Source organism: Brevundimonas vesicularis NBRC 12165, assembly GCF_001592205.1.
Classification (GTDB): Bacteria; Pseudomonadota; Alphaproteobacteria; order Caulobacterales; family Caulobacteraceae; genus Brevundimonas; species Brevundimonas vesicularis.
On sequence record NZ_BCWM01000005.1, the window covers coordinates 1 to 55,068 of the forward strand.

Annotated in this window: 56 protein-coding genes and 1 tRNA gene (1 of these 57 only partly in view); 29 read left to right on the plus strand and 28 right to left on the minus strand. The window is 67.1% G+C overall.

The window, feature by feature from the left end:
* Window positions 1-86: 86 nt before the first annotated feature.
* The 3 genes from BVE01S_RS05005 to BVE01S_RS05015 form a co-directional block, all read right to left on the minus strand.
* Window positions 87-163 (minus strand) — tRNA-Arg (locus tag BVE01S_RS05005).
* Window positions 164-335: 172 nt separating this feature from the next.
* Complete coding sequence (locus BVE01S_RS05010; RefSeq protein ID WP_066625052.1) at window positions 336-1,133, minus strand: SDR family oxidoreductase; 798 nt, start codon at window positions 1,131-1,133, stop codon at window positions 336-338.
* Complete coding sequence (locus BVE01S_RS05015; RefSeq protein WP_084375302.1) at window positions 1,130-1,435, minus strand: 4a-hydroxytetrahydrobiopterin dehydratase; 306 nt, start codon at window positions 1,433-1,435, stop codon at window positions 1,130-1,132. Before BVE01S_RS05015 ends, BVE01S_RS05010 begins: the two co-directional genes overlap by 4 nt.
* 155 nt (window positions 1,436-1,590) lie before the next feature.
* Between BVE01S_RS05015 and BVE01S_RS05020 the strand changes: the two genes are divergently transcribed.
* The 4 genes from BVE01S_RS05020 to BVE01S_RS05035 are packed head-to-tail and all read left to right on the plus strand — an operon-like array spanning window position 1,591 to window position 5,200.
* Window positions 1,591-2,292 (plus strand): Crp/Fnr family transcriptional regulator, encoded by a 702-nt coding sequence (locus tag BVE01S_RS05020; protein WP_055754686.1) that lies wholly within the window; start codon window positions 1,591-1,593, stop codon window positions 2,290-2,292.
* Between the two features lie 51 nt (window positions 2,293-2,343).
* A complete protein-coding gene (locus tag BVE01S_RS05025; RefSeq protein WP_055754685.1) occupies window positions 2,344-3,132 on the plus strand; it encodes a class I SAM-dependent methyltransferase in 789 nt (262 codons plus the stop codon).
* On the plus strand, window positions 3,120-4,700 hold the full coding sequence (gene ubiB, locus BVE01S_RS05030; protein ID WP_055754684.1) for a 2-polyprenylphenol 6-hydroxylase: 1,581 nt from the start codon (window positions 3,120-3,122) through the stop codon (window positions 4,698-4,700). Before BVE01S_RS05025 ends, ubiB begins: the two co-directional genes overlap by 13 nt.
* A 29-nt stretch (window positions 4,701-4,729) precedes the next feature.
* Entirely contained in the window at window positions 4,730-5,200 is a 471-nt protein-coding gene (locus BVE01S_RS05035) for a hypothetical protein (protein ID WP_244878355.1), read from the plus strand.
* A gap of 3 nt (window positions 5,201-5,203) precedes the next feature.
* Here the strand turns inward: BVE01S_RS05035 and arfB are convergent, their stop codons facing one another.
* The 4 genes from arfB to BVE01S_RS05055 form a co-directional block, all read right to left on the minus strand.
* Window positions 5,204-5,608 (minus strand): alternative ribosome rescue aminoacyl-tRNA hydrolase ArfB, encoded by a 405-nt coding sequence (gene arfB, locus BVE01S_RS05040; protein ID WP_017505001.1) that lies wholly within the window; start codon window positions 5,606-5,608, stop codon window positions 5,204-5,206.
* Window positions 5,605-6,063 (minus strand): YaiI/YqxD family protein, encoded by a 459-nt coding sequence (locus tag BVE01S_RS05045; RefSeq protein ID WP_055809473.1) that lies wholly within the window; start codon window positions 6,061-6,063, stop codon window positions 5,605-5,607. The genes arfB and BVE01S_RS05045 overlap by 4 nt, the downstream gene beginning before the upstream one ends.
* Window positions 6,064-6,146: 83 nt before the next feature.
* A complete protein-coding gene (locus tag BVE01S_RS05050; RefSeq protein ID WP_066625057.1) occupies window positions 6,147-7,487 on the minus strand; it encodes an amidohydrolase family protein in 1,341 nt (446 codons plus the stop codon).
* Entirely contained in the window at window positions 7,487-8,965 is a 1,479-nt protein-coding gene (locus tag BVE01S_RS05055; RefSeq protein WP_066625060.1) for an amidohydrolase, read from the minus strand. Before BVE01S_RS05055 ends, BVE01S_RS05050 begins: the two co-directional genes overlap by 1 nt.
* A 135-nt stretch (window positions 8,966-9,100) precedes the next feature.
* On the opposite strand from BVE01S_RS05055, the gene trmB reads away from it, so the two are divergent.
* The 12 genes from trmB (at window position 9,101) to BVE01S_RS05115 (ending at window position 21,987) form a co-directional block, all read left to right on the plus strand.
* Window positions 9,101-9,817, plus strand: coding sequence for a tRNA (guanosine(46)-N7)-methyltransferase TrmB (gene trmB, locus BVE01S_RS05060; RefSeq protein WP_066625065.1), 717 nt, complete (start codon window positions 9,101-9,103; stop codon window positions 9,815-9,817).
* A gap of 35 nt (window positions 9,818-9,852) precedes the next feature.
* Window positions 9,853-10,347, plus strand: a complete 495-nt coding sequence (locus tag BVE01S_RS05065) for a DUF1993 domain-containing protein (RefSeq protein WP_066625068.1) — start codon at window positions 9,853-9,855, stop codon at window positions 10,345-10,347.
* A 139-nt stretch (window positions 10,348-10,486) separates the two neighbouring features.
* Window positions 10,487-11,086 carry a ribosome maturation factor RimP gene (gene rimP, locus BVE01S_RS05070; RefSeq protein WP_066555243.1) on the plus strand — a complete coding sequence of 200 codons (600 nt, stop codon included), beginning with the start codon at window positions 10,487-10,489 and terminating at the stop codon, window positions 11,084-11,086.
* A complete protein-coding gene (gene nusA, locus BVE01S_RS05075; RefSeq protein ID WP_066625070.1) occupies window positions 11,086-12,819 on the plus strand; it encodes a transcription termination factor NusA in 1,734 nt (577 codons plus the stop codon). Before rimP ends, nusA begins: the two co-directional genes overlap by 1 nt.
* Window positions 12,820-12,837: 18 nt before the next feature.
* Window positions 12,838-13,497: an RNA-binding protein gene (locus tag BVE01S_RS05080; RefSeq protein ID WP_066625073.1), complete on the plus strand. Its 660-nt coding sequence runs from the start codon at window positions 12,838-12,840 to the stop codon at window positions 13,495-13,497.
* 108 nt (window positions 13,498-13,605) lie between these two features.
* Complete coding sequence (infB, locus tag BVE01S_RS05085; RefSeq protein WP_066625076.1) at window positions 13,606-16,638, plus strand: translation initiation factor IF-2; 3,033 nt, start codon at window positions 13,606-13,608, stop codon at window positions 16,636-16,638.
* A 242-nt stretch (window positions 16,639-16,880) separates the two neighbouring features.
* Entirely contained in the window at window positions 16,881-17,306 is a 426-nt protein-coding gene (locus BVE01S_RS05090; RefSeq protein ID WP_066625079.1) for a DUF2141 domain-containing protein, read from the plus strand.
* Window positions 17,307-17,329: 23 nt separating this feature from the next.
* Complete coding sequence (locus BVE01S_RS05095) at window positions 17,330-18,808, plus strand: carotenoid oxygenase family protein (RefSeq protein ID WP_066625082.1); 1,479 nt, start codon at window positions 17,330-17,332, stop codon at window positions 18,806-18,808.
* 65 nt (window positions 18,809-18,873) lie between these two features.
* Complete coding sequence (locus BVE01S_RS05100; protein WP_066625084.1) at window positions 18,874-20,028, plus strand: acyltransferase family protein; 1,155 nt, start codon at window positions 18,874-18,876, stop codon at window positions 20,026-20,028.
* 35 nt (window positions 20,029-20,063) lie between these two features.
* Window positions 20,064-20,594 (plus strand): CHAP domain-containing protein, encoded by a 531-nt coding sequence (locus BVE01S_RS05105; protein ID WP_055754667.1) that lies wholly within the window; start codon window positions 20,064-20,066, stop codon window positions 20,592-20,594.
* 36 nt (window positions 20,595-20,630) lie between these two features.
* On the plus strand, window positions 20,631-21,428 hold the full coding sequence (locus tag BVE01S_RS05110) for a tryptophan 2,3-dioxygenase (protein ID WP_066625086.1): 798 nt from the start codon (window positions 20,631-20,633) through the stop codon (window positions 21,426-21,428).
* Between the two features lie 73 nt (window positions 21,429-21,501).
* On the plus strand, window positions 21,502-21,987 hold the full coding sequence (locus BVE01S_RS05115; protein ID WP_066625405.1) for a PA2169 family four-helix-bundle protein: 486 nt from the start codon (window positions 21,502-21,504) through the stop codon (window positions 21,985-21,987).
* 114 nt (window positions 21,988-22,101) lie between these two features.
* Here the strand turns inward: BVE01S_RS05115 and rplS are convergent, their stop codons facing one another.
* The 3 genes from rplS to BVE01S_RS05130 form a co-directional block, all read right to left on the minus strand.
* Window positions 22,102-22,524: a 50S ribosomal protein L19 gene (gene rplS, locus BVE01S_RS05120; protein ID WP_017505017.1), complete on the minus strand. Its 423-nt coding sequence runs from the start codon at window positions 22,522-22,524 to the stop codon at window positions 22,102-22,104.
* A 1-nt stretch (window position 22,525) separates the two neighbouring features.
* Window positions 22,526-23,251 (minus strand): tRNA (guanosine(37)-N1)-methyltransferase TrmD, encoded by a 726-nt coding sequence (trmD, locus tag BVE01S_RS05125; RefSeq protein WP_017505018.1) that lies wholly within the window; start codon window positions 23,249-23,251, stop codon window positions 22,526-22,528.
* Between the two features lie 218 nt (window positions 23,252-23,469).
* The gene (locus BVE01S_RS05130; RefSeq protein WP_066625094.1) at window positions 23,470-25,305 is read right to left on the minus strand and encodes a DUF885 domain-containing protein; all 1,836 of its coding nucleotides are present in this window, start codon (window positions 25,303-25,305) and stop codon (window positions 23,470-23,472) included.
* A 190-nt stretch (window positions 25,306-25,495) separates the two neighbouring features.
* Between BVE01S_RS05130 and BVE01S_RS05135 the strand changes: the two genes are divergently transcribed.
* Together BVE01S_RS05135 and BVE01S_RS05140 are read left to right on the plus strand one after the other, a co-directional pair.
* The gene (locus BVE01S_RS05135; RefSeq protein ID WP_039247129.1) at window positions 25,496-25,633 is read left to right on the plus strand and encodes an entericidin A/B family lipoprotein; all 138 of its coding nucleotides are present in this window, start codon (window positions 25,496-25,498) and stop codon (window positions 25,631-25,633) included.
* Window positions 25,634-25,738: 105 nt separating this feature from the next.
* Entirely contained in the window at window positions 25,739-26,131 is a 393-nt protein-coding gene (locus BVE01S_RS05140) for a YidB family protein (RefSeq protein ID WP_066625102.1), read from the plus strand.
* Between the two features lie 4 nt (window positions 26,132-26,135).
* On the opposite strand, the gene BVE01S_RS05145 is transcribed toward BVE01S_RS05140, so the two are convergent.
* From BVE01S_RS05145 to trxA, 7 genes are all read right to left on the minus strand, one after another.
* Window positions 26,136-27,902 carry an AmpG family muropeptide MFS transporter gene (locus BVE01S_RS05145; protein WP_066625105.1) on the minus strand — a complete coding sequence of 589 codons (1,767 nt, stop codon included), beginning with the start codon at window positions 27,900-27,902 and terminating at the stop codon, window positions 26,136-26,138.
* A 43-nt stretch (window positions 27,903-27,945) separates the two neighbouring features.
* Window positions 27,946-29,484 (minus strand): response regulator, encoded by a 1,539-nt coding sequence (locus tag BVE01S_RS05150; RefSeq protein WP_066625108.1) that lies wholly within the window; start codon window positions 29,482-29,484, stop codon window positions 27,946-27,948.
* 73 nt (window positions 29,485-29,557) lie between these two features.
* Complete coding sequence (locus BVE01S_RS05155; RefSeq protein WP_066625111.1) at window positions 29,558-31,174, minus strand: YifB family Mg chelatase-like AAA ATPase; 1,617 nt, start codon at window positions 31,172-31,174, stop codon at window positions 29,558-29,560.
* Window positions 31,175-31,234: 60 nt separating this feature from the next.
* A complete protein-coding gene (gene gshB / locus BVE01S_RS05160; RefSeq protein WP_066625114.1) occupies window positions 31,235-32,191 on the minus strand; it encodes a glutathione synthase in 957 nt (318 codons plus the stop codon).
* Between the two features lie 90 nt (window positions 32,192-32,281).
* Window positions 32,282-32,476: a Trm112 family protein gene (locus BVE01S_RS05165; protein WP_055754657.1), complete on the minus strand. Its 195-nt coding sequence runs from the start codon at window positions 32,474-32,476 to the stop codon at window positions 32,282-32,284.
* A gap of 75 nt (window positions 32,477-32,551) precedes the next feature.
* Window positions 32,552-33,208, minus strand: coding sequence for an LON peptidase substrate-binding domain-containing protein (locus tag BVE01S_RS05170; protein ID WP_026108391.1), 657 nt, complete (start codon window positions 33,206-33,208; stop codon window positions 32,552-32,554).
* Between the two features lie 55 nt (window positions 33,209-33,263).
* Window positions 33,264-34,181 (minus strand): thioredoxin, encoded by a 918-nt coding sequence (gene trxA, locus BVE01S_RS05175; protein WP_066625116.1) that lies wholly within the window; start codon window positions 34,179-34,181, stop codon window positions 33,264-33,266.
* Between the two features lie 351 nt (window positions 34,182-34,532).
* Between trxA and BVE01S_RS05180 the strand changes: the two genes are divergently transcribed.
* Complete coding sequence (locus tag BVE01S_RS05180; protein WP_066625118.1) at window positions 34,533-35,030, plus strand: hypothetical protein; 498 nt, start codon at window positions 34,533-34,535, stop codon at window positions 35,028-35,030.
* Between the two features lie 15 nt (window positions 35,031-35,045).
* Here the strand turns inward: BVE01S_RS05180 and BVE01S_RS05185 are convergent, their stop codons facing one another.
* Entirely contained in the window at window positions 35,046-35,561 is a 516-nt protein-coding gene (locus BVE01S_RS05185; RefSeq protein WP_066625120.1) for a prolyl-tRNA synthetase associated domain-containing protein, read from the minus strand.
* A 37-nt stretch (window positions 35,562-35,598) separates the two neighbouring features.
* Between BVE01S_RS05185 and BVE01S_RS05190 the strand changes: the two genes are divergently transcribed.
* Window positions 35,599-36,366 carry a DUF6065 family protein gene (locus tag BVE01S_RS05190; RefSeq protein ID WP_240612040.1) on the plus strand — a complete coding sequence of 256 codons (768 nt, stop codon included), beginning with the start codon at window positions 35,599-35,601 and terminating at the stop codon, window positions 36,364-36,366.
* Window positions 36,367-36,409: 43 nt separating this feature from the next.
* Here BVE01S_RS05190 and BVE01S_RS05195 read toward each other — a convergent pair whose 3' ends face one another.
* The 6 genes from BVE01S_RS05195 to BVE01S_RS05220 form a co-directional block, all read right to left on the minus strand.
* Complete coding sequence (locus BVE01S_RS05195) at window positions 36,410-36,982, minus strand: CC0125/CC1285 family lipoprotein (protein WP_026108394.1); 573 nt, start codon at window positions 36,980-36,982, stop codon at window positions 36,410-36,412.
* Window positions 36,983-37,081: 99 nt separating this feature from the next.
* On the minus strand, window positions 37,082-37,714 hold the full coding sequence (locus tag BVE01S_RS05200; RefSeq protein ID WP_045810913.1) for a LysE family translocator: 633 nt from the start codon (window positions 37,712-37,714) through the stop codon (window positions 37,082-37,084).
* A gap of 196 nt (window positions 37,715-37,910) precedes the next feature.
* Window positions 37,911-38,543, minus strand: coding sequence for a hypothetical protein (locus BVE01S_RS05205; protein WP_066625122.1), 633 nt, complete (start codon window positions 38,541-38,543; stop codon window positions 37,911-37,913).
* An 80-nt stretch (window positions 38,544-38,623) separates the two neighbouring features.
* Window positions 38,624-39,079 carry a hypothetical protein gene (locus tag BVE01S_RS05210; RefSeq protein WP_066625130.1) on the minus strand — a complete coding sequence of 152 codons (456 nt, stop codon included), beginning with the start codon at window positions 39,077-39,079 and terminating at the stop codon, window positions 38,624-38,626.
* Window positions 39,080-39,158: 79 nt separating this feature from the next.
* Entirely contained in the window at window positions 39,159-39,932 is a 774-nt protein-coding gene (locus BVE01S_RS05215) for a metallophosphoesterase family protein (RefSeq protein WP_174523844.1), read from the minus strand.
* Window positions 39,933-39,945: 13 nt separating this feature from the next.
* Window positions 39,946-40,734 carry a nucleotidyltransferase family protein gene (locus BVE01S_RS05220; protein ID WP_055754649.1) on the minus strand — a complete coding sequence of 263 codons (789 nt, stop codon included), beginning with the start codon at window positions 40,732-40,734 and terminating at the stop codon, window positions 39,946-39,948.
* A 132-nt stretch (window positions 40,735-40,866) separates the two neighbouring features.
* Here BVE01S_RS05220 and BVE01S_RS05225 point away from each other — a divergent pair, with 132 nt between their 5' ends.
* From BVE01S_RS05225 to BVE01S_RS05235, 3 genes are all read left to right on the plus strand, one after another.
* Window positions 40,867-42,990, plus strand: a complete 2,124-nt coding sequence (locus tag BVE01S_RS05225) for a response regulator (RefSeq protein WP_244878356.1) — start codon at window positions 40,867-40,869, stop codon at window positions 42,988-42,990.
* Window positions 42,991-43,158: 168 nt separating this feature from the next.
* On the plus strand, window positions 43,159-44,208 hold the full coding sequence (locus BVE01S_RS05230) for a ribonucleotide-diphosphate reductase subunit beta (protein ID WP_066625135.1): 1,050 nt from the start codon (window positions 43,159-43,161) through the stop codon (window positions 44,206-44,208).
* Between the two features lie 48 nt (window positions 44,209-44,256).
* Window positions 44,257-44,892 carry a glutathione S-transferase family protein gene (locus tag BVE01S_RS05235; protein WP_066625138.1) on the plus strand — a complete coding sequence of 212 codons (636 nt, stop codon included), beginning with the start codon at window positions 44,257-44,259 and terminating at the stop codon, window positions 44,890-44,892.
* 6 nt (window positions 44,893-44,898) lie between these two features.
* Here the strand turns inward: BVE01S_RS05235 and BVE01S_RS05240 are convergent, their stop codons facing one another.
* Window positions 44,899-45,399, minus strand: a complete 501-nt coding sequence (locus BVE01S_RS05240) for a hypothetical protein (protein ID WP_066625139.1) — start codon at window positions 45,397-45,399, stop codon at window positions 44,899-44,901.
* A gap of 146 nt (window positions 45,400-45,545) precedes the next feature.
* Here BVE01S_RS05240 and BVE01S_RS05245 point away from each other — a divergent pair, with 146 nt between their 5' ends.
* Together BVE01S_RS05245 and BVE01S_RS05250 are read left to right on the plus strand one after the other, a co-directional pair.
* On the plus strand, window positions 45,546-45,809 hold the full coding sequence (locus BVE01S_RS05245; RefSeq protein WP_066625141.1) for a hypothetical protein: 264 nt from the start codon (window positions 45,546-45,548) through the stop codon (window positions 45,807-45,809).
* A gap of 66 nt (window positions 45,810-45,875) precedes the next feature.
* Window positions 45,876-46,967 (plus strand): NAD(P)-dependent alcohol dehydrogenase, encoded by a 1,092-nt coding sequence (locus BVE01S_RS05250; protein WP_066625144.1) that lies wholly within the window; start codon window positions 45,876-45,878, stop codon window positions 46,965-46,967.
* 4 nt (window positions 46,968-46,971) lie between these two features.
* Here BVE01S_RS05250 and BVE01S_RS05255 read toward each other — a convergent pair whose 3' ends face one another.
* The gene (locus tag BVE01S_RS05255; protein ID WP_066625151.1) at window positions 46,972-48,444 is read right to left on the minus strand and encodes a sensor histidine kinase; all 1,473 of its coding nucleotides are present in this window, start codon (window positions 48,442-48,444) and stop codon (window positions 46,972-46,974) included.
* Complete coding sequence (locus tag BVE01S_RS05260) at window positions 48,441-49,190, minus strand: TVP38/TMEM64 family protein (RefSeq protein WP_066625152.1); 750 nt, start codon at window positions 49,188-49,190, stop codon at window positions 48,441-48,443. The genes BVE01S_RS05255 and BVE01S_RS05260 overlap by 4 nt, the downstream gene beginning before the upstream one ends.
* Before the next feature lie 126 nt (window positions 49,191-49,316).
* Here BVE01S_RS05260 and rpmH point away from each other — a divergent pair, with 126 nt between their 5' ends.
* The 4 genes from rpmH to yihA are packed head-to-tail and all read left to right on the plus strand — an operon-like array spanning window position 49,317 to window position 52,341.
* On the plus strand, window positions 49,317-49,451 hold the full coding sequence (rpmH, locus tag BVE01S_RS05265; RefSeq protein ID WP_003164000.1) for a 50S ribosomal protein L34: 135 nt from the start codon (window positions 49,317-49,319) through the stop codon (window positions 49,449-49,451).
* Between the two features lie 30 nt (window positions 49,452-49,481).
* Window positions 49,482-49,898 carry a ribonuclease P protein component gene (rnpA, locus tag BVE01S_RS05270; RefSeq protein ID WP_066625155.1) on the plus strand — a complete coding sequence of 139 codons (417 nt, stop codon included), beginning with the start codon at window positions 49,482-49,484 and terminating at the stop codon, window positions 49,896-49,898.
* On the plus strand, window positions 49,895-51,691 hold the full coding sequence (gene yidC / locus BVE01S_RS05275) for a membrane protein insertase YidC (RefSeq protein ID WP_055754639.1): 1,797 nt from the start codon (window positions 49,895-49,897) through the stop codon (window positions 51,689-51,691). Before rnpA ends, yidC begins: the two co-directional genes overlap by 4 nt.
* A complete protein-coding gene (gene yihA, locus BVE01S_RS05280; RefSeq protein ID WP_055754638.1) occupies window positions 51,688-52,341 on the plus strand; it encodes a ribosome biogenesis GTP-binding protein YihA/YsxC in 654 nt (217 codons plus the stop codon). The genes yidC and yihA overlap by 4 nt, the downstream gene beginning before the upstream one ends.
* Before the next feature lie 95 nt (window positions 52,342-52,436).
* On the opposite strand, the gene BVE01S_RS05285 is transcribed toward yihA, so the two are convergent.
* Window positions 52,437-55,068: the 3' portion of a M16 family metallopeptidase gene (locus BVE01S_RS05285; protein ID WP_066625157.1), read on the minus strand. The gene runs 233 nt beyond the window's last position; only the last 2,632 of its 2,865 coding nucleotides appear in the window; its start codon lies off the right edge, out of view; the stop codon is at window positions 52,437-52,439.

Here is a 55,068-nt window from a genome sequence, read left to right on the forward strand (position 1 = left end):
ATTGTGTAGACAGGTTGTGTAGACATCGCCGCAAAACGGTCCCGCAGACGGTAAACCTGTAGCGTTTTCAATAGGTTTTGAGGAAGTGGCGCACCCGACAGGATTCGAACCTGTGACCTCTGCCTTCGGAGGGCAGCACTCTATCCAGCTGAGCTACGGGTGCGTCGGCCGGCGCGACGCCGGAACAGGCCGCTTACAGCATGGCGCAAGCGGCCTCAATCCCGAATGCGCGGATGACGACCGGATGGCCGCCATCAATCACCGACAAGGAAGGCCAACGGCCTCAAGCAGCGCGAAGCGCGATAGGCCCAAAAAGAAAGCAGTAGGGCGTCGCCCTACTGCGCCGTCATGCCGCCGTCGATCTTGAACTCGGACCCCGTGACGAACTTGGATTCGTCTGACGCCAGATAGAGGACGCAGTAGGCGACGTCGTCGGGTTCGCCGATCCGCTTCAAAGGAATGCCACGCGCGAGGCGCTCGTGCGCCTTGTCCTCGTCCCCGCCGGCCATGGCGATGAAGGGATCCAGGATCGGCGTCTTGATAAAGACGGGGTGGACCGAGTTGCAGCGCACGTTCCAGTCGGCCTTCGCGGCCTCAAGCGCCAGGGTCTTGGTGTACATCCAGACCGCCGCCTTGGTGGCGTTGTAGGCGCCCATGCCGGGGGCGGCCGCGAGCCCTGCGATCGAGGAGATGTTGATGATCGAGGCCGGAGCCGAGGCGCGCAGATGCGGCATGGCGTGTTTGGCGCCCAGCATGATGGAGCGCAGATTGATCTCGTACTGACGCTGCCAGTTCTCGATCGTGTCCTGCTCGACGAAGGCCAGGGGGCCGCCAACGCCGGCGTTGTTAACCAGCACCGACAGGCCGCCGAGATCGGCGACGGCGGCGGCGATCACACCTTCCCATTCGGCCTCGCTGGCCACGTCGTGGGCATAGGCGAAGGCGGCGTCCGGAATTTCCGCATTGATCCGGCTCGCCAAGGCCTGAGCGCGTGCGGCGTCGATGTCGGTGACGGCGACGCGGGCGCCCTCGCGGGCCAGCATGAAGGCCATGGCTTCACCCAGGCCGCCGGCCGCGCCGGTGATCAGGGCCGTCTTGCCGGCGACGCGGCCGGGACGCGCGGAGCCGCTCACGACTTCACCCCCATGCCGGCGGCGGCGCCGTCAATGAAGCGGGCCAAAGTCACGTCCTTGTCCGTCACGCCATCGGCGTCGTGGGTAGTGAGCAGGATTTCGACGCGGTCATAGACATTCGACCATTCGGGATGGTGGTCCATCTTGTCGGCCATCAGGGCGACGCGGGTCATGAAGCCGAAGGCCGCGTTGAAATCCGCGAACTTCAGCGTCCGTGTGATGGCCGGGCGATCGCCGTCATGCGCGCGCCAGGCGGGCAAATCCTTCAGCGTTTTCGCTACGTCAAGCCGTGTGTCGGTCATCGCGTTTCCTCTTTTTCTTTGGCGTAGGGCGCCTGATGGATGGCGGCAAGCGGCGAAGCCGCGCGGATCCGTCCAGGGAACCCATGGTCAAGCTTGTGCATTGATCGAGCAGCGATCGTCGCTCTTTCGCGTCATCGGTCGCCAGCGGGGTTAGGATGGAAAATCTCTGGATCGCCGCTCTCGATGCGGCCGACCGCAAGCGGATCGAACCGCATTTGAAAGAGCGCGAGATCACGCGCGGCCAAATGCTCTATGACGCCGGCGAGGCGGTCGATCAGGTGTGGTTTCCGATCAAGGGCGTGGTGTCGCTGATGACCATCCTGCCGGATGACAAGATGGTGGAGACGGCCGCCATAGGGCGCGAAGGCCTGATCGGCGTCACCTGCGGGCCGTTCAACGCCCGCGCCGCCAGTCGGGCCATTTCTCAACGCGACGGGATCGCGGCCCATTGCTCGGCCGAGGTGTTCGGCGAGGCGCTGGAAGACAGCGAGACGCTGCGCTCAGCCCTGTCGCGCTTCACCGAAGGCTTGATGGCGCAAGTGCAGCAGGCGGCCGCCTGCAACGCCCAGCATCGGCTGGACGAACGGTTGGCCCGCTGGCTGCTGATGCTCCACGACCGGGCCGAGGACGACCGGATCGATCTGACCCAGGCCGATATCGCCGGCATGCTGGGCGTGCGTCGCGCCACGGTGTCGGAGGTCGGCACGGTGCTGGAGCGCAAGTCGCTGATCCAACGGGGACGCGGCTGGGTCAGGGTCCTGGATCGCGACGGCCTGGAGGCGGCGTCGTGCGGCTGTTACGGCCTGATGCGCGACGTGATGAAGGATTTGAAACTGCCGCAGCCCGAAGCGGCCTGATCGGGTGTCTCATCGGATGACGGGGGCGCTGCGACGCGCTAGACGACGACTATGACCGACGCCTCCTCCCACGGCCCGCATTCGTCGGGTGATCGTTCCTCCTTCGGCTTTCGCGACGTGGATGCGCGCGAGAAGGTGAAGATGGTGCGCGGGGTCTTCGATTCCGTCGCCTCCAACTACGATGTGATGAACGACCTGATGAGCGTGGGCGTCCACCGCATCTGGAAGGATATCGCCGCCGCCAAGCTGAACCCGCGTCCGGGCGAAACCATTCTGGACGTTGCGGGCGGCACCGGCGACATGGCGCGTCGCTATTCCAAGATGGCGCGCGCAGCCCAGGAGCGGCGCGGCGGCGAGGACGCTAATGTCATCGTGCTGGACTACAACGCCGAGATGATCCTGGCCGGCGTCCACAAGGGCGGCGAACCGGAGATGCAGTGGAGCGTCGGCGACGCCATGAACCTGCCGCTGCCGGACGCCTCGGTCGACGCCTATTCGATCAGTTTCGGCATCCGCAACGTGGCTCATATCGACAAGGCCCTGGCCGAGGCGCGCCGGGTGCTGAAGCCGGGCGGCCGGTTCCTGTGCCTTGAGTTCTCGCGTCCCACGACCAGCCCGATCCGCAAGGTCTATGACGCCTGGTCCTTCCACGCCATTCCGCGCATCGGCGGCTGGGTCGCCAAGGATCGCGAAAGCTATCAGTATCTGGTCGAAAGCATCCGTCGCTTCCCCGATCAGAATACGTTCAAGGGCATGATTGAGGACGCCGGCTTCCGTCGCGTGTCCGTCACCAATCTGTCGGGCGGGATCGCCGCCATCCATCATGGGTGGGCGATCTGACCAGCCGGATCTATCGCACGGCCCCGCCGCCGCCCGCGACGGTCGCGGTCCAGAACCCGGTTGCGTCCTTCCTGCGCCTGCTGGGCTGGCTGTGGGTCTTGGCGCGTCATGACGCCCTGATCCCGCGCGAGGTGACCCATCTGCTGCCGGCCTGGACGCGGCCGTTCGCCCGGTTCGTGCAACTCTTCTCAGGTCGCGCTGGGCGTCAGGGTCGGCCGGGCCAGAGGCTGGGCAAGGCGTTCGAACATCTGGGCCCCGTGGCGATCAAACTGGGCCAGGTCCTGGCCACCCGCGCCGATATCTTCGGGCTGGAATTCGCGCGCGATCTTGGCCGGTTGAAGGACGCCTTGCCGCCCTTCTCTCTGGAAGAGGCGCGTCGCGAGATCGAGAAATCGCTGGGTCGTCCGGCCGAAAGCCTGTTCATCGACCTCAGCCCGCCGGTCGCCGCCGCCTCCCTGGCCCAGGCGCACCGCGCGACCCTGGCCGATGGGCGGGCCGTCGCGGTCAAGGTGCTGCGGCCGGGGGTCGAGCGGCGGGTCGCCAATGGCCTGGATTCGATGCGTCTGGCCGCCCGGCTGGTCTGGCGGCTCGTGCCGATGGCGCGGCGTCTGGAGCCGTCCGCCTTTGTCGAGACCATCGCCAACTCGCTGGATCTGGAGTTGGACATGCGGCTGGAGGCCGCCGCCGCCAGCGAGATGGCCGAGGTGCTGGCCAAGGACGGATATATGTCCGCGCCGGCCGTGATCTGGGACGGGGTGGGCAAGCGCGTGCTGACGCTGGAGTGGGCGCAAGGCGTGCCCATGACGGATCCGGCGCTGCTGGACCTGCCGGGATTGGACAAGGATCAGCTGGCCGACAATGTCGTGCGCGCCTTCCTGGTCCAGGCGTTGGATCACGGGGTGTTCCACGCCGACCTGCACGAGGGCAATCTGTTCGCCAGCGCGCCGGCCCATCTGACGGCGATCGATTTCGGCATCGTTGGGCGATTGGGCCCGGCCGAGCGGCGCTATCTGGCCGAGATCCTGTGGGGCTTCATCAGCCGCGACTACGACCGGATTTCGCGCGTGCATTTCGAGGCCGGCTACGTCCCGCCGCACCACTCGGTGGAGACCTTCGCCCAGGCTCTGCGCGCGGTCGGCGAGCCGGTGATCGGCCGCGCCGCCAGCCAGGTGTCGATGGGCCGGCTCTTGGGCCAGTTGTTCGAGATCACCGCCCTGTTCGAAATGCGGCTGCGGCCCGAACTGATCCTGCTGCAAAAGACCATGGTCTCGGTCGAGGGCGTGGCGCGGCGGCTGCAACCCGACCACGATCTGTGGAAGGCCGCCCAGCCGGTGGTCGAACGCTGGATCCGCCGCGAGCTGGGACCGCAGGCCCAGGCGCGTGACGCGATCAACGAAATGATCGCCGCCGCCCGCGCTATCTCGCGCCTGGTTCAGGAGCCGCCGCGCCCGGCGGCGGTGGTCATCGAAAAGTCGGGAACTCCGGCTTGGGTGACGGCTTCAGTCACGGTCGCGGTCATCGCGGCCCTGGCGGCCCTGGGCCTTTCGCTCTGGCCCTATCTGACTTGACCGGAGCTTTCGCTATGAAGCCGACCTTGATGAAGACCGCTATCGCAGCCGCCGTGCTGCTGGCGCCCATGCCCGCCTTGGCTCAGGCCGCCGCCGGCGCTGTGCCGAACGGCTTCGACCGCCCGGCTCAAGCCGCAGCGCCTCAAGCCCGCCCTGCCGCTGCGCCCGCAACGGCGTCTGCAACGGCGTCCGCCGCTCAGGCTCCCGACATCGCCCGTTCGGAGGAGGCGCTGCGCGCCGTGATCGCCAGCGCCCAGGGGACCGGCTTCGACTATTCGGATTTCACGACCGGCCTCGGAACCCAGATCCGTCAGCAGGAGGCCCAGGTGGTCCCGTTGATCAAGGGCTTCGGCGCCGTCAAGACGGTCGAATACGTCAAGCAGGAAGGCGAGGCCCAGATGTTCAAGGTCACCTTCGACAATCAGGTCACCGAATGGCTGATCGGCTTTGACGCCGAGGACAAGATTGCGGCCCTGCTGTTCCGCCCGGCCGAGCGCTGACCGTCAGTCCAGCGAAGGCTTGCCGCGGCCCGACTTGATCGAGGCGCGGGTCGTCTTGGCCTTGAGGCGGCGTTCCTTGGACGCCTTGGTCGGGCGTGTCGGCACGCGATAGACGGGGCGGATCGAGGCCTCGTCGACCATGGCCTGAAGCCGTTCGATGGCGTCGGCGCGATTGCGCTCCTGGGTGCGGTGACGCACGGCGGTGATCAGGATCACGCCTTCCAGCGTCAGCCGGCTGCCGGCCAGCTTCATCAGCCGCGCCTTGACCGGATCGGTCAGCGACGGCGAGTTCTTCACATCGAACCGCATCTGGACGGCGGTCGAGACCTTGTTGACGTTCTGCCCGCCTGGACCGCCCGCGCGGTAGAAGTGAAACTCAAGCTCGTCCTCGGGGATGACGGTGGTCATGTCGCCGCCTTGCGCGCCTTGACCACCGCCTGATCCAACGCCTGCAAGAAACGCGAACGGTCAGCGGCCGAGAACGGCGGCGGACCGGATGTGGCCACGCCCATCGACCGCAGATGCTCGCCCACCATCCGTCCGGCAAGGGCCGAGCCGATGGAGTCCGGGGTGAAGGGCTGGCCGTTCGACTTCAGCGCCTGTGCGCCCGACTTCAGACAGCGGTCCGCCAAGGGGATATCGGCGGTGATGACCACGTCGCCTACGCCCGCCCGCTCAGCGATCCAGTCGTCGGCGATGTCGGGGCCGGCGTCCACCACCACCTGTTCGATCAGCGGCTCGCGAGGAACCTGCATCCAGGTGTTGGAGACGACATAGGTCTTCAGCCCATAGCGGCGTGCGACGCGATACACCTCTTCCTTCACGGGGCAGGCGTCGGCGTCGATGTAGAGCACGGTGGGCATGGGCCTGACCTAGCGCGGACGCGGCCAATGAAAAAGGGCGGGACCGTCCGGCCCCGCCCTTTCCGTTCAGACCAAAGCGGTCCTTAGTTGCGATAGGCCGGCGGCATCGGCGTCTGCTGGCGATAGCGGTCGCGCAGCATCAGCGGGCGGCTGGTCAGGGGCTGTTCGACGCCATTGACGAACACGGCCGACGGCTGGCTAAGCGGCTCCAACGGATCGCCGGACCAGACCACGACGTCACCCGCTACGCCCGGTGCGATCTGGCCGAACTGCCCGGCCATGCCGAAGATCTTCGCCGGATTGACCGTCAGGGCGGCGATGGCGGCGCCATAGGGCAGGCCGTGCGAGACGGCGTTGCCGGCGTTGTAGCGGGCCTCGCGGGCGCGGTGGGTCGAGCCCTCGTTGCCCTTGATAGCGATCAAGACGCCCGCCGCGTCCAGAGCCGCTGCGTTTTCCGCCCGCGCCGCCCGCATCTCGAAATCGCTTGGCAGGTTGGAGATGGGGTTCAGCAGCACCGGCACGCCGGCCGAAGCGATGTCGCCGGCGACCAGCCAGCCTTCCTCGGCGCCGTCGAGGATCAGCTTGATCCCTTCCTCGCGCGCCAGACGCAGCACCTGCTGAATGTCCGAGGCGCGGTGGACGGTGACGATCAGCGGCATCGTCCCATTGGCGACGGGAATCAGAGCCTCGAGATCGGCGCGCGACAGGCTGAGGTCGCGCAGGCCCGCCCGCTCATAGGCCGACTTGTTGCGGGCATAGAGGCGGACTTCCGACAGCGTCTCCTTGAACAGGACGAACTGCGCGCCGCGCGCGCCTCCGGCGATGCCGGCTCCGGCCTCGCCGAACGGGGCGACCATGGCCACGCGCGGCTTGACCAGAATGTTCGAGCCTTGACCCAGATTGATGATCGCCGCCTGGCCCGCGAACAGGCCCGGCGTCTGATAGCCGCCGTCGCCGGCGCCGGCCGTCTCGTCCTCATGCACATGGCCGCCGGAAGAGCCGGGATGCTGGGGCACGACGATGGCGCGGGTGATGCCGCCCAGCCGCGCGACCGGCAGGGTGAAGGACCAGGGGTCAAGGCCGTACGAGATGTCAAAGGCGGCGCTGAGCGTATTGGCGCTGTTGCGCAGTTCGTTGGTGCCGCTGACCGAACTGACCTCGGTCCCGGCCAGGCCGGAATCCACGGCGACGAAACCAGGCGCGACGGTCTTGCCCGCCGCGTCGATGACGCGGGCGCCGGACGGCGCGCCGCCTGAGCCCACCGAGACGATCTTGCCGTCGCGGATCACGACCGTGCCGTTCTCAATGACGGAGTCGCCGGTCAGGATGCGTCCGCCGACGATGGCGACGGTTTCCTGCGCAAGAGCAGGGACGGCGAGAGACAGGGCCGCGACGGCGCCCGCGAGGATGTGAGACAGGCGCATCAGCGGGCTCCTTCCGTGACGTTGGCGGCGGTCAGGCCGTAGCCCGGCTGACCCAGTTCGAAGTCGCTGGTCGGCTGATAGGCGGGGTTGCTGCGATCAAAGGTCAGGGCGCCGTCGATGAAGACCTGATCGGCGCGGGCGTAGATCGAGAAGGGATCGGCGCTCCAGATCACCACGTCTGCGCGCTTGCCGGGCTCCAGCGACCCGGTCTGGTCGGCGATGCCGATGGCCTTGGCGGCGTTGGAGGTGATCCAACCGATGGCGTGTTCTTCGGAAATGTTCAGCCCGGCGCGGCGACCGGCCGACAGGGCGGCCGCGGCTTCCTGGTTGAGCCGTTGGGTCAGTTCGGCGTCGTCGGAGTGGATGACGGCGCACGATCCCTGCTGGGCGTCGACCAGGGCGGCGTTCTCCTCGATGGCGTCAAGGGCCTCCATCTTGAAGCCCCACCAGCCGGTCCACATGGCCGCACAAATGCCGTTGGCGGCCAGTTGCGGCGCCAGCTTGTAGGCCTCGGTCGCGTGGTGGAAGGTGGTGATGCGGTAGCCGAACTCCTTGGCCATATCCATCATCAGCGCCATCTCGTCGGCGCGGTAGCAGTGGTTCTGGATCAGGATCGACCCGTCCAGAACGCCCATCAGGGTCTCGTTTTGCAGATTGCGGGTCGGGGCGGCGCCTTCGCCGTCCTCGCGCCACTTGTCCCATTTGGCCTTGTAGTCGCGCGCGGCGATGAAGGCGGCGCGATAGCCGGCCATATTGCCCATGCCCGTCGCCGGGCTCTGGTTGCGCCCGCCATAGACGCGCGACGGGTTCTCGCCACAGGCCATCTTGACCGTATAGGGGGCGGCCGGGAACTTCAGGCCTTGCATGGTGATCGAGGGCACGTTTCGGATGGTCACGCCCCGGCCGCCGAACAGATTGGCCGAGCCGGGCAGGATGTGAAGCGTGGTCACGCCGCCGGCGCGGGCGGTGTTGAAGCCGGGGTCCTGGGGCCACAGCGAGTGTTCGGCCCAGACCTGGGCGGTGTTCGGGCTGGTCGCCTCGTTGCCGTCGCTCATGCCGCTGACGCCGGGCGACGGATAGACGCCCAGGTGGCTGTGCACGTCGATGACGCCGGGGGTGACATAGCGGCCGCGCGCCTCGACAACGCGATAGCCGGAAGGGATGGGGGTCGAGGCGTCGCCGACGGCGGCGATCTTGCCGTCCGTGACCACGACCACGCCGTTCTCGATCTTGCGATCCGTGCCGGTCAGGACGGTTGAGCCGACCACGGCGAAGTTCTCGCGCGGCAGGGGCTGATAGGTGGAGGGATAGGGATCCAGCGTCGTCGCGGGATCCAGACCGGCGGCCAAGGTCCGCTCCTTCGACGGTTTCGCGGCCGTATCATCAGGCGTCTCGCCGGTGGTGGCGCAGGCCGACAGGCCCAGCACGGCGCATGTAATGGCCGCGAGGCTGACGCCCCGCAGATGATGTCCGATCATCGAAATCCCTCTCCCGCAATGCGTCAGCCCCGACGCCGCTTGTGACCGGCATAGAAGGGCGTTCGGCCGCAACCGTCAAAAGGTTTCGGCGTTCGCTGGTGGACGCTTGGCCGCGCGACAGCTAACGGCAGGCGCATGAACGCCGATGACCGTCCCGAAGACGAAAACCCGCATCTCGACCGCCCGCTGCGATCGTTCGGCCGCATCAAGGCCCGCCCCATCAAGCCCCGCCAGGCGGCGCTGATGGAGACCCTGCTGCCCGAGATCGCCGTGCCTGATCCCAAGGCCGGGCCGCTGGACCCCAAGACGATGATGCCCGAGGCGACCGAGGTCTGGCTGGAGATCGGCTTCGGCGGCGGGGAGCATATGGCGGCCCAGGCGGCGACGCGGCCCGACGCCCTGGTGATCGGCTGCGAACCCTTCCTGAACGGCGTGGCCTCGGCCCTGCGCCATGTCGAGGAAGGTGATCTGAAGAATGTCCGCATCCACGCCGACGATGCGCGCGACGTGGTGGACGCCCTGCCCGACGCCTCGGTGGACCGGGTGCTGATCCTGTTCCCCGACCCCTGGCACAAGGCGCGTCACAACAAGCGCCGCCTGCTGCAGGACGAAACGGCCCAGGCCTTCGCCCGCATCCTGAAGCCCGGCGGAACCCTAAGGTTCGTCACCGATTGGCTGGACTACGCCGAATGGGCGCTCGAGCGGCTGAACCGCACGCCGGGACTGGAGCGGATCGGCTCCGCGGATCAGGACTGGTTCGTCCCGCCTGCCGATCACGTCGTGACGCGCTACGAAGAAAAGAAGCTTGGCGACACGACCCCGGTCTTCCTTGAATATCGGTGCGTCGATTAGCAGCTAAGGGGTCGTTCCAACCGGACCTGACCTCCATGGACTTTTCGATCTACGATGCCTCGGCGCCCGTCTTCGTGCGTACGCTGAACAATCTGTCGGCCTTGCTCGACAAGGCGCTTGCTCAGAAGTTCGATGAGGCGGCCCTGATGGAGGCGCGTCTCGCCCCGGACATGAACCCGTTCCCAGCCCAGGTGCGCACGGCGGCGTTTTCGGCGCGGGCCTGCGTCGCCCGGTTGGTCGGACAGGACTGGCCCAAGACGGACGATACCGAAGCGTCGTTCGCCGAGCTGAAGGCCACCATCGCCCTGTCCATCGCCTATATCGAAAGCGTGCCCCGCGATGCCTTCGAGGGCGCCGAGACGCGCGAAGTGGTGCTGAAATTCCCCGGCGGGCAGCACGAGTTCAACGGCGTCGATTATCTGACCGGGTTTGCGCTGCCGAACTTCTTTTTCCACGTCACCATGACCTACGCCCTGTTGCGCGCGGCGGGCGTCGAGATCGGCAAGCGCGACTATCTGGGGCCGCGCTGACGGCGGGTTTGATCGCGGGGGGCTGACAACCCCTTTCGGTTGGCCTATATGGCGCTCACATCGTTAGACCGGCGTCCAACGGCGTCGTTCCAAGCGGCGGCCCGGACGGACCGCCGCTTTTGTTTTGGATATTCGTCGCTTGCGCGCAAGAACCGCCCAGGATCGCCAACTGCTGGACCTGATCGACCCCATCGCGGAGTCGTTAGGCCTGGACGTCGTGCGCGTGCGCCTGATGACCGGCTCCAAACGTCAGCGCCTCCAGATCATGGCCGAGCGGCCGTCCGACCACGACATCTCGGTCGAACAATGCGCCAAGCTGAGCCGCGCGGTGTCGGAAGTGTTCGACGCCGCCGACCCCATCCCCGGCGAATATATGCTGGAGGTGTCGTCGCCCGGCATCGACCGGCCCTTGACCCGTCCCATCGACTTCGACCTGTTCGAGGGCGAAGAGGCGCGTCTGGAAACGGACCGCATGATCGAGGGCCGCAAGCGGTTCAAGGGCGTGTTGGCCGGCTATGAAGACGGCAACGTCCTGATCGACCTGGACGGCGAGGACGACACCGCCCTGATCCCCTTCGACTGGCTGAGCGACGCGAAGCTGGTCCTGACCGACGCCCTGATGAAACGGGGCGCCGCCATTCGCGCCGCACGCGGCGAACCCGAAGACGACGGCCTTCCCGAAGGGGAAGCCTCCGACCTGACAACCGACACCACGACCCCTTCTGAGGACAACGCCTGATGGCCGTCACCGGTATTTCCGCCAACCGCCTCGAACTGCTGCAGATCGCCGAGGCCGTCGCCCGCGAGAAGAACATCGAGCGCGAAATCGTCATCGAGGCGATCGAAGAAGCGATCCAGAAGGGCGCCAAGTCGCGCTACGGCGCGCATCACGACATCCGCGCCAAGATCGACCACAAGACCGGCGAGCTGTCGCTGACCCGTCACGTCACCATCGTCGAGGACGACTGGATGCCGGAAGACGAGCTGGAAGAGTTCAACGACAGCGCCATGGTGCGCCTGAAGGACGCCTCCAAGCGCGATCCGGAGGCGGTGGTCGGTAAGGAATACGTCGAGAACCTGCCGCCGTTCGAGTTCGGTCGGGTGCAAACGCAGATGGCCCGCCAAGTCGTGACCGGAAAGGTCCGCGAGGCCGAGCGCGCCAACCAGTACGAAGAGTTCAAGGATCGCGTCGGCGAGATCGTCAACGGCACGGTCAAGCGCGTCGAATACGGCAACACCATCGTCGACCTGGGCCGGGGCGAAGGCGTCATGCGCCGCGACCAATCCATCCCGCGCGAAGTGTTCAACATCGGCGACCGCATCCGCACCTACATCTACGACGTCCGCCCCGAGGCCAAGGGCCCGCAGGTCATGCTGTCGCGCGCCCACCCCGGCTTCATGGCCAAGCTGTTCGCCCAGGAAGTGCCGGAAGTTTATGACGGCGTGATCGAGATCCGCGCCGCCGCCCGTGACTCGGGTTCGCGCGCCAAGATGGCCGTCCTGTCGAACGACAGCTCCATCGATCCTGTCGGCGCCTGCGTCGGCATGCGCGGCTCGCGCGTTCAGGCGGTCGTCGCCGAGCTGCAGGGCGAGAAGATCGACATCATCCAGTGGAATCCGGACGAGCCGACCTTCATCGTCAACGCCCTGGCCCCCGCCGAAGTCTCCAAGGTCGTGCTGGACGAAGAAGCCGGTCGCGTCGAAGTGGTCGTGCCGGACGAGCAGCTGTCGCTGGCCATCGGCCGTCGCGGCCAGAACGTCCGCCTGGCCTCGCAGCTGACCGGCTGGCAGATCGACATCATCACCGAGGCTCAGGACTCCGAGCGTCGTCAGCGCGAGTTCGCCGAGCGCACCGGCCTGTTCCAGGAAGCCCTGGACGTCGACGAAGTCATCGCCCAGCTGCTGGTCACCGAAGGCTTCGCCACGGTCGAAGATCTGGCCTACGTCGATCCGTACGAAGTCTCCGAGATCGAAGGCTTCGACGAAGAGACCGCTGAAGAGCTTCAGGCCCGCGCCCGCGAATATCTGGACAAGAAGGCCGCCGAGCTAGACGCCAAGCGCGTCGAACTGGGCGTCGAGGACGGCGTGCTTCAGGTGCCGGGCGTCACCCTGCCCATGGCCGTCGCCCTGGGCGAAGGCGGCGTGAAGACGGTCGAGGATCTGGCCGACCTGGCCACCGACGAAATCCGCGGCGGCTATGAAGTCAAGAACGGCGAGCGGGTGAAGGTCCCCGGCGTGCTGGAAAGCTTCAACCTGGCGCAGGAAGACGCCGAGCTGCTGATCCTGCAGGCGCGCGTGGCCGCCGGCTGGATCGACGCTTCGGAACTGCCGCAGCCCGAGCCGGAAGAGTACGAAGAAGAGGGCGACTACGCCGAGGGCGAATACGATCCGGACCAGGTGTTCGGCGACGCGCCTGCCGAAGACGACACGGCCGAGGGCGAAGAGTCCGACGCCGAACCGTCGAACGCGTGATGGGAGACCTGGCCACATATGAGCTTGCGCGACGCAACGATCGATAGGGAACGCCGGGACCTCGTCTCTCACGAGGTCATGGACGAATCTCGCCTGATCCGTTTCGTCGCCGGGCCCGATGGCCAGGTGGTCCCCGACCTGGGCAGGAAGCTGCCCGGACGCGGCCTGTGGGTCGAAGCCAGCCGCACCTCGGTCGAGGCGGCGGTCAAGAAGAACGGCTTCACCCGCGCGGCCAAGACCAAATTGACCGCCCCGGCCGACCTGGCCGATGTCATCGAACGGCTGCTGGCAAGGCGCTGTCTCGACCAGCTGGGTCTTGCCCGGCGCGAAGGCGTTCTTATATCCGGCTTCGAGAAAACCGCGGCGAGCCTGCGTGCGGGCAAGGCCGCCTGGGTGCTGGAAGCCGCCGATGGCTCGGCCGACGGGCGCGGAAAGATCCTCGCCCTGGCCCGTCATCAGACCGCCAAGATCTGCGGCGCGTTCACGGCGGACGATTTGAGTTTGGCCCTTGGGCTGGAAAATGCGATACACGCCGTCCTGCTTGCGGGCGGACGCGCCGATCGCTGGACCATCGAGGTCGAACGACTGGCTGGATTTCGGCCGCTTCGCCCCCCTCACTGGGACGTTTCCAGTGTCGAGGACGGATCGGCGGGAGCACCCCCGACAGGGGCGAGCTGAGGATTTTAGCGGCCGATGGCCTGTCTCCAAGGGCGGAGACGGGCTCACGGTCGTTCATGGGTATTAGATGAGGACGGCGGGCCTTTCCGCCCCGAGTAAAGCGACCGGATGAGCGACGAAAACGACAAGACCAACCAAGGCCAGGGCAACACGGGCGGCACGCCGTCCCAGACGGGGCCGCGCGCTCCGCTGAGCTTGAAGCCGCGCGTTGTGGGATCGGTGCCGACCGGCACCGTGAAGCAGAGCTTCAGCCATGGCCGATCCAAGACGGTGGTGGTCGAGACCAAGCGCCGCGCCGGCGCCGGCGGACCGCAACGTCCGCAGGGCTTCGATGTCGCGCGTCCTCAACAGGCCGCTCAGGCGCCGCGTCCGCAAGGTCCGCGTCCGTCGCAACCCGCCGGCGGCGCCCTGTCGGCCGAGGAGCAGGAAGCCCGCCGTCGCGCCATCGCCCTGGCCACGCAAGCGAACGCCGCCAAGGCTGACGCAGCCGCCGCCGCCAAGGCCGCCGCAGACGCCGCAGCCCGCGAACAGGCCGCCGCCACCGAACGCGCCGCCCAGGCCGCTCGCGACGAGGCCGCCGCCGCCAAGGCCGCCGCAGAAGCTGCACGCGCCGAAGCCGCCAAGCTGACGGCGGCTGCGCCTGTCGCGCCGGCCAAGCCCGCACCCAAGCCGGCCGCGCCCGTGGCCGCCGCGCCTGCGCCTGTCGCGCCGACCCCGGCGCCCGCGCCTCCGGCCCCGGCTGCGCCCGCCCGTCCGGCCGCTCCGGCCCGCCCGGTGGTCAACTTCGGCCAACGTGTGCCCAAGCCCGGCAATCCCCAACGCGCCGCACCCGAGCGTCCGGCCTTCGGCGGCCGTTCGGCCCGCGAGCAGGCGATGGGCGGCGGCGATCGCGCCTATTCGGACCGCCCCCAGAGCGATCGCCCGCAAGGCGACCGTCCGCAGGGCGCCCGTCCCGGACCTGGCGGTCAACGTCCGCAAGGCGCCAAGCCGGCCGAGCCCGTCCGCTATTCGGCCCTGAATCCGCGTCCGGCGCCGGGCGCCGCCCGTCCCGGCGGCGCGCGCACCGGCCCTGGCGGTCGTCCGACCCCGAACGCCCCGCCGGCGGAGGCCAATGTTCTGCGTCCGGCCCGTGCGCCCGGCGCCGGCTTCGGTCGTCCGGCCGGTCGTGACGACGATCGCGAGAAGCGTTTCTCCGACGCCGGCAAGGCCGTCAGCCGCACGCGTGGCGAGCCCAAGCGCCGCGAAGGCCGCATGACCATCCAGTCCGTGGTCGGCGACGGCGACGCCGCCGAGCGGATGCGCTCGCTGGCGTCCGTTCGCCGTGCTCGCGAACGTGAGAAGGAAAAGCGCAAGGGCGGCTCGACCGATGCGCCCAACCGTCCGCGTGAAGTCGTCATTCCCGACGTCATCACCGTGCAGGAGCTGTCCAACCGGATGGCCGTGCGCGGCGTCGACATCATCAAGTTCCTGATGAAGCAGGGCCTGATGATGAAGATCAACGACGTGATCGATTCCGACACCGCCGAACTGGTGGCCGAAGAGTTCGGCATGGCCGTCAAGCGCGTCTCGGAATCCGACATCGAAACCGGCTTCCTGGGCGAGGCCGACGATGCGGACGCCTCCGACACCCGCGCGCCGGTCGTGGCCATCATGGGCCACGTCGACCACGGCAAGACCTCGCTGCTTGACGCCCTGCGCACGACCGACGTCGCAGGCGGCGAAGCCGGCGGCATCACCCAGCACATCGGCGCCTATCAGGTTCGCCTGCCGGACGACCAGAAGGTCACCTTCCTGGACACCCCGGGCCACGCCGCCTTCTCGGCCATGCGGGCGCGCGGCGCCAATGTGACCGACATCGTGGTTCTGGTCGTCGCCGCCGACGACGGCGTCATGCCGCAGACCATCGAAGCTATCCAACACGCCAAGGCGGCCAACGCGCCCCTGATCGTGGCGGTCAACAAGATGGATAAGCCCGGCGCGACGTCGCAAAAGGTCGTCAACGAGCTGCTGCAGTACGAAGTCATCGCCGAAAGCCTGGGCGGCGAGACCCAGATCATCGAGGTCTCGGCCAAAGAGCGGATGAACCTCGACGGCCTGCTGGAAGCCATCCTGATCCAGGCCGAGGTCATGGACCTGCGCGCCAACGCCGATCGCTCGGCCGAGGGCGTGGTCATCGAGGCCAAGCTGGACAAGGGTCGCGGTCCGGTCGGCACCGTCCTGGTCAAGCGCGGCACGCTGAAGCGCGGCGACATCGTCGTCGCCGGCGGGTCGTGGGGCAAGGTTCGCGCCTTGCTGAACGAGCGCAACGAGCAGCTGACCGAAGCCGGTCCGTCGGTTCCGGTCGAGATTCTCGGCCTGGACGAGGCGCCCTCGCCGGGCGACGTCTTCGCCGTGGTGGAATCCGAAGCCCGCGCCCGCGAGCTGACCGAATATCGTCAGCGGGTGAAGCGCGAGAAGGCCCAGGTTTCGGGCGGCTCGGTATCGCTGGTCGACATGATGGCCAAGCTGGGCTCCAAGAAGGCCTCGGAACTGCCGGTCGTCATCAAGGCGGACGTGCAGGGTTCGGCCGAAGCCATCATGGGTTCGCTGGACAAGATGAGCACCGACGAGGTGCGCGCCCGCACGGTCTATTCTGGCGCCGGCGGCATTACCGAGAGCGACGTCAACCTGGCCAAGTCGGCCGGCGCGCCGATCCTCGGCTTCAACGTCCGGGCTTCGAAACAGGCGCGCGATCTGGCCGAGCGCGAAGGCGTCGAGATCCGCTACTATTCGATCATCTACGACCTGCTGGACGACATCAAAGGCGTGCTGTCCGGCATGCTGGCGCCGTTGCAACGCGAAACCTTCCTGGGCAACGCCGCTGTCCTTCAGGTGTTCGACATCTCCAAGATCGGCAAGATCGCCGGTTGCCGGGTGTCGGAAGGCGTGGTCCGCAAGGGCGCGCGCGTCCGCATCATCCGCGACGACGTCGTGGTGCTGGAGCTGGGCACGCTCAACACGCTCAAGCGTTTCAAGGACGAGGTCAACGAGGTCACGGCCGGCCAGGAATGCGGCATGCAGTTCCAGGGCTTCCAGGACATCAAGGAAGGCGACTATATCGAGTGCTTCACGGTCGAAGAGATCAAGCGCACGCTGGACTAGTTCCTCGTCGCGAGCACGAAGAGACCAAGGCCCGGAACTCAGGTTCCGGGCCTTTTCTTTTGAGGCACGGACAAGATGCGTTCGAAGTGTTCGTTCGCGCTTCGCCAACGCCCATGCCTGTGCATTCGCGAACGGCGGCCGTTCATCGCCGCAAGCGCGGTGGTGAAGGGCAGGGGACGACGGCACGGTCCGGTCATTGAGGGCCGGTCGTCGGTCCTCTCACCGACACAGGATACGCCGTCATGAAGACTGTCGCCGCCATCGCTCCCGTTCTCGCTCTCGCCGCCGCCCTGACAGCCGCGCCCGCCTTCGCCGCCGACCTGACCGTCGCCTTCCCGAGCGCCGCGCCCCAGGGCCAGATCATGCTCGCCGTCTTCAACAGCGAGGCCAACTATGGCGGCGAGGGCCAGCCGGTCCAGGTCGCCATGCTGGATGCAGCCGGCGGCCAGACCAGCGTGACCTTCGATGGCCTGCCCGACGGCGACTATGCGGTGCGCGCCTTCCACGACCTGAACGGCGACGGCAAGATGAACACCAATCCCTTCGGCATGCCGGTCGAGCCCTTCGCCTTCTCCAACAACGCCGTCGGCAATATGGGGCCGGCCTCGTGGGAACGCGCCAAGTTCGCCGCCGCCGGCGCCACGACCCAGTCCATCGACCTGAAGTAAGCGACGAAAGCCGGAGCTCGATCATGATCCCCTCACGCCGTTCCTTCCTGATGAGCGCCGCCGCCCTCTCGGCCGCCGTGGCCACGCCCGAGATGGTGCGCGCCGCCGCCGCCCTGGACGCCGTCGCCGCGACGAAGGCTGACTGGGCTTTGGCGACCCAGGACGTCGAAGGCGACATCGCGCGCCAAACGATGCGCCTGGTCCACGGCCGAGCGCCGGCGGGGCTGCAGGGCGCGCTGTATCGCAACGGACCGGCCAAGTTCCGGCGGCCAGGCGGGTCGGCAACCCACTGGTTTGACGGCGACGGCATGATGCGCGCCTTCCGCATCCAGGACGGCCAGGCGACGCTGGAAGCGCGGTTCGCCGACACGCCCAAGCGCCGCACGGAGACGGAGTTGGGTGCGGTGGTTACGCCGGGCTTCGGCACCAAGGGCGACGGGCGGGCTCGCATCGGCTCGAACGACGACGCCAATGCCGCCAACACCGCCGTCATGGTCGCCGGCGATCAGGTCTGGGCGCTGTGGGAGGCAGGATCGCCCCTGGCCCTGTCGGCGTCGGACCTGTCGACGCGCGACTTCGTCACCCTGCGTGACGACCTGAAAGGCATGCCGTTCCAGGCCCACCCGCGCTACGCTCCCGATGGCTCGATTTGGAACGTGGGGTCGGCGGGCGGTCAGGTCGTCATCTGGCGCCTGCGCCCGGATCGCTGCCTTAGCGACGCCCAGGTCGTGCCTCTGCCGCGCGCCAGCTATATGCACGACTTCACCGCCACTGACCGGCACGTGATCCTGGTGCTCCAGCCTTGGGTGTTCGCGACCCACGCCATGCCGGTGACCGCAGGCCTGGCCTGGCGACCCGAGATGGGGACGCAGATCCTGGTGTTGGACAAGGACGACCTGTCGAAGCGCCGCCTTTATGAGTTGCCGGGCTTCTTCCATTTCCACCTCGGCGACGCCTGGGCCGAGCGCGACGGCACGATCCGCTTCGATGTCGCGGCCAGCGGCGATCCGCGCTTCGCGGTCGATGGCGCGCGGGTTCTGGTGGACGGGCATGGGGTCGTTCCGGGCGATCCGGCGAAACTGGCGCTGATCACCCTGCGGCCAGACGGCCGGGCCGACATGACCTACAGCCATGTCGTCGGCGAATTCCCGAAAGCGGACCCGCGTCGTGCAGGACTGAAGCGCGGCCTGACCGCCCATACCTCCGGCGAGACTCACGGCCGGCCCTTACCGACGGGACTGGCGGTCCACGACTGGGACAGCGGTCGCTCGCACGCCTTCGAGTTCGGCGTGCATCAGGTGGTCGAGGAGGCGGTCTTCGTGGCCAAGCCCGGCGCGACGGCGGAACGGGACGCCTGGCTGGTTGGACCGTCGGTCAATCTGAAGGACGGGCGGACGGAACTGCACGTCTTCGACGTGGCGCGGATCGAGGACGGCCCGGTCGCGACCTGGCAGGCGGACGTGGCCCTGCCGGCCGGCTTCCACGGCGTGTGGGCAGGATAGGCCGCCCGGGCACAACCTTTGCGGGCCTTCACGGTTCGAAAAGGCTGACGTGCCAATGTGAGACCATGACCCCCGTCCAGACGCCCGCCGACCTTCGCCCCATCACCGCCCTGCGCTTCGGCGCGGCCATGTGGGTCGCCGTCTACAGCTTCTGGGAAAACCTGGCGGGCGCCGGTCAGTCGGGCCTCGTCGCCAAGGGCTATCTGGGGGTCGAGCTGTTCTTCGTCCTGTCCGGCTTTATCCTCAGCCACGTCTATCTGGCGGCGGCGGGCGAGAAGCGGTTCTCGTATCGCGGCTTCCTGTGGGCGCGGATCGCGCGCGTCTATCCGCTGCATATCGCCACCCTGATCGGCGTGGGGCTGCTGGCGGCCGCCGCCCTGTTCGCCGGTATGAGCGTGGACGCCAATGTGCTGAGTTGGGCGTCGCTGCCCGCCAACCTCTTCATGGTCCACGCCTGGGGGCTGGCGCCGGTCGCGGGCTGGAACCATCCGTCCTGGTCCATTTCTGCGGAGTGGTTCGCTTACCTCTGCTTCCCACTGTTCGCCTTCGTCTTCTGGCGCCTGCGTCATCGGCCGATCGCGGCGGTGGTCGGGGCTGCGGCCTTCCTCGTCATCCTCTATTTCGCGTTCGAGCAATTGGCCGGCTTCGCCTTGACCGAGGCGACGATCCGCTGGGGCGCGCTCAGGATCGTGCCGTGCTTCGCCTTGGGCTGCGCTCTCTATCTCGTTTATCGCCGCGCGCCGTTGAAGGCGCCGTGGCTGTGCGCCGCCGTCTCGTTCGGCCTGATGGTGCTCAGCGCCGCGCTCGGGCTATGGGACGGCGTCACGGTTCTGCTGGCCGGCGCCCTGATCCTGTCGCTGGCCTCGCTGCCTAACGAACGCGCCGGATGGCTGGCGTCAAAGCCGGCCGTCTACCTCGGCGAGATCAGCTATTCGGTCTATATGGTCTGCGTGCCGTGGAAGCTTCTGGCGGTCGGTTTGGCCGCCAAACTGTTCGACACGCCGGACAAACAGCTTCAAATTTTCGTGTGGTTGGCGATCCTGGCCCTTCTGCCTGTTGTCGCCGCCGTCTCCTATCATCTCGTCGAACGCCCGGCGCGCAAGGCTCTGAGAGACATGGCCGACAAGCGCGCCAAGCGTCACGACAAGATTTCAGAAGGAAATATGAAGCACGGCGATATGCCGAAACAACTTGCGACGGGGCGTGATCCCGTGGCCTAAAGGGCGCTTCCAAAGGCGGGTCGGGATACCCCAGCATGACGAAACGGCTCAAAGCCGCCGCGGTTGCGGCGACCCTCGGTTTTTTTGCGCTGGGCGCCGTCCCCTCCACCGCAAAGGCTGATGAGCCCTACTGGCAGTGCGTGACCTTCGCTCGCATGTTCTCCGGCATCAACATCTTCGGCGACGCCTGGACCTGGTGGCGTCAGGCCGCCGCCAACTTCCGCACCGGCAAGGCCCCGGAAACCGGCTCGGTTCTGGTCTTCCGCCCCGAGGGCCGCATGAGCCGGGGCCACGTCGCCGTCGTCTCCGACATCCTGACCGACCGCGTCGTGCGCGTGACCCACGCCAACTGGGGCGGCAGCCGCGGCAAGGTCGAAGAGAACGTCACCGTCGTCGACGTCTCGCCCTCCAACGACTGGTCGCAGGTCAAGGTCTGGTACAATCCGATCAACGACCTGGGCACAACGGTCTATCCGACCTACGGCTTCATCTACAAAGGCGCCCGCGACGCCTTCGACGCCGGCCGTCAGATCGCCGCCAACGTCTCGGCCCAAGGCCAGCACTAAGCTTGCACCGCCCGCCATCGCGGGCGATAGGCGGGCATGACCCAATCCAGCGACATCACCTACGCCGGCTATCTGGCGTTGGACGACCTGCTTTCGACCCAGCACCCGCTGTCGGACCAGCACGACGAGATGCTGTTCGTCGTCATCCATCAGACCAAGGAACTGTGGCTCAAGCAAATCCTGCATGAGACGGCCCTGGCTCAGTCGATGGTGCGCGCGGGTGACCTGGTCCCGGCCTACAAGAGCCTGGCGCGCGTGAGCCGCATCCAGGCGGTGATGACCCACAGCTGGGACATTCTGTCGACGATGACGCCGTCGGACTATCTGCGGTTCCGAGGGTCGTTGGGGTCATCGTCCGGCTTCCAGAGCGACCAGTTCCGACGTTTCGAGGCCATGCTTGGCCTCAAGGACGCCAGCTTCCTGAAGTTCCACGAAGACCGCCCCGAGGCACTGTCCGCGCTTCAGGCCGCCATCGCGGCGCCTAGCCTTTACGATGACGCCCTGGCCCAACTGGCCAAGGCCGGTCTGCCGGTGCCCGCCGAGGTGCTGAACCGCGACGTGACCAAGCCCTATGCGCCGTCCGAAGCCGTCGAGGCGGCCTGGCTGGAGGTCTATCGCGACACGGAACGGTGGTGGGTCCTGTATCAGTTGGCCGAGAAGCTGGTCGATCTGGACGACGCCCTGCTGACCTGGCGGCACAAGCATGTCGTCACGGTCGAACGCGTCATCGGTCGGCGTCGCGGCACGGGCGGAACGGAAGGCGCCGCCTATCTGGCCTCGACCCTGACCAAGCGCTGCTTCCCCGAGCTGTGGTCGCTTCGCACCAAACTTTGATGTCGCAGGCGGCAACCTTCGCCGCGCCGGACCATTTCGCCGTTTGACCGCAACAGCGGAAGGAATGGACGAGATGAGCAATCCCAACGCCCACGACATCAAGGTTCTGAACGGCCTGATCGAAACGACGCTGGACAGCGCGGACGGCTATCGCGAAGCCGCCGAACAGACGCAAGACCCGCATTACCGCACCCTGTTCGAGCGCCGCAGCAGCGAACGCCAGCAGGTCGTCGACGAGCTGTCGGCCGCCGTTCGCGGCCTGGGCGGCGATCCCGAGTCCGATGGATCGATCCTGGCCAAGGCCCACCGCGCTTTCCTGGATGTGAAACACGCTTTGCTGCGCAACGACGATTCCGTCGTCGGTTCGATCAACTCGGGCGAGGGGTTCATCGCCAACAAATATGAAAAGGCGCTGGAAGACACCGGCATTTCCGCCACCACGCGCGAGACGATCCGGCGGGCCTATGCGGCGGTCAAGACCGAGCATGAGCAGATGGAAGCCCTGAAACACAGCCTGGAAGGCCAGCGCGACGCGGCCAACCCCTTGTTCCCGCAGTAATTCCGGACTGACGGATTTGAAAAAGGCCCCGGCGTCACCGCCGGGGCCTTCGTCATTTGATCGTCTAGCCCACGCTCAAGCAGCGCGAAGCGCGTTAGCGCACCACAAAGTGGCCTAGGCTTCTTCGGTCTTGGCGGCCGAACCGGTTTCCGGAACGACGACGCCCTTGGCGGGACGGACCGTCTGGCGCTCGGCGATACGGGCCGACTTGCCGCGACGATCACGCAGGTAATAGAGCTTGGCGCGACGCACGACGCCGCGGCGCTTCACTTCGATCGACTCGATGTTCGGCGACAGGATGGGGAAGCGGCGCTCGACGCCTTCGCCGAACGAGATCTTGCGGACCGTGAAGGTTTCGCTGATGCCGCCGCCGTCACGGGCGATGCAGACGCCTTCGAAGGCCTGAACACGTTCGCGCTCGCCTTCCTTGATCTTCACGTTGACGCGCAGGGTGTCGCCGGGCTGGAATTCCGGGATTTTGCGTTCGCCCAGGACGCGGGCTTTTTCTTCGGCGTCCAGCTGTTGAACGATGTTCATGTCATTTCTCCTCGGGCTTTGCGCCCTTTAGCTGTGAATTGGCGAGATGCGCCTGCCAGAGGTCCGGCCGCCGCTCCCGCGTAGTCGTCGCCCGCTGCGCCTCGCGCCATCCCGCGATCTTCTTGTGATCGCCCGACAGCAGCACCTCGGGTATCTCAAGCCCCTCGAACGTCCGCGGTCGCGTGTACTGCGGGTGTTCCAAAAGCCCATCCTCGAAGCTTTCGGACGACAGGCTGTCGCCTGAGCCGAGCACGCCGGGGATCAGTCTTACGCACGCCTCGATCGCGACCATCGCCGCCGCCTCGCCGCCGGCGAGAACCGCGTCTCCGACCGAGACCTCCTCGAACCCGCGTGCGTCCAGCACCCGCTGATCCACCCCCTCGAAACGGCCGCACAGCACGACGATCCCGTCGGCTTTCGCCCATTCCTTGACGCGCGCCTGGGTCAGGGGTCGACCCCTGGCGCTCATGTACAAAAGCGGCCGTTTCGGTCCCGGCAGGCTATCCACCGCCCGGGCCACCACGTCCGCCTTCAGCACAGCTCCCGGGCCGCCACCCGCAGGGGTGTCGTCCAGGAAGCCGCGCGTATCTGTGGAAAAGGCGCGAATGTCAACCGTTTCCAGGCTCCACAAGCCCTTCTCGCGCCAGGCCGTGCCGATCAGCGACACGCCGAGCGGGCCCGGAAAGGCCTCGGGAAACATGGTCAGGACGGTTGCGGTAAAGGGCATGGCGGCGGCTCTTACACACAAAGTCGCAAAAATCCGACTCCAGACCTCTCCCTCCCCGCTCCGGGGAGGGTGGCTGAGCGCAGCGAAGCCGGGTGGGGGCGGCGAGGCGATGTCGTCGGCAATACCGTCCGGCATCAGCAAGTGCGTCCTTGTCGGGCCGTCCCCACCCTGTCGCTTCGCGACATCCCTCCCCGGCGCGGGGAGGGAGAAGAGCGTGCTTACACCTGCGGCGCCCCGCCGCCCGCCGCGATCCAGCTGTCCACCTGATCCTCCAGCACGTCCAGCGGCACCGAGCCGGAGCCCAGCACGACCGCATGAAAGTCCTTGATGTCGAACCGGTCGCCCAAGGCCGTCCTGGCCCGGTCGCGCAGTTCCTCGATCTTCAGCTCACCGATCTTGTAGCTGGTCGCCTGGCCCGGGTTGGTGATGTAGCGCTCGACTTCCTTTTCGATGTCGCGCTCGGACAGCAGGGAGTTCTGGCGGAAATAGTCCATCGCCTGTTCGCGGCTCCAGCGCTTGGCGTGCAGGCCGGTGTCGGTCACCAGACGCACCGCGCGCCACAGCTCGGTTGAGAGCCGGCCGAAGTCGGAATAGGGGTCCTGATAGAAGCCCATCTCCTTGCCCAACTGTTCGGCGTACAGTCCCCACCCTTCCGCATAGGCGCCGTAGCCGCCGAACCGACGGAAGCGCGGCAGGCCCTCGATCTCCTGCGCATAGGCGATCTGGAAGTGGTGGCCCGGCGCGCCCTCGTGATAGCTGATGCCCTCGATCTGGGGCTTCAGCACCTGGGTCATGTCCGACAGATTGACGTAGTAGATGCCCGGCCGTGATCCGTCCGGCGCCGGCGAGTTGTAGAAGGCGATCGAGGCCGTCGCCTCGCGGAACGGCTCCACCGCCCGCACCTCCAGCGCCGCCTTGGGCAGTGTCGAGAACCACTGCGGCGCCGCCGCCATCACCTGGGCGATGAAGCCGCGGGCGTCGGTCAGATACTGCTCCTTGCCCTCGGGCGTATTCGGATACTGGAACCGTGGATTCGTCTTCAGGAAGGTGAAGAACGCCTGCAGCGAGCCGGTGAAGCCGACCTGGGTCTTGATTGTCTCCATCTCGGCCTGGATGCGGGCGACCTCGGCCAGACCGATCTGATGGATCTGGTCGGCGGTCAGGTCGGTGGTGGTCGAGAGCCGGAGCCGGGCGTTGTAATAGGCCTCGCCCTGCGGCAGGCGCCACACGCCCGCATCGCTGTCCGCCTTGGGCTGCACCTCGGCCAGCGCCGTCAGCACGGTCTCGAACCCGGCCTTGTAGGGTCCGATCAGCGCCGCGCGGCCTTCCGATAGCAGCCGGTCCTTCGTCGCCTGATCCGTCTCCAGCGCCGCGACCTTCTTGTTGAAGTCGGCCCAGACCGGATTGTCCGCCCCATCGTCGAACGGCGCGCCGGTGATGACGTTGCGGGTGTTGGCGATGGACGGGGCGAAGACGAAGCGCGGCGAGACGACGCCCGCCGCCGCGCGCTGACGCAGTTCGTCGGCCACCTGATCCATCTGCGTCTCGGCGGCCTTGATCCGCGCGACATAGGCCTCGGCGTCGGCCACGCTGGAGACCCGGTGGTTGTTGATCAGAAAGACCGGCAGGCTGGTGGTCGGATTGCCGTTGGCGGCGAACTGAAAGCCCCAGTCGCGCCACTGGTTCGACAGTCGCGCCTGGTGGACGCCATATTCGAACATCCGCCACGACAGCGCTGCCTGCGGCCCCAGCTTCTGCGGATCGAACTGGGCCTTCATCTGCGCCAGCTGCGCCTCCTGAAGCGCCAGGGCCCGGTCGGCGGCGGCGTCCGACACGTCGTCCAGCTTGTCGTAGTCGGTCTTGATGCCCAGCGAGGTCATTTGCTGCGGGCTCAGCGCGATCCGCGCCTGGAAGGCCTGCTCAAAGAAGGCGTTCAGCCGCGCGTCCTCGCTTTCGGCCGCGGCTGTCTGTGCGGGAGCGGAGGTTTGCGCCAGCGCGGGCGCGGCGGACAGTACCGCCATCATGGCGGCGGACGAGATCAGAAGACGACGCATGAACAACCCCTCGTGAAACAGGGGCGCACCTTCGGGGCCGCGTGCGCGCGGCGCAAGGGATCAATGACGCCGCCGTTGCGGCGATCCGACACGTCTAAAGCAAAATTTTCGATACGGCGTCGCTTGATGCAACCCAAGCCCAGGGTCGGCGTTTCGACGAAACTTGACCATACCAATAAGGGTTCACACCATGCGCAAGATCATCACCCTGTCCATCGTCGCCGCCGCTCTGGCCGTGTCGGCCTGCAACACCATTGCCGGCGCCGGCCGCGACGTCTCGGCCGCCGGTTCGGCCGTCACGCAAGGCGCGAACGACGCCAAGAACTAAGGCTTCTTCAAAGCCGATGTTGAAAAGGCCCGCCGAATCCCGGCGGGCCTTTCTCGTATCCCTCGCACGACGGTGTTATGGTGCGCCATCATTCGGGAGACGGCGATGGGCTTTCTGGACAATGTGGTGAAGGGTCTCAGCGACGACGCCGCAGGCGGTCTGAGCGACCTGCTCAAGGGTCAGGGCGGCGTCGGCGGACTGGCCGAGAAGTTCGGTCAGGCGGGCCTGGGCGATGTGATCGGCTCCTGGGTCGGCACGGGGCCGAACGCCAACATCTCGCCCGAGCAGATCACGGCCGTCCTCGGCCACGGCCCCATCGCCGACATCGCCGCCAAGATGGGCGTGACCCCCGAACAGGCCGGCGAGACCCTGGCCGGTCTTCTGCCCGAAGCCATCGACCGCCTGACCCCCGGCGGTCAGATCGACGGCGCCGACGACCTGCTTGGCAAACTGCCGGGCGGCCTGGGCGACATGATCGGCGGCTTCCTGAAGCGCTGAAGCCTCAGGACGGCTGGCCCTCGGTCGCCGCGATCGCAGCCTCCTCTTCCAACGCGGCCTTCTGGCGCGCCTGCAAGGCGGTTTGCTTGCTGGCCACGATGAAGGCCAAGACGATGGCGAACACGCCGATGATCGTCGAATAGAGGAAGAAGACGACGTAGCCCGCGCCCAGCGCCGCCGGCGTCACGCCGCTCGTCGCCGCTCCCGCCGCCAAGGACCCTTCGGGCAATCGCGCGAACAGCGGCCGCAAACCCGCGAACGGTCCTGTCCCCTCCGCAGCCCGCGCCGACGCCTCGACGATCCGGCCAGACTGCGATGCGATAAGCTTGCCCGGGAGCGCATAGAGCGAACTGAACAGGGCGTATTGCGTCGCGGTGAAACCAATCGACGTCAGGCTGGACATATAAGCGATCAGGGCTGTGCCGGCGTAGCCTGTGGCGACATTGTCCACCCCGATGGCGACGGTCAGAGCCGGCACGCTGGGGCCCTGGGTCGCCAGCCAGGCGAAGACCAGGTTGGAAACCGGGCTCATGAAGGCGCCGATGACCATGGTGCGGATCAGGCCCAGCTTGGCCACCGACCAGCCGCCGACGAAGACGCCCAGGGTGGTCATGACCACGCCAAACACCTTTCGCACCTCGGCCAGTTCCGTCTTGGAGAACCCAAGATCCAGATAGAAGGGGTTCATGATGTTCAGCACGAAATCGGCCAGGCGATAGACGCAGATCAGCGCCAGGATCAGCGTGGCGACACCCGCGAACCGCTTGTAAAAGTCCACCACGGGTTCGCCGAACGACCCTGCCAGATAGGCTCCAGGGCGGGTCTTGACCCCAGGCACGGGCCAACACGCCAGTACCATCACCGCCAGACCAAGGAAGACCAGACCGACCTGCAGATAGACGCCCTCGGGCTTGGCCGAGAGGGCCGACGCCACCGCCGCCTTGCCTTCCGCGCCCAGGCCGAACAATCCAAACAGCGCATTCAGCGGGCCCGACTGGCCGGTCAGGCCCGACCCCAGCACCATCGCCGCCACACCGATAATGGCCAAGCGCACGATCCATTCGATCACCTCGAAGCCAGGGCGAGACGGCACGTCACCGACCGGGATGGCGCGGATGGAATGGGCCTTTTCCCGCGGGGCAAACAGAACGCCGGCGATTCCGAAGCCCATCAGAGCGGCCATCACGGCGTAGGACAGGTTCCAGTTATAGAGATCAGCCAGGACCAGCGGCACGGCGCCCGCGACGATCATGGCGACCCGGTAGCCCATCTGATAAGCAGCGGCCATCGCGCCATGCCGGCTGTCGTCGGCGGCCTCGATGCGCCAGGCGTCGATGACGATGTCCTGTGTCGCCCCGAAAAAGCCGACCAGGGCGGCAAATCCAGCCACTGCGATCAGGGCGTTGGCGGGGTTCAGCGTCGAGATCGACCACAGGCCGAACACGATCACGGCCTGCGTCACCAGCATCCAGGCGCGGCGATGACCCAACAGCCGCGTCAGTCCGGGCACGGACGTCCGGTCGATCAGCGGCGCCCAGACGAACTTCAGCGAATAGGACAGGGTGGCCAGGGCAAAGAAGCCGATCACTTCCAGCGTCTGGCCGCTTTCGCGAAGCCAGGCGGACAGGGTGTCGAAGATCAGCAGGTTCGGCAGGCCCGCCGAGAAACCCAGCAACAGCATGATGAAGACGCGCCGCTCGCCATAGACGGCGAGGCCGCCGAAACGGCCGGCGGGCTTGCCGTTGGCGGGAGAATGGGCTTGGTCGGTCATGCACGGCTCCGGCGCGGCGGCCGGAAACGCGGGCGCCTGTAATTCAGCCGACCTTGGCGCGGATGTCGCGCTTCGTCCAGCGCGCCAGCGCGGCGCGCAGGGCCTCGGCGTCCAGCGGCTTGACGATATGGTCGTCCATGCCGGCTTCCAGACAGGCGCGGCGGTCCTCGGCGAAGGCGTTGGCGGTCAGGGCCAGGATCGGCGTCGTGTCGCCCGCCGCGCGGATGGCGCGGGCGGCGGCGGGGCCGTCCATGCCGGGCATCCGCATGTCCATGAAGACCACGTCGTATCGCGCGCGTTTCAGCGCCGCGACGGCTTCGTCGCCGGTGGCGGCCGTCTCGACGGTGCAGCCCTCGCGGCGCAACAGGGTGCGGGCCAGAAGCGCGCCGACGGGATTGTCCTCGGCCAGCAGGACGCGGATGCCTGCGAACTGAACGGGGGCGACGCGGTCGTCTTCGATCGGGGCGGCGCAGTGGGCGCTGGACTTGTCAGGCGTCTCGGCGCCGACGGCGGCCAGGACGCGCTCGGCCAGGGACGCGCGACGCAACGGTTTGATCAGATAGCCGTGGAAGCCGACGGCGCGATAGCGGGCGATCAGATCCCGCTCGGCCGGTTTCAGCAGGACGATGCCGCGACCGCTCGAAGGCAGGGCCGCCAGCGCGCCCGCCGGGGCGTCGGCGTGATCGACCAGAGTAACCGGGGCCGCATCCGCCACGACGCCGCCCGAGGCCTCGATCTGGGCGCGAGCCGCCGACAGGACAAACGGATCGACGGCGCGCACCGCGACCGTCTGGCCGCGCAACGGCTTGTCGCGCGCCACGGCGACCGCGGCGAAGGCGGCCTCGAAGCGGAAGCGGGCGCCCCCGCCGGTGGCGGCGCCGTCGGGCCGGCTTTCGACCTTCACCGAGCCGTCCATGGCGGCGGCCAGTTTACGCACGACCGCCAGACCCAGGCCGGCGCCATCCTGACGGACCGCGTCGGAACTGTCGGCGTGGCCGAATTCCTCGAAGATCCGTGTGCGCGCCTCGGGCGCGACGCCGGGGCCGGTGTCGTCGACCAGGAAGGCCAGACGCGGCCGCGCCGCGCTGCCGCCGACGCGCTCGACCGAAATGCGCACGCCGCCGGTTTCGGTGAACTTCACGGCGTTGCCTGCCAGGTTGAAAAGCACCTGACGCAGCCGGCCTTCATCCGCCAGCACGTCGGGCGCGTCGGCGGCGACCGACCAGACGATCTCCAACCCCTTGTCGTGGGCGCGCGGGCTCAGCAACTCGGCGACGCCGCGCACCAGACCTTCCAGATCGACGGGCGCCAGGTCGAACTCCAGCGCCCCGGCCTCCAGCCGCGCGTAATCCAGCAGGTCGTTGACCAGACCCAGCAGATGTTCGGCCGACTGACGCGCGTTCTCGGCATAGGCGCGCTGGGCGCCGTCCAGCCGGGTGCGTTGCAACAGATTGATCATGCCGATGACGCCGTTCAGCGGCGTGCGCATCTCGTGGCTCATCAGCCGCAGGAACTGCTGGGCGGGGTCGACAGGCGCGCTCGTGCGCTCCTCAATCCGCTTCGTCGCCGTCCGTCGCGTCATGGCCGTCTCCCCCACGAGACAGAGCCTAAAGACCGACGGTTAAGGATGTCTCCACCATGCCACGATGGCCGTTTCACGCGCGCAGGAAGGGCGTCTGCTCGTCATCACCCTCGCGCAGGCCAAACCCTTCATGGCGCTGCGCCACACGGCGATCGAAGTCCGCCTCAGCGCCGATGGTGGTGCGGCGGTAGATCAAGGCTTCGGCGATGTGGCGACGCAGAACGCCGGTGCTGCCGTCCAGGTCGGCGATGGTGCGCGCCAGACGCAGGGTGCGTGTCCAGCCGCGCGCGGTCAGGCCGCCGGCCTCGCCCGCCCGCATCAGCAGCATCCGCCCCGCCTCGTCCGGCGTGGCGAACCGATCCAGCGTGCCGCCGGAGGCGCGGGCGTTCAGGCCTTGGGCGGCGTCCAGCCCCGCTTCGCGCACCCGGTCCTCCTGCATGGCGCGGGCGGTCGCGACGCGCGCCCGGGCCTCGGCCGTGCCCTCGGCGGGCGGGGGCAGGGCCATGTCGGCGGCGGTGACCGGCGGCGTCTCGACCGTCAGGTCGATGCGGTCGAACATCGGACCCGAGACGCGGTTCTGATAGTCGCGCTGACAACGCGGGGCCTTGCCGCACGCGCCGCGTCCGGCGCCGCCCATGCCGCAGCGACACGGGTTCATCGCCGCAACGAGCTGGAACCGCGCGGGATAGCGGATGTGGGCGTTGGCGCGAGCGACCACGATCTCGCCGGTCTCCAGCGGAGCCCGCAGGGAATCCAGGGCTTGGGCCGAGTATTCCGGCAGCTCGTCAAGGAACAGCACGCCATTGTGCGCCAGCGACGCCTCGCCGGGCTTGGCGCGCAGGCCGCCGCCGGTCAGGGCCGCCATCGACGCGGAATGGTGCGGGCTGCGGAACGGGCGATCGCGGGTCAGGGCGCCGCGTTCGATCAGGCCGGCGACCGACCAGACCATCGAGGTCTCCAGCAACTCCTGCGAGGTCAGGGGCGGCAAGAGGCCCGGCAGCCGCTGTGCCATCATCGACTTGCCCGACCCCGGCGGGCCGATGAAGAGCAGGTTGTGGCCGCCGGCCGCCGCGATCTCCAGCGCGCGCTTGGCGCTTTCCTGACCCTTGACCTCGCGCAGGTCGGGCACGGCCTTGCCGTCCGCCAGCGGTCCGGGCTCGGGCGCGCGCAGAACCTGGGTTCCCTTGAAATGGTTGACCAGGCTGATCAGCGAGCGCGGCGCGAGGATGCGGGCGCCGCCGGCCCAGGCCGCCTCCGGTCCCGTCGCCTCGGGGCAGATCAGACCCAGGCCCATGGCGTCGGCGGCGACGGCGGCGGGCAGGGCGCCGCCGACCCGCGCGATCTGGCCGTCCAGCCCCAGCTCGCCGATGGCGGCCCAGCCGTCGAGCGCATCGGGCGCGATCACCCCCATGGCCGCCATCAAAGCCAGGGCGATGGGCAGGTCGAAATGGCTGCCCTCCTTGGGCAGGTCGGCCGGCGCCAGGTTGGCGATGATCCGCTTGGCGGGCAGGGCCAGACCGATGCCGGCGAAGGCCCCGCGCACCCGCTCCTTGCTTTCGGCCACCGCCTTGTCCGGCAGGCCCACGATGTTGAAGATGGTCGGCCCGTCATTGCCGATCAACTGGACCTCGACGTCCACGCGCCGGGCTTCCACCCCGTCAAAGGCGACCGTGACAACCCGCGCGACCATGTCGTTCTCCCACCTGAACGAGAGAACGAACCATGAACTGAAATCTAATTCAAGTGGCGATCACGCAACCTGTGCGGCGCATTTGGCCTCGATGGCGTCCCACATCAGGGCCGTGGCGTCGATGCCGGTGAAGGCCTTCAGCTGCTGGGCGCCGGTGGGGGAGGTGACGTTGATCTCGGTCAGATAGTCGCCGATCACATCGATGCCGACGAAGATCAGGCCGCGTTCCCTCAGCGTCGGGCCGATGGCGGCGCAGATTTCCAGGTCGCGCGGCGTCAGCTCGACCGGCATGGCCGTGCCGCCGACATGCAGGTTCGAGCGTACCGCCCCCGCCGCCGGGACGCGGTTGATGGCGCCGACGGGCTCGCCGTCGATCAGCAGGATGCGCTTGTCGCCCTTCGAGACCGCGGGAATGAACTTCTGGATCACCAGCGGATCGCGGCTGCCCGCGGCATGGATCTCGATCAGGGCGTCCAGGTTGGGATCGTCGGCGCGCAGCTTGATCACGCCCGAACCGCCATTGCCGTGCAGGGGCTTCAGGACCACCTCGCCGTGCTTCTTGTGGAAGGCGTCCAGAGCGACGGGGTCGGCCGAGATCAGGGTCGGCGGTTGCAGGCCGGGGAAGGCGGTGACCATCAGCTTTTCGGGGGCCGATCGCACCTGCGCTGGGTCGTTGACCACCAGGGTCCGAGGATGCACCGTCTCCAGCAGATAGGTGGCCGTGACATAGGCCATGTCGAACGGCGGATCCTGGCGCATCAGGATTACGTCCACGTCCTCAGCCAGATCCAGCTTTTCCCAGTCGCCGAAGTCGACGTGGTTGCCGACCTCGCGCCGCACGGTGATCGGGCGGGCGCGGCAATAGAGCCGGCCCTCTTCCAGCGCCAGGGTGCGGAAGTCATAGACCCACTGTTTGTGACCGCGCGCCTGCGCCGTCTCGGCCATCAGGAAAGTGGTGTCCCCGGCGATGTCGACGGCCTCGATCGGGTCCATCTGAATGGCGACTCTGAGGGTCATTGTTCTTGGGCCTATCGCGCGTTGCGCTACTTGAGGCCCGTTGGGCGCGCCGCGCTCCGGGCCAGTGAATGTTCGGTGTCGGTGCGGCGCTCAGTCGAGCTGACGCGCTTCCTCGGCCAGCATGATCGGCACGCCTTCGCGGATCGGATAGGCCAGTTTGGCGCCCGCCGAGATCAACTCGTTGGCGTCGCGGTCGTAGGTCAGCTTGCCGCGCGTGACGGGGCAGACCAGCACCTCCAGCAGGCGGGGATCGACGGAGACCGGGGTGTTGAAGGCGTCACTCATTTTTCTTGGCCTATCGCGCTGGCGCTAGTTGAGAGCTCTTTAGGGGGCTACCGCGCTTTGCGCTACTTGAGCCCGTCATTGCATGGACGGCGCGGCGTCGTCACCGCCGTCGGCGGCGTCGATGCGCATCAGGGCCGTCAGGGCCTCGGCGCGGGGCATCAGGCCCATGGCCTCCAGCAGAGCCTGCTTCTCCGCGGGTTCGAACGGCAGGGCCATCGACAGGCTGTTGACCAGGGCCTCCATCGGCGCCGTCTCGGCTGTCTCCCAATCGATGTCCAGGAGCCGGTGCGCCATATAGGCGCGCAAGGCGTCGAGGAAGGCGTCGCGGTCGAAGTCCGGCTCCTCAGGCGGGGAGACGAGATCGTCCTCATAGGCCTCGAACGCCGCGCGGACCTGGCGATAGGGGGTCTTGGACGGCATTTCGGCGGCGATGCGGAAGCGCGACACGCCGGTCAGGGTGATCAGATAGCGCCCGTCGGAGGTCTCGGCGAAACTGGTGATCCGACCGGCGCAGCCGACCGGCGACAGGCCAGGCAGAGCGGGCGTGCCGCCCTTGGGCTGGACCAGACCGATGATCCGGTCGCCGGCCATGGCGTCGTCCACCATGTTCAGATAGCGCGGCTCGAAGATGTTCAGCGGCAGCTGCCCGCGCGGCAGCAGGATGGTCCCGCCCAGCGGGAACACCGGGATCACCTGAGGCAGGTCGAGGGCGCGCACATAGCCTTGAGGCATCACTTCTCCTGAGGCCTACCGCGCTTCGCGCTGCTTGAGGCCCGCTTGTTCTGGATCACGAAAACAGAATGGACGACAGGCGGCGACGACCATCCTTGGACACGTCCGAGGTCAGCCCCGCAGCGTCGAAGATGACCAGGAGCTGTTTGCGGGCCGCCTGATCGTTCCACTCGCGGTCGGCCTGGATGATGGCCAGCAAATTGTCGACCGCGCCCTTGAAGTCGCCGGCCGCGCTCTGGGCCTCGGCTAGGTCGAAACGCGCCTGATGATCGTTCGGATCGGCGTCGACCTTGGCCTCAAGTTCGGCCGAGGCGCTCGCCAAATCGCCGGTGGGGGTTTTAGACGCCAAGGCCAGTTGGGCGCGCACGCTCTGGACCGCCGGCTCCTTGGAGTCCTGCGGCGCCATGGCGATGGTCTGGGCCGCCTGTTCGGGGTCGCCGCCCGCCAGATAGACCCGCGCCATGCCGGCGATGGCCTTCTCGTTCTCAGGCTCGATCGACAGGACGTGGGCGAAGGCCTGGGCCGCGCCGCCGAAGTCGTTCAGCCCCAGCGATTCCTCGCCCAGCTCCAGCAGCTGCGCCGTCTCGGTCGAGCCGCCCTGACCGCCGGTCAGCTTGTCGATGAAGGCCTTGATCTGGCTGTCGGGAATGGCGCCCTGGAAGCCGTCGACTGGCTGGCCGTTGACGAAGGCGTAGACGGTCGGGATCGACTGCACCCGCAGCTGACCCGCATAGGCCGGGTTGGCGTCCACATCGATCTTGACCATCTTCACCGCCCCCTTGGCGGCGCGCACGGCCTTCTCCAGCGCCGGGCCCAGGGTCCGGCACGGCCCGCACCAGGTTGCCCAGAAGTCGACGATGACCGGCTGATGCTTGGACGCCTCGATCACGTCGGTCATGAAGGAGGCGTCGGTGCCCTCCTTGATCAGGTCGCCGGCGGCGTCGGGGGTCAGGGTCGGGTCGAGCAGGGTCATGGGCGAGGTCCGCGCAGAGATCGGTCAGGTTCAACGGTTCAGATGGCGTCGGGATGCGTCGGCATCAAGCCGGGAAAAGGTCACGCCGGGATTTCAGACGGTGGTCATGAAAAACACCGTCTAATTCGTCTAATTCGTCTGACTTCCCCCGCCGCTCGTCTGCCTCATTGTGCCCGACTTTGCGAGATGGGGCCTGTGCGGCAAGGTTCAAGCGGTTGGCGATGACGATGGTGTAAACGCAACGCTGCCGCGTCCCTCGCGACATTCCCGAAGTCCAACAGGATAGGTGCCGCGACCGCTTCGGCATCGCCGCTAACCTGTCTTCAAGCAAGCCTGCCGTATTCAGGTTGAATGCTGGACAACCAAAACAGCCCCATCAAAAAGCCGCTGCCGCTGGCGGAGCGCGCCGCCGGTCGCAGGGTGCGCTTTGGTGAGGTGGTGTCGAACGCCCTCGGCAATGATCGGAGGGTCTTGGCGGCCGCCTTCGCGCCCGTCGACACAAAACGCAGCCTATCGGAGGGCATCGAAGGCGGAAGCACAGCCGTTATTCCCTTGGGCATGGTTCACGGCTTCTTGGCCTTCGTCGCGCTCTTCACGGGCGACTGGTCCAGTCTGGTCGTGCATGGGGTGCTGACGGGATTTGTGATCCTGGCCTATTACGCCATCGTGTATGGACGCACGATCTGGCCGATCTGTTTTGTCCTCGCCTGGCTCGTGGTGGAAATCACCTGCGGCCGGTGGCTGTTCGACTACAGAATGGGCGGTAGCTATATGAACATCTTCGCCCTGCCGGTCGCGATCCTTGGCGTACGGGCGGCGTGGAGAAGGGCGCGCCTGGCCAAGATGTAATTTCGCGCAATCGGTTCAAGCGCCCATCGCTTCGAAATCCACCACCACCGGCTCCCGCCCCAGCAGCGCCAGCACGCGCCGGAAGGCCGACTGATCCAGGGCGGTGGTCGCCGTATTGGTCAGGGGGTGGAAGTTGACGATGTCGGCGTCCCACAGGCGCCGGTCCAAGACGAAGGTGACGCGGCGGTCGATGTCGTTGATCAGGCCCAGCGCCGTGACCGAGCCGGGGCGGACGCCCAGGGTTTCGAACATCAACTGCTCGTTTCCGAACGACAAGCGGCCCGAGCCCATGGCGGCCGCCGCGCGCTTCAGGTCGATCACCGTGTCCTGACGCGCCGAGATCAGCCACAGCCGGCCTTTGTGATCCTTCAGGAACAGGTTCTTGGTGTGGGCGCCCGGCAGGTCGGCCTTGAGGTCCAGCCCTTCCTCGACCCGAAAGACGGCCGGGTGGTCGTGGGTCACGTGATCCACGCCGTTCGCCTTCAGCCAGACGGTCAGGGTCTCGCGGTCGAAAGCGGGTGCGTCAGTCATGGTTGAGCCGTCGGGTTTCGGGCGTTAGGAAATGGTCATGGTCGATACCGTCAACACGCGCCCGCTGGAACTGGAATGCTATCCGATGACGGCCCGGCCGCCGGACCTGGTGCCCGGCCGCCAGTCGCGCAACTGGATGGACGCCTTCATCAGCCGCCACCCCTATCGCTGCCTGCCGCTGAACATGGCCAACACCACGGGGTGGGAGATCCTGTGCCCGTTCGGCTTCTCGGCCGAGTGGAACGGCGGTCCGCGCCAGGAAGACATCGTCATCACGCCGGATCGGCCCCAGCACGATCTGGCCCATTTCGTCACCTCGCACTTCTCGCGCGGGGTGCTGACCATGCATCCGCAATATCTGTTCCGCACGCCGCCCGGCTGGGGGATGATGTGTTCGGGGTCGCCCAACCATGTGAAGGACGGCATTCAGCCGCTGGTCGGATTGATCGAGACGGACTGGCTGCCCTTCCCCTTCACGATGAACTGGATCTTCACCCGGCCGGGACGGATCACCTTCGAGAAGGGCGAACCCTTCTGCTTCATCAATCTGATCGAGCACAAGAAGGTCGAGCAGTTCCAGCCGATCATCCGCACGCTGGAATCCAACCCGGTGATGAAGGGCCAGTTCGAGGCCTGGAACCGCGCCCGTACCGACTTCAACCAGCGTCTGGCCGGCGGCGATCCGGATGCGGCCAAGGAGGCCTGGCAGCGCTACTACTTTAAGGGCGAGGTGCCGGAAGATATGGGCACGGCGCCGGCGACCCACTCCAATAAACGCCGGCTGAAGTCGCCGCGGGTGGGATGAAAGAAAAAGCCCCTCTCCACGCCGTGGAGAGGGGCTTTCAGCATCAGGCCGCCGGGCGGGTGACCTGCGGACCCAGGTTCTGGATCACCTCGCGAGCGTCGAAGGCGTTGGGGTCGTTGGCGGGTTTGGGGCCGCGACCCAGGACGATTTCGGCATTGGCCTCGAAGCGGTCGACCTGACGGACGTCGAAGTCATTGACGCCCCACGGGCCGTAACGGTCCCATGGGCTCCAGAAGCCGCTGCGGTAGTAGCGCCACGACGGACCCCAGTAGGGGCTGTAGAAGCGGTTATAGCCCGAATAGAAGGGGTCGGGCGTGCCGACGAAGCGCGTGTCGCGGTCGGTGGCGCGGTTGACGGTGGAGAACCAGTCGTAACCGCTCTCGACCGTCAGTTCGGCCGAGCGCAGCAGCAGCGACTGTTCGACCTGTTCGCGCGAGGTCAGCGAATTGCCCGAGAAGCTGACCCGGAAACGATTGTTCTCCAGGCGCTGCTCGGCATAGCCGCCACGCTGGCCGTTGAAGCCTGCGGGTTGATACGGGGTGGCGGTGGCGCAGGCCGCCAGGGCCAGACCGGCGGCGACGGTCACCGCTAGGGTCTTCAGGGGGAGGGTTTTCATGACATCAAACTCCTTGATCGCCCATTCGGGCGCTCTGACGGCTGAACGGAGCATGAACGAAGGCGTTCCCGACCACTGTATGACGAAGCGTCGCGGCGTCTAGAGCCGAAGAACGATCAGCACGGCGGCGACCATCAGCAGTAGGCCGACGAAGACGCCGAAGCCTTTGCGAAAGCGCGGTTGCTGCATGCGGCGCGACAGGGCGGCGCCGGACAGGGCGTAGGTGCTCATCGAAACCATATCCATGCCGATGGCCGCCATGGCGAACATCGCCATCTGCGGCGCGACCGGCCGGTTCACGTCGATGAAGGGCGGCAGGACGGCGGTGAAGAACAGGATGGCCTTGGGGTTGGCGATCTGGACGGCGAACCCGTCGATCAGGGCGCTGCGGCCTTTCTTGACGACGACCTCGTCGGGATCGGCGGCGGTGGCGAAGGCGCCGCGCAGCGCCTTGATCCCCAGCCAGGCCACATAGAGCGCGCCCAGGACGGCGATGACCTTGAAGGCGGCGGGGAAGGCCTTGACCAAGGCGCCCAGACCCAGGGCCGCGGCGCCGAACCACACCAGCGTCGCGGCGTTCATGCCCAAGACGCCGATCAGGGCCGAGGCGCGGCCCTTTTCAACGCCGGTCGCGACGGCGAACAGGTTGGCGGGGCCGGGCGTGATCGCCATCACCGCCATGACGCCGAGAAAGGTCGAATAGAGGTGCGGATCGACGGGCAGGGCGGGCATGCGGCGCGATGTCGCTGCTTAGTCGGGCGCGGTCAAGGCGCTCTGTCTCCTGCCCGCGTCGCGGGGAGGTGGCGCGGCGCATCTTGCGCCGTGACGGAGGGGTTCTTCACCCATTCATCGGCGTCCGTAGGGATCAAAGAGCCCCTCCACCGCAGCGCGGTCCCCCTCCCCATTTCATGGGGAGGAGACGCGGATGTTAGGCGGCCGGGCGCGCGGGCGGCGCCGGCGGTTCGGGGGCTTCCGGGGCCTCGGGCGCCTCGGGAACCTCGGCGGCCGCTTCGTCCTCGACGACGGCGTCGGCGGCCTGGTCCAAGGCGTATTGGGCGACCAGGCTGTAGGTCTCCATCTGCTCGGGCGTCGGATTGGTCCAGGCGCTGTTGCGGGCGATGCCTTCTGCGGTGACGACGCCCTTCTGCATTCCCTCTTCCATCGCCTGTTTGACCTCGGGGTCATTCAGGGCGTCGGCGACGATGGCGTCGACGTCGATGTCCTTCAGGGCCTGGGCGGCCATTTCGGTGGCGTGTTTCGTGGTCTCGGCGGTGAAGGCGGCGACATCGGGCGCATAGTCCGACCACAGGGTGGCGATGCGACGGCCGCGTTCGGCCTCGCTCAGGCTCTCGTCTTCGGAAATCGCCTCGGCGCGTTCGCCAAAGGTCTCCATGCGCGCTTCGAAGGCCTCGGCGGCGGCTTCCATCCGGGCTTCGGCGGCTTCAGCGGAAGCCGGAGCCGGAGCCGGAGCCGGCGTGGGCGCAGGCCCCGGGGTCTGCGCCAGGGCGGAGGACACGGGCGCGAGCGCAAGGGCGGCGGTCAGGCTGAACAGGCGGATCATGGGACGGCTCCCGTTGAATGACCCGCGCAAACTCCGCCCTCAGCCGCCCCGTCTCAAGTGAAATCGCGGTAAGGCTTGGCTTACTGCGGCGTCGCCGGCGCAGAGGCGGCAGGGGCTGCAACAGCGGCGTCGATCTTGCCTCGGACATCAGCAGGGATGCCCTTGATCTGCTGGATCGCAGGCGCGAGTTGTTCGGGCGTCGCCTGGCCGCTGCTGACGGCGAACGTCTGAACGTCTTCGGCGAAGGCGTCGACCTGGGGCTGATATTTGGCTTGGATGGCGTCCAGGTCGGCTTTGGCCTTGGTCTTGTCGGCCTGGGCTGCGGCGGCCTGCATCTCGCTGGCCATCGTCTCCATGACCTGGCCGAAGGCTTCCGCCTTGGCCTCGAAGGCGGCTTCCTCGGGGCTGTCCGCCTCTTCGGCCGGTTCAGGCGCCGGAGCGGCCTGCGGCGCAGGGGCGGCGGCCTGACCGGCGGCGAAGGCGGGGGTGGTCAGGGCCAGGACGGCGACGGCCGCGGCGGAAGACAGAAGGCGCATCGGAAACTCCACGATGGGCCGCCTTGCGGCCCCGAACGAGGCTGCATCCCAGCCCCGGCCGCACCCTCCTACAGTCCGGTCAGATTTCAAAGACCCGATAAGGCTTGTCGCCCAAGGTCTTCAGCACCGGCAGGGCGACATTATAGACGGGCGTGCCCTTGGTGGTGCGTCCCTCCGGTCCGCCGCGATGGGCGTGGCCGTGAACGACCAGTCGGACGTTGTCGTAGCGGTCGATGGTCTCGGCCAGACGCGACGAACCCAGGAAGGCGTGGATTTCGGGCGGCTCGCCCATCACCGTCTCGACCACGGGCGCATAGTGCAGCAGCACGACCGAGCGTTCGGTGCGCAGCATGCGGATCGAGTTCTCGATCAGATTGGCGTCCTCGACCGCCTCCTGCACGAAGCGCTTGATCGAGGCCTCGCCAAACGAGGAGAGCATGTAACGGCCGAAGCCGCCGACGAACCCCTTGCCGCCCGCAAAGCCGACGCCGTCGATCTCATAGGCCTCGCCGGTCAGCATCTTAACCCCGGCGTCGGTCAGCATCTTGGTGACGACCTCGGGCTGGCCGCATTCGTGCTCGTGATTGCCCAGCACGCCGACCATCGGGATCTTGCACAGCTTGAGGTCCTCAAGCAGCCGCTCGACCTCGGGCGTCTTGCCGTAATTGGTCAGGTCGCCGCACAGGCACAGGACATCGGCGTCGTCAGCCACCCGCTCGAACAGGTCGCGATAGCGATGCTCGGTGGTCTCGCCGACATGAAGGTCGCCGACGGCGGCGACGCGCAGCGTCTTGGCGGGGCCGGGCTCCAGGCCGGGTTGGGTCGTCTGGGAATCGGAGACGGCGTCAGTCATGGCGGCTTACCTTTCAGTGGCCCAGGTTGACGGGGTCGTGGCGTTCCTCCAGCCCCTTGCCCACCACGTCGCCGAAGCCCCATTCGGCGACGTCGGCGACATAGTCGCGCGGGCTGAACAGGCGGCCGCGACAGACCTTCACGCGCGGCGCCGGCAGATCGATCTGGGCCGTCAGTCGCTGGACCAACTCTTCCATCAGCCAGCGCGGAATCCGGTCGCGCTCGGTGGGATAGGCGAAGCGGAAGTTCAGCAGATGCGCCGCCAGCACCTCCCAATAGAGGTCCATCTGGTCCAGCAGGCTCTTCCAGTCGATGGCGTCGGACTGTTTCAGGATGACGTGGTTCACGTCGGCCCCGTCGTAGCGATAGCGGTCCTGAATGAAGACCTTGGACAGGATCAAGGCCGTGGGCGGGGTGATCTGGACCTGATGGCCGTAGACGGTGATCCGGTCCTCGCTGAACCAGCTGTCGGACACGGCGATGGTGCCGTTGGACATGGCGAAGATGACGTCGAAGAAGTGTTTCTCGTCCTTCCAGACCTTGGCGATCCAGCGCTCGTCCTCGACGTCGGTGCGGTAGCCGTGCTTCTGGAAGAAGGCCAGGATGCGGGGGTAGTCGCCAGGCTTGCAGAAGACGTCCAAATCCTTGGTCGGACGCCGGATGCCGGTGTAGGCCGTGACCGCATAGGTGCCCGACAGCAGGAAGGGGATGCCGCTCTCCTTGAGCAGGCGCAGGCTCTCTTCATAGAAGGCCAGGGCGTCCGCCGGCGGCTCGAAGGTCGGTTCGGCGATCACGTCTGACATCGGCTGGGGCCCTTTGCTGGCAAGGGCGAGTAAACGGCGACGCTGAACGGCGGTTCCGCAATCCTACCTAGGTGGGCCGCTACGGGATCCTTAACCCCTGCGTGTCACTGTTCCGTCATGGGACTGAAGTGGGTGAACGCAGAAGGCGGGCGCTGGCGGTTTTTCCGTCACGAGGCCGGCCGCGCGGCTGGGCCGTCGCCCTACGCCTATGTGGCATTGTTCGCCCTGTGTCTGTCGGTCGCTCAGTGGAGCATGCATGCCTTCGGCGCCACGGTTCTGTGGCCCGCCAATGCGGTGCTTCTGGCCGCCGTCCTTCAGCTTCATCGTCGCCAGGCCATCGGCGTCATGCTCGCCTGCGCCGCCATCAACCTGGCCAGCAACATCGTACGCGGCGATCCCGGCGTGATGATGTTCACCAATGTCGCCCTGAACCTGACGCAGGTCTGCATCGCGGCCGTGTTGGCGCGCCGTTTTTGCGGGGCCGCGCTGGATATGCGCCGGCCTTGGCGTCTGTTCCGTTTCGCCGTCTTCGCCGCCGTACCGGCGGTTTTGATCAGCACCCTGCTGGCGGGCGCGGTCGCGGTGCTGATGAGTTGGAAGGTGCCGGGCACGCTGGCGTTCCGGATGCACCACCTGTTCGACATGGAGCTGCTGGCGATGATGATCGTCACGCCGTCCCTGTTGCTGCTGGCGCGCAACCATCGTTTCAGGGACGACGCCCAGGCCACGATGACGGAGGCGGCCGCCCTGCTGGTTCTGGTCGGCGGCGTCACGCTGTGGGTGTTTACCCAGTCGTCGGCGCCGGTGATGTTCGCGGTGCTTCCGCCGTTGATTCTTCTGGCCTTCCGGCTCGGTCCGCCTACCACCGCCTGCGCGGTGGTGCTGGTCGCGGCCATCGGCGGCGCCGCCACGCTGGCCGGGCATGGGCCGGTCGTGCTGACCCGCCTGCCGCCCGATCCGGTTCTCGCCGCCCTGCCTGAGGTGATGCGCCAGATGAACGTGTTTCATCTGTTCCTGCTGTGCGTCGTCGGGTCTGTCCTGCCCATCACCACCCTGTCGACCGAGCGTCGGCGTCTGACGGCGCGTCTGCGGACGCGCACGGCGGCGGCGCTGGACGCCCTGGCCCGGGCCAGGCGCGCCGATGAGGCGAAGTCGCGCTTCCTGGCCTTGATGAGCCACGAAATGCGCACGCCCCTGACCGGGGTCACCGGCTATGCCGACCTGTTGTCGCGCTCCACCAGTCTGGACGCCGAGGGCCATCGGCAGGTCAATGCGGTGCGCCAGTGCGGCGAATCCATGCTGCGTCTGGTCGAGGACTTGCTGGAGATTTCGCGCGGAGGCGACGAGGTCGTGCTGAAGCCCGCCGATCTGCGCGCCCTGATCCAGGACGCCGTGGCGCCGGCGCGCGAGTGGGCCGAGATCCGCGGCCTGACGTTCGACCTGCACATTGCGCCGGAGGCCGAGGGCTGGGTGCTGACCGACATGCGGCGGCTTCGCCAGATTCTGCATCATCTGACTCTGAACGCCTCGAAATTCACCTCGCACGGGGGCGTGGGCGTCATGGTCGATCGGACCGATGACCGGCTGCGGATCGCCGTGTCGGACACCGGCTGCGGCATGGACGCCGAGACCCTGGCGGGCGTGTTCCGCCTGTTCGAACAGGCGGACGCCTCCACCAGCCGCGCGCATGAGGGGGCGGGCGTCGGTCTGGCCCTGGCCAAGAGCCATGCCGAGCGGCTTAACGGAACCATCGCCGTCGAAAGCGTCCAGTGGCAGGGTTCGACCTTCACCGTGGAGATCGAGGCGCCCATTGCGGCCCCAGTCGAGACGGACAGCGGCGCGCCGCTGGACAGCCGTCGTATGCGGGTGCTGATCGTCGACGACCACCCGGCCAATCGGGATCTGCTGCGCATCATGCTGCAGGCCGCCGACTGCGACACCGCCGAGGCCTGCGACGGGCGCGAGGCGGTGAACGCCGCCTCGGCCGAGGCTTTCGACCTGATCCTGATGGATGTGCGCATGCCGGTGATGGATGGCTTAGCCGCCACTCGCGCGATCCGCGCCCTGGCCGATCCCGCCAGCCGGACGCCGATCCTGGCGGTTACCGCCGAGGCCATGCCCGAAGACGCCGCACGGTGCCTGTCCGCCGGCATGGACGGCCATCTGGCCAAGCCGGTGACCCAGGCCAAGCTCTACGCCGCCATCGACGAGACGCTGAGCGCCGCCGCGTCTCGCCTGGACGCCCGAGCCGCCTAAGCCGTCGGGCTTCATCCCCAGGCCCGTCCCCAGGAATGTGCGGCACGGACACAACATCTAGCGGTCGCGATAAATTGTGATCGCAACATAGACCTATTTTGACTTGGCGCCGACGTCTTCAAATCGCATGGTGAACGCGTCTTCAGAATCGCCCTCAGGTCCAGTTCGATGAACGCCATCACTCCGATCATCCTCCCCGAGCGCGCCGGTCTTCTGACCCCGTCGGCCGCCTACAAGCCGTTCCGCTATCCGTGGGCGTTCGACATGTGGAAGAAGCAGCAGCAGGTCCACTGGATGCCCGAGGAGGTGCCGCTGGGCGAGGACGTCAAGGACTGGGCCTCCACCCTTAACGACGGCGAACGCAACCTGCTGACCCAAATCTTCCGCTTCTTCACCCAAGCGGACATCGAGGTTCAGGACAACTACATGGAACGCTACGGTCGGGTCTTCAAACCGACCGAGGTCAAGATGATGCTGGCCGCCTTCGGCAATATGGAGACGATCCATATCGCGGCCTACGCCCTGCTGCTCGAGACCATCGGCATGCCCGAGAGCGAGTTCGGCGCCTTCATGGAATACGAGGCCATGCGGGACAAGCACGACTACATGGGCCAGTTCGGGGTCGATTCCGACGCCGACATCTGCCGGACCCTGGCCATGTTCGGCGGCTTCTCGGAAGGCGTTCAGCTGTTCGCGTCCTTCGCCATGCTGATGAACTTCCCGCGCCAGAACAAGATGAAGGGCATGGGCCAGATCGTGTCCTGGTCGGTGCGCGACGAGAGCCTGCACTGCGAAGGCATCATCAAGCTGTATCACGCCTTCAACAAGGAGACGGGCGCCGTCACCAAGTCGGTCGCGGACGACATCGTCGACTGCTGCAAGACGGTGGTGAACATGGAGGACAAGTTCATCGACCTGGCCTTCGAGATGGGCTCGGTCCAGGGCATGACGCCGGACGACATCAAACAGTACATCCGCTTCATCGCCGACTGGCGCCTGCGTCAGCTGAAGCTGCCGGAAGTCTATGGGGTGACGGAAAACCCGCTGCCCTGGCTGCAGTCGCTGCTCAGCGGCGTCGAACACGCCAACTTCTTCGAGGCCCGCGCCACCGAATATTCCAAGGCGGCGACGCAAGGAAACTGGCACGGCGCCGACGGCGTCTGGACCGAGTTCGACCGCATGATGGCGCGCCGCGACATGAGCCTGGTCGCGGGCTGACACCCCGGCCGGTTCAGGCGTAGGCTCTGCCGAAAGGGAGAGCACGCCATGAGCGAAGAAATCGTCTTTTACACCAACCCCATGTCGCGCGGACGCATCGTCCGCTGGATGCTAGAGGAGGTGGGCCAGCCCTATCGCACCGTCGTGGTCGCCTATGCGGCGATGAAGTCGCCGGACTATCTGGCGATCAATCCGATGGGAAAGGTGCCGGCCGTCGCCCATCGCGGGATCGTGGTCACCGAATGCGCCGCCATCTGCGCCTATCTGGCCGACGCCTTTCCTGACGCCGGCCTGGCGCCGGCGACGGACGATCCGCTGCGCGGGCTTTATTACCGCTGGATGTTCTTCGCCGCCGGACCGGTCGAGGCGGCGGTGACCGCCAAGTCGCTGGGTCAACTGCCGCCGCCCGAGAAGTCGGCCATGGTCGGCTACGGCTCGTTCGATCAGGTGATCGACGGGCTGGAACATGCGCTGGATCGCAGTCCGTGGATTCTCGGCGAGCGGTTCAGCGCCGCCGATGTCTATGTCGGCAGCCAGATCGCCTGGGGGCTGATGTTCAAGAGCCTGCCTGAACGGCCGGCCTTCACGGCCTATGCCGAACGGATCACGACACGCCCGGCCGCTGTGCGCGCCCGCGAAATCGACGACGCCCTGATCGCCGAAGCGAAAGCCAAGGCGGACTGATGACGTTTACTGCGCCGGCGCGACCCACGCCGGTCGGGCGGTGCAGGCGGGGCGGAAGCCCGTGCGGCACAGTCGCACCTGTTCCTGCCAGGCGGCGTAGTCGCGGTCGTATTTCTCCTGCGCCAGACGCGCAGTCTCGGCGGCGGCGCGCGCCTGTTCCTCGGCCTGGCTGACCTCGATCTGATGACGGGCCAGGGCGGCGTCGTAGTTCAGCCGGTTGTCGGCGTCGGTCTTGTCGGCCAGGGCGTTCTGGGCGGCGATCTCGTCGTTCAGAGCGCGGGTGGTGCGCAGTTCCTCTTCGGTCTGCTGGGCGTCGCTTGCGCGATGATAGGCCTCGCCCCGCGCCTTCAGCAGGGCGTCGCGGCTGGCGGGATCGGCCGGGTCGGGCAGGGCGCGCTGATCGCGATAGGGGTCGGCGGTCGCCGGCGCCGTCATCGTCTGGGCGGCGACGGGTGCGGTCAGGGCGGCGACCAGCAGGGTAGCGGCGGCGGCGGTGCGAACGATCATGACTGTCTCTCCCGAGGCCGTGGCGTTACCCGCAGCTTGGCCATTGTGATCCTGCTGCACAACGCCGCAGCGATGAAAAGGTGGCGAAAGGCTCGGCTTCGCGTCATGGTCGTCCTCTCCCGACCGCAGCCTATCCGAGAAGATCGATGATCCTGAGCACCGCGTCCGGCGACTTCCCTATTCCTGCGGATGTCGCACGCCAGTTGCCGAACGTGCCGGCCCTGCCCGATACGACCGCCGCAGACGCCAGGCTTCAGGTCGAGGACTTCCGTCACTGGCTGGACGCCTCGCCCGAGCACGCCATCGACTATGAGCGGCTGCGGCGCTGGCATCTGGTCCAGGAGGAGCTGGCGGCCCAGGCCAAGGCGGAGAACCGGCCCTTCGTCGTGTCCGACGACGGTCTGGAATAGGGCGACGCTGGAACGTCTTTGAGCGCGGGGGATTGCGGCAACATCCCCTTGCCCCCGGAGACTTTCATGTTCCAATCAATCGGTTACGGCGCAAAGACCGCCCGGTCCAAGCTCGAGCCCATGACGTTCGAGCGCGACGATCCCAAGCCCAACGAGCTGGTGATCGAGGTTCTTTACGCCGGCGTCTGCCACTCCGACATCCACCAGGTCAAAAACGAATGGGCCAATACGGTCTATCCGTGCGTGCCGGGCCACGAGATCGTCGGGCGGGTCAAACAGGCGGGCGCCGAGACCTCGCGCTTCAAGGAAGGCGATCTGGTCGGCGTCGGCTGCATGATCGACAGCTGCCGCCAATGCGAGGCCTGCAGCGCCGGCGATCAGAACTACTGCGAGGGTCCGAACAGCTGGTTGGCGACCTATAACGGCCCCATGACGCCAGCGACCGAGACCGAAGACGGCGCCAACATGTACGGCCGGGACAATACCTACGGCGGCTATTCCGATGTGGTGGTCGTGCCCGAGGATTTCGTGTTGCGCATCCCCGAAGGCCTGGACCCCAAGGCGGCCGCGCCCATCCTGTGCGCCGGCGTGACCACCTGGTCGCCGCTGAAACACTGGGGCGTCAAGGCGGGGGACAAGGTCGCCGTCCTGGGCTTTGGCGGTCTGGGCCATATGGCGGCCAAGCTGGCCAAGGCTCTGGGGGCGGAAGTGACCGTCCTGACTTCGACGCCGGAGAAGATCGAGGACGCCAAGCGGCTGGGCGCCGACGCGGCCCATATCGAGACGGACAAGACGGCCCTGGCGCCCCTTGCGGGAACGTTCGACTTCATCCTGTCCACCGTGCCCGAGAAGCACGAGATCGGCGCCCTGCTGGACCTGATGAAGCGCGATGCGGCCTTCATCGTCGTGGGCAATCTCGATGTCGCGGACGGGGTCGATAACTCCAAACTGGCCTTCAAACGCCAGACGGTCGGCGGCTCCTTGATCGGCAATCTTCAGGAAACCCAGGACGTGCTGGACTTCTGCGCCGCCAACGGCGTGGCCCCCGAGGTCGAAATGATCGACATCGCCGAGATCAACGACGCCTATGTAAAGATCGAGAACGGCGAGGCGCGCTACCGCTACGTCATCGACATGGCGACCCTGAAGGCGGCCTGATCGCCTATCCGGGCAGGCGCAGTTCGAAGGCTGCGCCTGTTCCGTCGGTCTCGACCAGACGCAGGTCGCCGCCGTGAAGGGCGGCCAGTTCGCGCGAGATGGTCAGGCCCAGGCCCGAGCCGTCCGAGCTTTTTGAGCTGACGAAGGGTTCGAACAGGCGTTCGGCAAGACGCGGCGGAATGCCGGGGCCGTCGTCGGCGATGCGCACGACGCAGAAGCCGTCCTGACCAAAGGCGCTGACGGTGATGGCGCCCTTGCCGCGCCGCTCGGGCGGACGCGTGGGATCGGCCTCGATGGCCTGGCGGGCGTTGCGCATCAGATTGACCAGGATGCGATACAGCTGATCCGGGTCGGCTTCGACGGCGAACCGGGGCGGCAGCTGTTTGACCAGGCGCACGCCGTCGGGGTCCAGTCCGGCGTCCTCGGCCGCCAGGGTCAGGGCCTTGGTCAGGACGACGCGGGTCTTCTGGGGGGCGGGCTCCTCGCTCTTTCCGTACTCCAACACATTGCGAGACAGGCCGGCGGCGCGACTGAGCGCGCGCTCCAGCCGGGGCAGGGCCTTGGCTACCTGCGGGTCGGCGGAGGTCGCCAGCCTCTCGGACGCCATCTGGGCCGAGGTCAGCATGTTTCGCAGGTCGTGGTTGATCTTGGCCACCGCCTCGCCCAGCGCGACCAGACGGGCGCGAGAGCGCAGGGAATGGCGCACCTCCTCCTGCATGCGGCTGAGTTCGCGCTCGACGCGGCCGATCTCGTCGTGGCGATCGGACGGCGCCTCGGCCTCGCTCTCGGGATCGGCGGCGAACCGCTCCATCGAGCGGGTGACGCGACGAAGCGGCCGCAGCACCAGCAGGGCCAGACCGCCATACAGCAGCGCGCCCGCCGTCACCGACACCAGCAGGGACACCAGCAGGCTGTTCAGGAGGAAGGCGCGCAGTTCCAGCTTCAACGGCTGGGCGGGGGTGACGATCTCAATGAAGTCGCCGGAACGATAGCGCGGCTTGGCCTGAACCCGCAGCGAGCGGTCCGGATGTCCGAACAGGGTGCGCCACGGGTCGGTCAGGCGCGACCAGCTGTCCTGACGCCTGAGGTCGATCAGTTCGGGCGCGCGGGGCAGGTTGGGGGCCTGAAGCAGCAGGCGGCGCACGCCTTGCTCTGTCAGGGCGACCGCCTGAACCCCGCCAATCCGCATCAGCTCGGCGGCCGTGTCGTCCTCGACTGCGCTGTAGGGCAAGGCTTCGACCCCGACCGAGGCCAGTTCGGCGGCCTGGAGCCGGTCGCGCAGCCAGCGCTCATGGAAGGCCGCCAGGTTCGGGCCCAGGATCAGAGCCTCGACCGCCAGGGTGAAGGCGACGGTCAGCAGCAGCAGCCGCGCCGACAGGCCGTCGGGCGCGCGCGGCGTCAGACGCTCGCGCCAGAGATTGGCCTGGTCCGGCGTCAGGTTCAGCCGCGCCGCGATCCGGTCGAACAGGGCGCTCATGCTGCCGTCGCCCCGATCCGCCGGGCACGGATCATCTGGAACAGCTTGATGCCGATGGGCAGCAGCAGGGAAAGGAAGACCACGCCCATCAACGGCCAGAAGAACTGTTGCAGCAGCATCGGCAGGTCCGGCCGCACGCCGGCGCGCAGCAGGCCGCCCAGCTGCGATCCGATCCAGGTATAGATGAAGGTGGATGGCAGCAGGCCGATGAAGGTGGCGATGATGTAGGGCCTGAGCGGCACCGCCATCATCCCCGCCGTCGCGTTGACCAGGACGAAGGGCACGCTGGGGATCACGCGTAGGGTGAACAGGGTGGTGAAGGCGTTGCGGTCGATGCCCTTGGCCAGCCGATCCATGAAGCCGGCGTCGGCTTCGAACTTGGCGCGCAACCACGAACCGATCGAGGTGCGATAGACATAATAGATGACGACCGAACCGATGGTGGCCCCCGTCGACTGCGCCAGGGCCCCGACATAGGGGCCGAACATCATCCCGCCCAGCAGTGTCAGGAAAACGGGTCCGGGAATGGTCGAGGCGGTCGCCAGGGCATAGACGGCGATGAAGGCGATCAGCGCGATCCACCAGTTCTGTTGCGCATAGGCCTGAAGGTTCAGCCCGTGCTCGCGGATCAGATCCATCGACAGATAGCGGTTCCAGCCCAGGGCGAAGAAGGCGATCACCAGGCCGGCGATGGCCGCCAACGGCGCCAGCCGCAGGGCCCATTCCTTCGCCGTTCGTTTCGCCATCCGTTTCATCGTCCCGAAATGCCGTCCGAGCGTTGACTCACGCGGACATGCGACTTATACGCCCGCCCTTCCTGCGGCGGACGCCTCTTGCCCCGTCGCCCAACCTTTTAACGTCAGGAGCCGACCGTGAAGCGGACCTATCAGCCGTCGCGACTCGTGCGCAAGCGCCGTCACGGCTTCCGCAGCCGGATGGCCACCAAGAACGGCCAGAAGATTGTTGCGCGCCGTCGCGCCAAGGGCCGCAAGCGCCTGACGGCGTAAGCGGCTTACGCGTCCGGATCTTTTGGACGCATGAGCGACCTTTTACAGATCAAGCGTCTGTTGCGGCGGCCCCAGTTCCTGGCGGCCGCCAAAGGCGTTTCCGAGGCGCGCGGCGCAGTAGTGATCCAGCGGCTGGAGCGCGGCGACGGTTCGCCGCACATCGGCCTGGGCTTCACCGCCACCAAGAAGATCGGCGGGGCGGTTCAGCGCAACCGCGCCAAACGCCGTCTGCGCGAGGCCGCACGGGCCATGCTGGCCAAGCATGGCGTGCCCGGAAGCGACTATGTCTTCATCGCCCGCATGGGCACGACCGAGCGTGCGTGGGACCGTCTGCTTGACGACGTGAAATCGACGCTTACAAGGCTGGCGACACCGCGACATGATCGGGGGGCCCACAAGCCCTCGCCCGCCCGCGCCCCCTCCGGCCAGGACCGCCAGAATCCATGAAAAACGAAAACACGCGCAACACGATCATCTTCATCGTGTGCTCGGTCCTGATCATGGGGATCTACTATTTCGCCGTGCTGCGTCCGCAGGCCGAGCGTCGCGCCGTGCAACAGCAGGCCCAGGCCGAGCAGTCGCAGACCGCCGATAACGCCGCGCGCACGGCGCTGAGCCCGCAGGGCCCGACCTTCGTCACCGACCGCAGCCAGGCGCTGAGCACCGCCGCGCGGGTGCCGATCCAGTCCGGCACGCTGAAGGGGTCGCTGTCGCTTCAAGGCGGCCGGATCGACGACCTGTTCCTGACCGACTACCGCGAGGTTCAAGACAAGCCCCAGCCGGTGGAGCTGTTCCGCCCGCAGGGGATGCAGAACGCCTACTTCGCCCAGTTCGGCTGGACCGGCCCCAATGTCGCCGGCGGCGTGCCCGGACCCAATACCGTCTGGCGCCTGACCAACGGTTCGACCCTGACGCCGACGACGCCGGTCACCCTGACCTGGGACAACGGCCAGGGCCTGCGCTTCACCCGCGTGATCTCGGTCGACGACAAATATGTGTTCTCGGTGCAGGACACGGTCCAGAACCTGGGCACGCAGGCGATCACAATCGCCCCCTACGGCAGCGTCCAGCGCCAGGGCGTGCCGCCGGCAGCGGGCTCGTCGCACATCGTCCACGAGGGCGCGATCGGCACCTTCGGCAAGCCGGGCGACTACCGGACCGAGCAGAAAAAATACAAGGACTGGCTGAAGGAGCCGCGGATCGAGAACGCCTCGACCGGCGGCTGGCTGGGCATCACCGACAAATACTGGCTGGCGGCCCTGCTGCCTCAGCAGAACGAGGCGGTCGAAACCGAATTCCGCGTCCGCGACCTGAACGGCGCCCAGCAGCTGGAAGCCAATGTCCTGGGCACGACCCGCACCATCCAGCCCGGCGCGACCGCGACCGAGACCCAACGCCTGTTCGCCGGGGTCAAGCGCGCCGAGGTGCTGAAATCCTATGAGCAGAGCCTGAACCTGCCCCGCTTCGTCTATGCGATCGACTGGGGGATGTTCTGGTTCCTGACGCGTCCGATCTTCTGGATCCTGGAGAACGTCTATGGCCTGGTCGGCAGCTTCGGCGTCGCCATTCTGGCCCTGACCGTCATCGTGAAGCTGGTGATGTTCCCGCTGGCCAACAACGCCTACGCCTCGATGTCCAAGATGCGGAACCTCCAGCCCAAGATGGAGGAGATCAAGAAGAAGTTCAAAGACGACCCGCAGAAGCAGCAGCAGGAGACGATGGCCCTGTATCAGCGCGAGAAGATCAATCCGGTCGCCGGATGCCTTCCGCTGGTGCTGCAGATCCCGGTCTTCTACGCCCTGTACAAGGTGCTGACCGTAACCATCGAAATGCGTCACCAGCCGTTCCTGGGCTTCATCCATGACCTGTCGGCGCGCGACCCGTCGTCGATCTGGAACCTGTTCGGCCTGATCCCGTGGGATCCGGCGATGGCGCCGCTGATCGGCGGCCTGTTGGCCGGCCCGCTGCACCTGGGTCTGCTGGCGATCGCCTATGGCCTGACGATGTGGCTGCAAACGGCGATGAACCCGCCGGCGGCCGATCCCGTCCAGCGCCAGATCTTCCAGTTCATGCCGCTGCTGTTCACCTTCATTATGGCGCCGTTCGCAGCGGGCCTGCTGATCTACTGGGCCTGGTCCAACATCCTGACCATCCTGCAGCAGTATGTGATCATGCATCGCTACAAGGCCGAGAACCCGATCGATACCTTCTTCGCCCGGTTCAAGAAGTCACCGGCGTGATCGACGAGACCGAGTTCACGCCCGAGGACATCGAGGCGGCGCGCATTCTGTTCGCGCGGCCTGCGACCTTCGTCATGGGCGCGGCCAAGATCGAGCAGTTGCCCGACCCCGATCTGCCCGAGATCGCCTTCGCCGGCCGCTCGAACGTGGGCAAGTCCAGCCTGATCAACGGGCTGGTGGGCATGCACAAGCTGGCCCGCGCCTCGAACGAGCCGGGCCGCACGCGCGAGGTCAACTTCTTCGACCTGGACGGCCGGATGCGTCTGGTCGACCTGCCCGGCTATGGCTGGGCGAAGGCGTCCAAGACCACGGTCAAGAAGTTCCAAGATCTGGGCCGCGACTATCTGCGCGGCCGGGTGACGCTGAAGCGGGTCTATCTGCTGATCGACAGCCGCCACGGGCTGAAATCGGTGGATACGGAGGCGCTGGATGCGCTGGACTTGGCCGCCGTCAGCTATCAGATCGTCCTGACCAAGGCCGACAAGCTGAAGAAGGGTGAGGGCGAGGCCGTGCAGGCCGCGACCCTGAAGGCGATCTCCAAACGCCCCGCCGCCTTCCCGGTGGTAGCCCTGACCTCGTCGGAAAAGGGGCTCGGCCTGCCCGAACTGCGCGCCGAGATCATGCGCACGACGGGCGCGACGCTGGATTAAAGGCCTCATCATCGGGTCAGGCCCGAGCATGACGGCAAAGAGAAAAGGCCCGGAGATCGCTCTCCGGGCCTTCGTCGTTCTGGTCTGTCGTCGCCCTATTGGGCGGCGGGGGCCGCCGCGCGGACCTCGACAGGGATGCCCAGGGCGTCCAGTTGCGGCTTGACCACCGAGGCGTCGCCGACCACGACCCAGACGAACTTGGACGGGTCGATGGCGGCCTTGGCGGCGGCGTCCAGCTGGGCTGCGGTCAGGGCGTTGGTGCGTGCCGCGATGGTTTCCGGATAGTCGTCCGGACGGCCCAGCAGGGCGTTGGAGCGCATGGCGCCGAGGACGGCGGCCGAGGTCTCGTAGCTGCCGGCCAGACGGCGGGTGTTGCCGTTGATCGTGCGTTGAAGCTCCTCGGGCGTCACGCCCTTGCCGCCCGACAGGAAGTCGTTGAACTGCTGGTTCAGGGCTTCGATAGCCGGGCCGGTCTTGTCGGCCTGGACCGGGGCGGTGACCAGATAGGGCACGCGTCCGGCGAACGGATTGACCGAGGCGTTGACGCCGTAGGACCAGCTCTTGGTCTCACGCAGATCCGAGTTGATGCGCGACAGGAAGTCGTTGCCGAGCACATTGTTCGCCGCGTTCAGCACCAACAGGTCGTCGGTGCCCGACAGGCCCAGGACCTCGCCGCCCATGATGTAGGACTGGGGAGATTGCGGGCGGTCGATCAGCACGATCTTGGGCGTCGCGGCCGGGATCGGGGCCGAGAAGTCCTTGACGGCCTTGGCCGATGCGGGCGGCACCCATTGACCGAAGGCGCTGTCTAGGATCGGCGTCAGCTCGGCCAGGGGCCGGTCGGAGACGACGAACAGCTTGGCGTTGTCCGGGCGGATCCACTTGGCGTAGTCGGCGCGGATATCGGCGTCGGTGATCGCCTTGACGTTGGCCTCGTCGCCATTGCCGCTGAACGGACGGCCATAGGGGCTGTTCGGCCCATACATCAGTTCCGGCAGGGCGCGGCTGGCCAAGGCGGCCGGCTGGGTGCGCTCGGCGGCGATGCGCGACAGGCGGGTGGCGCGCAGGCGCTCCAGCTCGGTCGGGGCGAAGGCGGGATTGCGCACCACCTCAGCCATCAGATCCACCGAAGGCTTCAGGTTCGGCGTCACCGCCGACAGCTGGACGACCGAGCTGTCCATCGTCGCCCCGGTGGTGATGGTTGCGCCCAGGGCTTCCTGCGCCTCGGCCAGCTGCGTGGCGTTCAGGGTGCGGGTGCCCTCGTCCATCAGGTCCAGCATCAGGGTCTGCAGACCCAGTTTGGAGCGGTCGTCGGCGGCCAGACCGGCGTCGAAGTCGAGCGCGATCTTTGTCGTCGGGGTGGCGTCGCGCTGGGCGTAGATCACCTCCATGCCGTTCGACAGGCGGGTGCGCTCAACGGCCGGGAAGTCGACGTTGGCGACCTGACCGATCTCGGGCTTGGGCATGCGCGGCTTGCGCTCGATTTCCGGCGCCGGGGTGCGGTTGGCCCCGGACGGCGCGGCGGCCGCCTCCTGATAGGCTTCGCGCTGGCCGGGCAGGGTGGTCAGCGTATAGGCCGGACGGGTCAGCCACTTCTGCATCGCCGCCTTGACCTGGGCCGGCGTGACGGCGGCGTAGGCGGCCAGCTGCTTCTTGTAGAACTCCGGATCGCCGGCATAGAGCTGGCCTTCGGCGAGCGCCGTAGCCTTGCCGCCGAAACCGCCGACCTGTTCCAGGCCCTGGATGCGGCGCGAGGCGTACTGGGTGACGACGCGGTTGATCTCGTCCTGCGTCGGGCCGTTCGCGATCAGGCCGTTCAGGATTTCACGCATCCGCGCCTCGACGGCGGCGGGGTCTTCGCCCGGCTTGATCGTGGCGCTCATCTCGAAGATGCCGACGCGGTGGAAGGCGCTGTTGCCGGCGCTGGCCGAGACGGCGGTCTGTTCGCCGCGCACCAGCTCATTGTCCAGGCGCGAGGAGGCCAGGCCGCCTAGGACCGATGCCGCGACGCTGAGCGGCACCGAATCCGGGTCCAGCATGCCGGGCACGGCCCAGCTGACCTCGACCTGGGCGTTCGAGACGCGGTCGTGGGTGGTTTCGCTGAGCGGGGCGGACAGGGTCGGGACCGGGGCCTGGGCGGGATTGTTCACCGGACCCTTGGCGATCGGGCCGAAGTATTTGTCGGTCAGTTCACGCGCCTTGGCGGGGGTGATGTCGCCGGCCAGCACCAAAACGGCGTTGTTGGGGCCATAGTTGGAGGTGAACCAGTCGCGCACCGTCTGCATCGAGGCGGCGTCCAGATCGGCCATCGAACCGATGGTCGAGTGGCGATAGGGGTGGCCTTCGGGGAACAGGGCCTCCAGCTGTTTGTACTGGTTCAGGCCATAGGGCTGGTTGTCGCCCTGACGCTTTTCGTTCTGGACGACGCCGCGCTGCAGATCGAGCGTTTCCTGGCTGATGGCGCCCAGCATGTAGCCCATGCGGTCGCTTTCCATGAACAGGGCCTGTTCCAGCGCCGGGGTCGGGACCGTCTCGAAATAGTTGGTGCGGTCGAAATAGGTGGTCCCGTTCATGTCGGTCGCGCCCATGTTGCGCATCGGCGTGAAATAGCTGCCGGGCGCATTTTCCGAGCCGCCGAACATCAGGTGTTCGAACAGGTGGGCGAAGCCGGTCTTGCCGGCCGGCTCGTCCTTGGAGCCGACGTTGTACCAGACGGAGACGGCGACG

Excerpts from the sequence above, each read along its gene's own strand:
- BVE01S_RS05015 (WP_084375302.1), bottom strand. The coding sequence starts at position 1,435 with ATGACCGACACACGGCTTGACGTAGCGAAAACGCTGAAGGATTTGCCC.
- BVE01S_RS05020 (WP_055754686.1), top strand. The coding sequence starts at position 1,591 with ATGGAAAATCTCTGGATCGCCGCTCTCGATGCGGCCGACCGCAAGCGG.
- BVE01S_RS05025 (WP_055754685.1), top strand. The coding sequence starts at position 2,344 with ATGACCGACGCCTCCTCCCACGGCCCGCATTCGTCGGGTGATCGTTCC.
- BVE01S_RS05035 (WP_244878355.1), top strand. The coding sequence starts at position 4,730 with ATGAAGACCGCTATCGCAGCCGCCGTGCTGCTGGCGCCCATGCCCGCC.
- arfB (WP_017505001.1), bottom strand. The coding sequence starts at position 5,608 with ATGACCACCGTCATCCCCGAGGACGAGCTTGAGTTTCACTTCTACCGC.
- BVE01S_RS05045 (WP_055809473.1), bottom strand. The coding sequence starts at position 6,063 with ATGCCCACCGTGCTCTACATCGACGCCGACGCCTGCCCCGTGAAGGAA.
- BVE01S_RS05050 (WP_066625057.1), bottom strand. The coding sequence starts at position 7,487 with ATGCGCCTGTCTCACATCCTCGCGGGCGCCGTCGCGGCCCTGTCTCTC.
- BVE01S_RS05055 (WP_066625060.1), bottom strand. The coding sequence starts at position 8,965 with ATGATCGGACATCATCTGCGGGGCGTCAGCCTCGCGGCCATTACATGC.
- trmB (WP_066625065.1), top strand. The coding sequence starts at position 9,101 with ATGAACGCCGATGACCGTCCCGAAGACGAAAACCCGCATCTCGACCGC.
- BVE01S_RS05065 (WP_066625068.1), top strand. The coding sequence starts at position 9,853 with ATGGACTTTTCGATCTACGATGCCTCGGCGCCCGTCTTCGTGCGTACG.
- nusA (WP_066625070.1), top strand. The coding sequence starts at position 11,086 with ATGGCCGTCACCGGTATTTCCGCCAACCGCCTCGAACTGCTGCAGATC.
- BVE01S_RS05080 (WP_066625073.1), top strand. The coding sequence starts at position 12,838 with ATGAGCTTGCGCGACGCAACGATCGATAGGGAACGCCGGGACCTCGTC.
- infB (WP_066625076.1), top strand. The coding sequence starts at position 13,606 with ATGAGCGACGAAAACGACAAGACCAACCAAGGCCAGGGCAACACGGGC.
- BVE01S_RS05090 (WP_066625079.1), top strand. The coding sequence starts at position 16,881 with ATGAAGACTGTCGCCGCCATCGCTCCCGTTCTCGCTCTCGCCGCCGCC.
- BVE01S_RS05095 (WP_066625082.1), top strand. The coding sequence starts at position 17,330 with ATGATCCCCTCACGCCGTTCCTTCCTGATGAGCGCCGCCGCCCTCTCG.
- BVE01S_RS05100 (WP_066625084.1), top strand. The coding sequence starts at position 18,874 with ATGACCCCCGTCCAGACGCCCGCCGACCTTCGCCCCATCACCGCCCTG.
- BVE01S_RS05105 (WP_055754667.1), top strand. The coding sequence starts at position 20,064 with ATGACGAAACGGCTCAAAGCCGCCGCGGTTGCGGCGACCCTCGGTTTT.
- BVE01S_RS05110 (WP_066625086.1), top strand. The coding sequence starts at position 20,631 with ATGACCCAATCCAGCGACATCACCTACGCCGGCTATCTGGCGTTGGAC.
- BVE01S_RS05115 (WP_066625405.1), top strand. The coding sequence starts at position 21,502 with ATGAGCAATCCCAACGCCCACGACATCAAGGTTCTGAACGGCCTGATC.
- rplS (WP_017505017.1), bottom strand. The coding sequence starts at position 22,524 with ATGAACATCGTTCAACAGCTGGACGCCGAAGAAAAAGCCCGCGTCCTG.
- trmD (WP_017505018.1), bottom strand. The coding sequence starts at position 23,251 with ATGCCCTTTACCGCAACCGTCCTGACCATGTTTCCCGAGGCCTTTCCG.
- BVE01S_RS05130 (WP_066625094.1), bottom strand. The coding sequence starts at position 25,305 with ATGCGTCGTCTTCTGATCTCGTCCGCCGCCATGATGGCGGTACTGTCC.
- BVE01S_RS05135 (WP_039247129.1), top strand. The coding sequence starts at position 25,496 with ATGCGCAAGATCATCACCCTGTCCATCGTCGCCGCCGCTCTGGCCGTG.
- BVE01S_RS05140 (WP_066625102.1), top strand. The coding sequence starts at position 25,739 with ATGGGCTTTCTGGACAATGTGGTGAAGGGTCTCAGCGACGACGCCGCA.
- BVE01S_RS05145 (WP_066625105.1), bottom strand. The coding sequence starts at position 27,902 with ATGACCGACCAAGCCCATTCTCCCGCCAACGGCAAGCCCGCCGGCCGT.
- BVE01S_RS05150 (WP_066625108.1), bottom strand. The coding sequence starts at position 29,484 with ATGACGCGACGGACGGCGACGAAGCGGATTGAGGAGCGCACGAGCGCG.
- BVE01S_RS05155 (WP_066625111.1), bottom strand. The coding sequence starts at position 31,174 with ATGGTCGCGCGGGTTGTCACGGTCGCCTTTGACGGGGTGGAAGCCCGG.
- gshB (WP_066625114.1), bottom strand. The coding sequence starts at position 32,191 with ATGACCCTCAGAGTCGCCATTCAGATGGACCCGATCGAGGCCGTCGAC.
- BVE01S_RS05165 (WP_055754657.1), bottom strand. The coding sequence starts at position 32,476 with ATGAGTGACGCCTTCAACACCCCGGTCTCCGTCGATCCCCGCCTGCTG.
- BVE01S_RS05170 (WP_026108391.1), bottom strand. The coding sequence starts at position 33,208 with ATGCCTCAAGGCTATGTGCGCGCCCTCGACCTGCCTCAGGTGATCCCG.
- trxA (WP_066625116.1), bottom strand. The coding sequence starts at position 34,181 with ATGACCCTGCTCGACCCGACCCTGACCCCCGACGCCGCCGGCGACCTG.
- BVE01S_RS05180 (WP_066625118.1), top strand. The coding sequence starts at position 34,533 with ATGCTGGACAACCAAAACAGCCCCATCAAAAAGCCGCTGCCGCTGGCG.
- BVE01S_RS05185 (WP_066625120.1), bottom strand. The coding sequence starts at position 35,561 with ATGACTGACGCACCCGCTTTCGACCGCGAGACCCTGACCGTCTGGCTG.
- BVE01S_RS05190 (WP_240612040.1), top strand. The coding sequence starts at position 35,599 with ATGGTCGATACCGTCAACACGCGCCCGCTGGAACTGGAATGCTATCCG.
- BVE01S_RS05195 (WP_026108394.1), bottom strand. The coding sequence starts at position 36,982 with ATGAAAACCCTCCCCCTGAAGACCCTAGCGGTGACCGTCGCCGCCGGT.
- BVE01S_RS05200 (WP_045810913.1), bottom strand. The coding sequence starts at position 37,714 with ATGCCCGCCCTGCCCGTCGATCCGCACCTCTATTCGACCTTTCTCGGC.
- BVE01S_RS05205 (WP_066625122.1), bottom strand. The coding sequence starts at position 38,543 with ATGATCCGCCTGTTCAGCCTGACCGCCGCCCTTGCGCTCGCGCCCGTG.
- BVE01S_RS05210 (WP_066625130.1), bottom strand. The coding sequence starts at position 39,079 with ATGCGCCTTCTGTCTTCCGCCGCGGCCGTCGCCGTCCTGGCCCTGACC.
- BVE01S_RS05215 (WP_174523844.1), bottom strand. The coding sequence starts at position 39,932 with ATGACTGACGCCGTCTCCGATTCCCAGACGACCCAACCCGGCCTGGAG.
- BVE01S_RS05220 (WP_055754649.1), bottom strand. The coding sequence starts at position 40,734 with ATGTCAGACGTGATCGCCGAACCGACCTTCGAGCCGCCGGCGGACGCC.
- BVE01S_RS05230 (WP_066625135.1), top strand. The coding sequence starts at position 43,159 with ATGAACGCCATCACTCCGATCATCCTCCCCGAGCGCGCCGGTCTTCTG.
- BVE01S_RS05235 (WP_066625138.1), top strand. The coding sequence starts at position 44,257 with ATGAGCGAAGAAATCGTCTTTTACACCAACCCCATGTCGCGCGGACGC.
- BVE01S_RS05240 (WP_066625139.1), bottom strand. The coding sequence starts at position 45,399 with ATGATCGTTCGCACCGCCGCCGCCGCTACCCTGCTGGTCGCCGCCCTG.
- BVE01S_RS05245 (WP_066625141.1), top strand. The coding sequence starts at position 45,546 with ATGATCCTGAGCACCGCGTCCGGCGACTTCCCTATTCCTGCGGATGTC.
- BVE01S_RS05250 (WP_066625144.1), top strand. The coding sequence starts at position 45,876 with ATGTTCCAATCAATCGGTTACGGCGCAAAGACCGCCCGGTCCAAGCTC.
- BVE01S_RS05255 (WP_066625151.1), bottom strand. The coding sequence starts at position 48,444 with ATGAGCGCCCTGTTCGACCGGATCGCGGCGCGGCTGAACCTGACGCCG.
- BVE01S_RS05260 (WP_066625152.1), bottom strand. The coding sequence starts at position 49,190 with ATGGCGAAACGAACGGCGAAGGAATGGGCCCTGCGGCTGGCGCCGTTG.
- rnpA (WP_066625155.1), top strand. The coding sequence starts at position 49,482 with ATGAGCGACCTTTTACAGATCAAGCGTCTGTTGCGGCGGCCCCAGTTC.
- yidC (WP_055754639.1), top strand. The coding sequence starts at position 49,895 with ATGAAAAACGAAAACACGCGCAACACGATCATCTTCATCGTGTGCTCG.